This is a genomic window from Acidovorax sp. MR-S7, assembly GCF_000400995.2.
Lineage (GTDB): Bacteria > Pseudomonadota > Gammaproteobacteria > Burkholderiales > Burkholderiaceae_C > MR-S7.
This window is the reverse complement of record NZ_DF238897.1, coordinates 110,792-165,993: the sequence shown is the minus strand read 5'-3', so window position 1 is coordinate 165,993 and position 55,202 is coordinate 110,792. Positions and strand designations below refer to the sequence as shown.

Here is a 55,202-nt window from a genome sequence, read left to right as displayed (position 1 = left end):
GCTCACCCATGTGAACTACCGCACCGGCGCCATGCACGACATGGCCGCCGTCACGGCCGCCGCGCATGCGCAGGGCATCGTCTGCGTCTGGGACCTGTGCCACAGCGCGGGCGCCGTGCCCGTGGACCTGCACGGCGCCGGCGCCGACTTCGCCGTGGGCTGCAGCTACAAGTACCTCAACGGCGGGCCCGGCGCGCCGGCCTTCGTGTGGGCGCACCCGCGCCTCATCGACCGCTTCTGGCAGCCGCTAGCGGGCTGGTTCGGCCATGCCGAGCCCTTCCGGTTCGTGCCCGACTACCACCCGGCCCAGGGCATCCAGCGCTACCTGTGCGGCACCCAGCCCATGGTCAGCATGGGCGTGCTGCAGTGCGGGCTGGACGTCTACACCGAGGCCGCGCAGTTCGGCGGCATGGCCGCGCTGCGCGCCAAGTCGCTGGCGCTGACCGACCTGTTCATCCGCCTGGTGGAAGAAACCTGCCAGGGCCACGGCCTGGGCCTGGCCACGCCGCGCGCGCACGCGCGGCGCGGCTCGCAGGTGTGCCTGACGCGCGATGATGGCGCCTACGCCATCGTGCAGGCGCTGATCGCGCGCGGCGTGATCGGCGACTTCCGCAAGGGCGACGGCGGCGCGGGGCCGCACAAGGACATCCTGCGCTTCGGCTTCACGCCGCTCTACACCGGCTTCGAGGACGTGTGGCACGCCGTGCGGCACCTGCGCGAGGTGCTGGAGAGCGGCGAGTGGCGCAGCCCCGTGTTCCACCAGATCAACGCAGTGACATGAACCCCACCAACGAATCCATCGTGCGCGCGGAAGGCGCGCAGCTCGACTTCAGCCGCAGCATGAGCTATGGCGACTACCTGCAGCTCGACGCCATCCTGGGCGCGCAAAAGCCCCTGTCGCCCGCGCACGACGAGATGCTGTTCATCGTGCAGCACCAGACCAGCGAGCTGTGGATGAAGCTCATGCTGCACGAGCTGCACGCCGCCATCGCCCACGTGGCGCGGGACGACCTGCAGCCCGCGTTCAAGATGCTCGCGCGCGTGTCCAAGATCATGGAGCAGCTCGTACACGCCTGGGACGTGCTGGCCACCATGACGCCGCCCGAATACACGGCCATGCGGCCCTTCCTGGGCCAGTCCAGCGGCTTCCAGAGCTACCAGTACCGCTGCATCGAATTCGCCATGGGCAACAAGAACGCGGCCATGCTGCGCCCCCATGCCCATCGCGCCGACCTGCTGGCGCAGGTGCAGGCCGCGTACGAGGCGCCTTCGCTGTACGACGAGGCCCTGCGCCTGCTGGCGCGCCGGGGCCTCGGCGTGCCCGCCAGCCACCTGCAGCGCGACTTCACCCAGCCCTACGAGGCCAGCGACGCGGTGGAGCAGGCCTGGCTGGCCGTGTACCGCGACCCGAAGCGGCACTGGGACCTGTACCAACTCGGCGAGGAGCTGGCCGACCTGGAGGATGCCTTCCGCCTCTGGCGCTTCCGCCACGTGACGACGGTCGAGCGCGTGATCGGCTTCAAGCGCGGCACCGGCGGCACCGGCGGCGTGAGCTACCTGCGCAAAATGCTCGACGTGGTGCTGTTCCCCGAGATCTGGCGCCTGCGCACGGCGCTGTGACGCCCGGCGGGGCGGAAAGGCCCCGCCCCGCCGGGGCTTGCAGGATCACTCCTTCACGGTGGCCGTGCGGTAGTCGGCGTTGCCGGTGATCTCCGCCTCGGTGAACGGCACGCGCAGCCACTGCCCGGCGCTGTAGGCCTTGGTGTAGTCGCCATGGTGCGGCGAGGCCGGGTCGTCCGACAGCGAGAAGGTCAGGAAGGTGTGCGCCTGCACGCCGCTGGCCGGGAAGCTCACCACCTGCATGTAGCTGTTGCTGGCGTTGGGCTGTCCGTCCATGCTGTAGCCGCCTTGGGTGATGTCGTTCTCCGAGCAGGTGATGGTGAAGTAGCCCATCGCGCCGCAGCCGCCATACAGGGGCAGCCGGGTGCCGCCCCGCGTGGCGTAGAGCACTTCGCCGCGCGGCGCATCCAGCGCGTAGCCGCTCTGCCCCACCCGGGCGATGGCCGTGGCCATGGCCTGGCGCAGCGCGTCGGCCGCCGCGGCGTTGATGCCGCGCGGCGTGTTCAGCGGGTCGGCCGCGCTGAACGGCACCGTGAACAGGCTGGCGGTGGGCACGCGGCTCCAGAACTCGTCCCACAGGTGCGAGCCCCTGGAGTCCTTGCGCCCTCGGTTGTCCCACGCGGCCAGCACGGCGCAGGCCTGGGCGGCGTCCACCGCCGCGCCGTTCACCGTCCATTGCGCGGGCGTGCAGATCAGGTCCAGCACCTCGTCCTTGAAGCGCTCGGCCGAGAACACGCGGCTGCCCAGCACCATCTCGCGCACGACGGCGCTGGTGGCCTTGTTGCCCGCATAGCCGTCGGTGCCTGCGAGCCGCTCCAGCGCCATGGTGTGGCCCATGCGCGTGCGCAGGGTCTGCGCGCTGGTGCCGGCCGGGCCGAAGATGGCCGGATAGCCCGTGAGCGGCGCATGCACGTTGGCCAGCCAGTAGCTGTCGTTCATGTTGCCCACGTAGTCGTCGCGCTGCAGGCTGGGCATGCGCGACACGCCCACGGCGCCCTTCTGCACCGAGTCGGCGTCGGTGAGCCAGTCGCACTCGCTGCGCGAGCCGTCGAAGAACGGCACGTTGGGCAGCGCCTGGCCCACGGCCATGCCGAACGGCGTGGTGCAGGCCGCCGTCTGCGCGGGCGACACGTTGGGCACGGCGCCGATGTCGGCGTACCAGGCCTTGGCGCTGCCCCGGCCCACGGCCACGGTGTTGACCCAGGGGATCGACGCCTCTTCCTTCTGGATGGCGATGAACTCGTCCAGCGACTTGGCCTGGTTCCAGCGCATCCAGGTGCGCAGCGTGCGGAAGTTCTCGCCGTTGATGTCGCGGATCGCGAAGGCCGTGCCCTGGCTCCAGGCAAGCGCGGGGTTCAGGCCCGCCAGGTTCACGAGCGGGCCGAATTCGGAGTGGTAGAGCGTGCGCGTCACGTCGCTCACCGAGCCGTCGGCATTGCGGCTGGGCACGGTGATGGTGGCGGGCTTCATCTTCACCGGCACGCCGTCGCGCAGGTAGCTCGTGGGCTCGCCCTGCACGAGCGACAGCTGGAAGAAGCCAAAGCGCCGCGCCGTGGACACCGTGTGGCTCCAGGCCACGCTGTCGTTGAAGCCGATCTGGATCACCGGCAGGCCGAGGAAGGACACACCGCTCACGTTCGCCTCCCCGTCGATGGTGAGCTGCGCCTGGTAGAAGCGGTCCGGTCCCTTCCAGTACCAGTGCGGGTTGCCGAACAGCACGCCGCTGCCTTCGCCCGTGGCCGCCGTGCCGAAGCCGTACATGTTGCTGCCCACGCCCAGCTCGCCGCCCACCTGCAGGCTCGGCGCACGCGTGCGGCCCGGCTCGAAGGCGGCGGGCTCCTGCGCGCCGGCCTTGGCCTGCGGCGGCTGCGCATTGGCGATGGCCTCCGCAAAGTTGCTGTAGCCGCCCGCCAGGTTGGCGGCATAGATGCGGCGCCACACGTCGCGTGCGGTAATGGGCTGCACCCAGGCCTCGCTGCGGCAGGCCGCATGGGCCGAGCCGCCGGCCTTGGCCTCGCGCACGTAGCGGTTGTAGCCCGCGGCGAAGCCCTCCACCATCTGCAGCAGCTTGGCCGGCTGCGCCGCCATCGTGCGATCCACCGCCTCGTCGGAGATGACGTGGCGGTGGAAGAAGTCGGAGTCGATGTTGCGCGGCCGCCCCAGCGTGCTGTTGTAGACCAGTTGCGCGCTGCCGCCGAGGTGGCGCGAGCGCTCGCCGCGGTAGGTGAGGAACGAGTCGGCCATGGTGCACAGGTTGTCCTGCGCCTGCACGTAGCCGAAGCCGTAGCCGGCGCTGCCCCAGTTGCCGGCCTTGATGTGCGGCACACCCATGGTGGTGCGGCGGATCTCGGCGCTGTAGGTGCTGCCATCGCCCCCGCCGCTGCCTCCGCAGGCCGCGAGTGCCGCCACGGCGGCCAGGGTCAGCACGGAACGCGGCCATGCGCCGCGGTGGATGCTCTCTCTCATGCGTTGTCTCCTGTCGTTATCGCCCCCGGGTCCGCTGCGGCGCAGCGGCGGGCGTGCACAGGATAGACGCTATCGCGCTGCGGCGGCTAGTCGTTCTCGACGTAGCGCTCGAAGCATTCCTTGAGCCGGTGCTCCCAGGCGCGCTTGTCGGCCTGCGGCGAGAAGCTGGCCTCGAAGCTGTTGAAGGCGAGCTGGTAGGCATCGCGCGCGGTGAGCTGCGGCACGGCGGCGAAGGTCTGCGTGAGGTTGGCGTTGAGGTAGCCGCCGAAGTAGGCCGGGTCGTCCGAGTTCACCGTCGCCGCCAGGCCCGCCTGCAGCAGCTGCTTGAGGTTGTGGTCCTCCAGGCGCGGGAACACGCGCAGTTTCAGGTTGGACAGCGGGCACACGGTGAGCGCGATGCGTTCCTCGGCCAGGCGGCGCATCAGCACCGCGTCGTGCACGGCCTGCACGCCGTGGTCGATGCGCTCGGCCTTAAGCACGTCCAGCGCGCTCCAGATGTAGGCCGGCGGCCCCTCCTCGCCCGCGTGGGCCACCACGTGCAGGCCCAGCTCGCGGCAGCGTGCGAACACGCGCGCGAACTTCTCGGGCGGATGGCCGACCTCGCTGCTGTCCAGCCCCACGCCGACGATGCGGTCCAGCAGCGGCATCACCTGCTCCAGCGTAGCAAAGGCGTCTTCCTCGCTCAGGTGGCGCAGGAAGCACAGGATCAGCGACGCGGAAATGCCCAGATCCGCGCGTGCGTCGGCGCAGGCGCGGTGCAGGCCGTTCACCACGGTTTCCATCGCCACGCCGCGCGCGGTGTGCGTCTGCGGGTCGAAGAAGATTTCGGCGTGCGCCACGTTGTCAGCCGCTGCCCGCGCAAGGTAGGCGCGGGCCATGTCGTAGAAGTCCTGCTCGTGCAGCAGAACGCTGGCGCCCGCGTAGTAGATGTCCAGGAAGCTCTGCAGGTCGGTGAAGGCATAGGCCCGGCGCAGGGCCTCCACGCTGGCATAGGGCAGCGCCACGCCGTTGCGCGCGGCCAGCGCGAAGATCATCTCGGGCTCCAGCGAGCCCTCGATGTGGATGTGCAGCTCGGCCTTGGGCATGGCGGCCAGCAGGCCCGGCAGGCGTTCGGGGGCGATGGGCGGGACCTTGTACATCAGCAGACTCCGAAGGTGATGCCGCTGGCCTGGAGGTAGCGGCGGTAGGCCGAGGATGCCTTGTCGGCGGCGGTGTGCAGTTCCGCCCGCAGGTCGAGCGGCAGGCGCCCGGGCCTTTGCGATTCGAGCACCGGCTGGTCCTGCGTGAAGATGGTGTGCTGGAAGGCGCGCAGCTTCTCGTCGGGCGCGTCGAAGTCGGCCACGGCCAGGCGGAACCACACGCGGCTCGCCTCCTGCGCGAGGGGGCAGATGTAGAGCGCGATGGACTCGCGCCAGCCCTGCACGGCGGTGGTGCCCGCCTCGGGCACCTTGGTGAGCACGGCCGCGTAGGGCCCCGTCACCTCGTATTCGTACTCCACCTGCGCGGGCGCCGTGGAATGCAGATTGGACTGCGGCTGCCAGGCCTTGCAGCCCGTGGCGCGCAGGCCGGTGGGCGTGCGCTCCACGCGGTAGTCCTCGATGGCCGCGGCCTCGCGCGCGCCCAGCCAGCCCTCGTGCACGAAGCCGAAGTGCGACATGTCGAGGAAGTTCTCCACGATGCGCGGCGCGCTGGCCGCCACGTCGTAGGGGCCACACAGGAGCTTGCGCAGGTGCGCATCGTCCTCCGCCGCGAAGGCGGGCAGCGGCGCATCTCCCGCCTCCAGCCGCACCCATGCGAGGCCGTGGGCCTCGCGCACTTCGTAGTGGCGGGCGCAGTGCGTGGCCGGCGGCGTGAAATGCGGCAGTGCAGGCACGTGCACGCACTGGCCGTTCGCGGCGAACTGCCAGCCGTGGTAGGGGCACTCGAGCCGGCCGCCGTGCACGCGGCCCAGCGAGAGGCGCGCGCCGCGGTGCGGGCACTGGTCGGCGAAGGCCTGCAGGAGGCCATCGGCGTCGCGCCAGAGCACGATGTCGCGCTCCAGCAGGCGCGCGGCCCAAGGGGCCTGGGCTATGTCCTGCACCGCGGCGACGGGGTGCCAGAGGGTGGCTTCGATCATGGGTGTGGTGTGCGTATCGTGGGGGCCGCACCCGGCCTTGCCGGGGCTGCCGGCAAGGATAAACGCAAGCGCCGCTGCATGCGCCTGCGGACCACCCTCAGACCATCACGTAGAGCTTGCGTACCGTCTCGCGGATCTCCCATACCCCACGCGTGTCGGGCGGGAAGAACAGCGTATCGCCCGCACGGAACTCCACCGGCTCAGCACCCGCGGCGTCGGGCAGGAAGCAGCCCGCGCCCGCGAGGATGTGCATGACCTCGCCCGAGGCCACCTGGCGCTGGAAGCGGCCCGGCGAACACTCCCACAGCCCGGTCTCGGTGCCGGGGCGCTGCGGGATGGCCACGTCCAGCCCGCGCAGGGCGCAGGCGGGCGCGCTCAGCGGTACGGCGACGGTGCCGTGGTCCTGCAAGTCAGGCGCGGTGGCGCTCTGCCGGATGATCTGGATACCCATGGTGCGACTCCTTGGAAAGGGAAACGGGAACGGTGCATGGCACGCACCATGCAGGTGCAGGTGCTGCGCTAGGCCAGCGCGCGCACCGAATTGCTCAGCGAGCGGGCGCAGGCCAGCAGCGCGGGGCCCAGGCGGCTTTCGGCCTCCTCGGGCGTCCAGCGGCTCGTGGGCGCCACGATGTGCACGGCCGCCACAGGCCGGCCATGGCTGCCGATCACCGGGGCGCCGAGCGTCATGTCGCCCAGGAAAAGCTCTTCGCGGTTGATGGCGTAGCCGCGCTGGCGCGCCTGGCCCAGCTCGGCCAGGATGGCGGCCTCGTCGGTGAGGGTATGGCGGGTGTGGACCACGCGCTCGCTGGCGCGCAGCAGCGCCAGCGCCTCGGCGTCCGGCAGCGCGCTGAGCCAGGCGCGGCCCGAGCCTGTGCAGTACATCGGGATGCGGCTGCCGATGGGCATGTGCACGGGCACGAACTGGGCGCTGATGAAGCGCGCCACGTAGACCATGTCCAGCCCGTCGGGCTCGGTGAGACAGGTGGTCTCGGTCGTCACGTTGGTGAGTTCCGACAGGTAAGGGTTGGCCAGGTCGATCAGCGGGTTGGCTGCGAGGTAGTTGAAGCCGATGCGCATGACGCGCGGCGTGAGCTGGTAGCGCCGCGTCTGCGGATGCTTGCGCACGAAGCCGAGCTGCTCGAGCGTGAACACCATGCGCTGCGCCGAACTCTTGCTGATGCCCGCGGCCGTCGCCACGTCGGCCAGCGTCATGCTGCGCCGCTGCGCGCTGAAGGCGCAGAGCACGGCCAGCCCTTTTTCCAGCGACTGGTTGAACAAGGGGTTGGTGTCCTCATCGGGCGGGGCGGGCATGTCCATGGGAATGAAGTATAGCTTTCCCCTCTTGAAATATCGAATGTCGATTCGATTGAATCTTTTAGTGGTTTGCACCTATTCATTAAAGATTCATTGAAATCGATCATTGGCACCGTTCTTGCAAAGCCAGGGAAGCGCGAATGCACCCAGGCGCCATAGCCCGGGCGCGCCGCGCGGCCCATCCCTTCACTTGCCACAAGGAGCCATCCATGCACCGCTTCACCCGCCGCCACCTCCACCGCATCGCCATGGGCCTGTGCGCCGCCGGCGCCGTCACGCTGGCCGCGGCGCAGGGCGCCGCACCCGCCTCCTACAACGTGGGGGCCACGGCGACGGGCATCCCGTTCACCTTCCTCGACGTGAAGACCAACAGCATCCAGGGAATGATGGTGGACACCGCGCAGGCGGTGGCCAAGGCAGGCGGCTTCCAGGTCCAGATCCAGCAGACCGTGTTCTCTGCGCTGATCCCCTCGCTCACCTCGAACAAGATCGACATCGTCTCGGCCGCCATGCTCAAGACCCCGGCGCGCGAGCAGGTGGTGGACTTCAGCGACCCCGTCTATTCGTATGGCGAGGGCCTGATCGTGAAGGCCGACGACGCCAAGGCCTACGCCTCGCTCGACGACCTCAAGGGCGAGATCGTCGGTGCCCAGGTGGGCACGGTGTTCATCGACATGCTGCAGAAGAAGGGCATCTTCAAGGAGGTGCGCAGCTACGACTCGGTGGCCGACATGACGCGCGACCTCGCGCTCGGCCGCATCAAGGCCGGCCTGGGCGACCAGCCCATCATCGCCTACCAGATCCGCCAGAACACCTTCCAGGGCGTGAAGCTGGCCGAAGGCTACAAGCCCTCGAACGTGGGCGACGTGTGCCTCGTGGTGCGCAAGGGCGACACGGCCACGCGCGAGCGCCTGAACAAGGCCATCGCCGCGATCAAGGCCGACGGCACGCTGGCAGCCATCGTGAAGAAATGGGGAATCTGAGGCGCCATGCAAGGCTTCATCCAACACGCGCGCGAGTTCCTGCCCATCCTGCTGCAGGGGGCGGTGGTCACGGTGCAGGTCACCGTGCTGTCGTTCCTGCTGTCCAGCGTGATCGGGCTGGTGCTGGCACTGGGCAAGCTCTCGCCGGTGCGCGCGGTCTCGGTGTGCGCATCCACCGTGATCAACGTGATCCGGGGGCTGCCCATCATCGTGCAGCTCTTCTACATCTACTTCGTGCTGCCGGAAATCGGCATCCAGCTCACGGCCTTCCAGGCCGGGGTGATCGGGCTGGGCATCGCCTATTCGGCCTACCAGGCCGAGAACTTCCGCGCCGGCATCGAGGCCGTGGACCCGGGCCAGCGCGAGGCGGCGCTGGCCATGGGCATGCGGCCCGCGCTGCTGATGCGCCGCGTGATCCTGCCGCAGGCCTTCCGCATCGCACTGCCACCCTACGGCAACACGCTGGTGATGATGCTCAAGGACTCGTCGCTGGTCTCCACCATCACCGTGGCCGAGATGACGCGCGCGGGCCAGCTCATCGCCTCGTCCACCTTCCAGAACATGACCGTGTACACCCTGGTCGCCCTGCTCTACCTCGCGATGAGCCTGCCGCTGGTCTGGGGCCTGCGGCGGCTGGAGCACCGCTTCGGCGCGGGGAGGAAGACGCCATGATCGAGATCGACCGCCTCGAAAAGGCCTACGGCGACCACCGCGTGCTGCAGGGCGTGAGCCTGCGCGTGGAGCGCGGCCAGGTGGTGTGCCTGATCGGCCCCTCGGGCTCGGGCAAGTCCACGGTCCTGCGCTGCATCAACGGCCTGGAGTCCTACCAGGGCGGCGAGGTGCGCGCCTTCGGCGAGCGCGTGGACAACCGCGCGCCTTCCATCCACAAGCTGCGCAGCCGCATGGGCATGGTGTTCCAGCGCTTCAACCTGTTCCCGCACCGCACGGTGGTCGAGAACGTGATGGAAGGCCCTGTCTACGTGAAGGGCGAAACGCCCGACAAGGCCCGCGCCGAGGCGCTGGAGCTGCTGCGCAAGGTGGGCCTGGCAGACAAGGCCCAGGCCTGGCCTGCGCAGCTTTCCGGCGGCCAGCAGCAGCGCGTGGCCATCGCGCGGGCGCTCGCCATGAAGCCCGAGGCCATGCTGTTCGACGAGCCCACCTCGGCGCTCGACCCGGAGCTCGTGGGCGACGTGCTGGAGGTCATGCGCCAGCTCGCCGACGAAGGCATGACCATGATCGTGGTGACGCACGAGATGGGCTTCGCGCGCGAGGTGGCCGACCGCGTGTGCTTCCTGCACAGCGGCAGCATCGTCGAGGAAGGGCCCGCCGCGCAGGTGCTCGGCGCACCCAGCCATGCGCGCACGCAGGACTTCCTGCGCCGCGTGCTGCACGCCCCGGCAGGAGGTGCCGCATGAGCGCCCGCCCGATAGCCTCGCACCCCGCGGCCCCTTCGCTGTGGGCGGCCACGGCACCGCCCGCGCCCGACACGCCCGCGCTGGATGCCCCGCTCTCCACCGACGTGCTCGTCATCGGCGCGGGCTACACCGGCCTGTCGGCCGCGCTGCACCTGGCCGAGAGCGGCGCGCGCGTGTGCGTGCTCGACGCGCACGCACCCGGCTGGGGCGCCTCGGGGCGCAACGGCGGGCAGGTCAACCCGACGCTCAAGCACGACCCCGACGATCTCGTGCGCCTCTACGGCGCCGAGCATGCCGAGCCGCTGATCGACGCCGTGTCCCGCTCGGCGGACCTGGTGTTCGAGCTCATCGCGCGCCACGCCATCGACTGCGCCCCGGTGCGCGCGGGCTGGCTGCAGGTGGGCTATACGCAGCAGGCCGTGGACGGCATGCATGCACGCGCCCGGCAGTGGGAGCGGCGCGGCGTGCGCGTGGAGATGCTCGACCGCGCCGCCGCCGCCGAGCGCATCGGCACGCCGGCCTTCGCGGGCGGCTGGCTCGACGGGCGCGCAGGCGGCATCCAGCCGCTGGCCTACGTGCGCGGCCTCGTGCGCACGGCCCAGGGCCTGGGCGTACAGGTGCACGGCGGCTCGCCCGTGGTGTCGCTGGAGCGCCAGGGCACGCACTGGGTCGCCATCACGGCGCAAGGCCACCGCGTACGGGCGCAGCAGGTGGTACTGGGCACCAACGGCTATACCGACGGCCTGTGGCCGGGGCTGGCGCGCACTGTGCTCGCGGCCAACAGCTTCATCGTGGCCACGCGGCCGCTGGGCGCCGCGGGTGCGGGCATCCTGCCCGGCGGCGAGACAGGCTCGACCTCGCAGCGGCTGCTGCTGTACTTCCGCAAGGATGCGCAGGGCCGGCTGCTGATGGGCGGTCGCGGCCACTTCGCCGATCCGCAGGGGCCGCAGGACTTCGCGCACCTCGAACGCGCGCTGGCGCTGATGTTCCCGCAGCTCGGCCCCGTGGAATACGAGTACCGCTGGGCCGGGCGCATCGCCGTCACGCGCGACTTCATGCCCCACCTGCACCAGCCCGCGCCGGGCATCACCATGGCGCTGGGCTACAACGGGCGCGGCATCGCCATGGCGACGAGTCTGGGCAGGCACGTGGCGGCCCTGGTGGCGGGCGGGCCGGCATCGGCATGCCCCTTCCCGGTCACGCCGCTGCAGCCCATTCCGCTGCACGGGCTGCAGCGCTTCTACATCGCTGCCGGCGTGGCCTGGTACAGCCTGCTGGACCGGATCGGCGCATGAAAAAAGGCCGCCCAAGACGGGCGGCCTTTGGCAGCAAAGCCCTGCGGCTTACTTCTTGTCGCTGCCCGGCACCTTGCCTTCCACGCCCTGGACGTAGAAGTTGATGCCGGTGAGGAATTTGTCGTCGGCCGCCGCGTCCTTCTCCAGCACGGATTTGCCGGCGTTGTCCACGATCGGGCCCTTCCAGATCACGAAGCTGCCGTCCTTCAGGCCGGCCTTCGCCTCTTCGACCTTGGCCTTGATCTCGGCAGGCACGTCCTCGGCGATGGAGACGAGGTCGATCGCGCCTTCCTTCACGCCCCACCAGCTCTGGCCCGTGGCCCAGGTGCCGTCGAGCACGTCCTTGGTGGCCTTGATGTAGTACGGCGCCCAGTTGATGATGGCCGAGCCCAGGTGGGCCTTGGGGCCGTAGGCGGTCATGTCCGAATCCCAGCCGAAGGCGCGCTTGCCCTTTTCCTCGGCGGTCTTGAGCACGGCGGGCGAGTCGGTGTTCTGGAACAGCACGTCGGCGCCGCCGTTGATGAGCGACGTGGCGGCCTCGGTCTCCTTGGGCGGGCTGAACCATTCGTTGACCCACACGACCTTGGTCTTGATCTTGGGGTTCACGCTCTGCGCGCCCAGCGTGAAGCTGTTGATGTTGCGGATCACCTCGGGAATCGGCACCGAGCCGACCACGCCCAGCGTGCCCGTCTTGGTCATGCCGCCGGCGATGATGCCCGCGAGGTATGCGCCCTCGTAGGTGCGGCTGTCGTAGGTGCGCACGTTCTCGCTGGTCTTGTAGCCGGTGGCGTGCTCGAACTTCACGTCCTTGAATTCGCCGCCCAGCTTCTGCATCACGTCCATGTAGCCGAAGGTGGTGCCGAAGACCAGCTTGTTGCCCTGCGTGACCATGTCGCGCAGCACGCGCTCGGCGTCGGGGCCCTCGGGCACGCTTTCGACGTAGCTGGTCTGGATCTTGTCGCCGAACTCGGCTTCGAGCTTCTTGCGCGCCTGGTCGTGCGCGAAGGACCAGCCGCCGTCGCCCACGGGTCCGACGTAGGCGAAGCTGATCTTCAGCGGCTCGGGCTTGGCCGCGGGCGCAGCGGCCGGGGCCGGCTCGGCCGGAGCGGCGGGCGCCGGCTCTTCCTTCTTGCCGCAGCCCACGAGGGCCGCGGCGGCGACGGCCGACAGCGCGGCCATCTGGAGCAGGGAGCGTTTGTGCAAATCAGTCATGGGTTTCCTTCGGGAAATGAAGAGGAGGAGCAGCCAGGCGCGGCGCCGGACTGCATATGCTTACACAAAATCCGTGCCTACTTGCCCTCGGCGCCCGGCACCTTGCCTTCGACACCGGCGACGTAGAAGTTGATGCCGGTGAGGAACGGCAGATCGGCCACCTGGCCCGCGGCCAGCAGCTCCTTGCCGGTGTTGTCCTTGATGGGGCCGGTCCAGACGGCGAAGCTGCCGTCCTTCAGGCCCGCGCGGGCCTTCTCGACGCGGTCCTTGATTTCCTGGGGCACGTCGTCGGCGATCTTCAGCAGGTCGATCGCGCCTTCTTTCACGCCCCACCAGAAGTTGCCGCCCTGCCAGTTGCCCGCGAGCGTGTCCTCGACCACCTTGGAGTAGTACGGCGTCCAGTCGACCACGGCCGAGCCCAGGTGGGCCTTGGGCGCGAAGGCGCTCATGTCGCCGTCCTTGCCGAAGGCGCGGGCACCGCGCTCCTCGGCCGTCTTGAGCACGGCGGGCGAGTTGGTGTTCTGGTACATCACGTCCACGCCGCGGTTGATCAGCGAGGTGGCGGCCTCGGCCTCCTTGGGCGGGCTGAACCATTCGTTCACCCAGACCACCTTGGCCTTGATGGACGGGTCGACGCTCTGCGCGCCGAGCACGAAGCTGTTGATGTTGCGCACCACTTCGGGGATCGGCACCGAGGCCACCACGCCCACGGTCTTGGTCTTGGTCATGCCGCCCGCGACGATGCCGGCGAGGTAGGCGCCCTCGAAGGTCTTGGTGTCGTAGGTCGCCACGTTGGCGGCCTGCTTGTAGCCCGTGGCGTGCTCGAACTTCACGTCCGGCAGGTCGGCCGCCACCTTCTGCACGTATTCCTGGAAGCCAAAGCTGGTCGCAAAGATCAGCTTGTTGCCCTGGCCGGCCATGTCGCGCAGCACGCGCTCGGCGTCAGCGCTCTCGGGCACGCTCTCGACGAAGGAGGTTTCCACCTTGCCTGCGAACTTCTCCTGGATGGCCTTGCGGCCCAGGTCGTGCTGGAAGGTCCAGCCGCCGTCGCCGATGGGGCTGACGTACATGAAGCCAATCTTGAGCTTGTCCGCCGCAGGAGCGGCGGCCGGTGCCGCAGCGGGCGCGGGCGCCTCCTCCTTCTTGCCGCAGGCGGCCAGCGTGGCCAGCGTCACGGCCGACAGGGCCACGGCCTTCAACAGGGAGCGTTTGTTCAATGCGTTCATTGCTTGTCTCTTCGATCAATAAAAACGGCGATGTTAGCTGCCGGGATAGAACGGTTTGCCGAGCGAGGCCGGCATGTTCGCGCGGATCCAGGCCGGGTTGCGCGAGATGAGCGCCAGCACCACGATGGTGGCCACGTAGGGCAGCATGGACAGCAACTGACTCGCCACCTGCACGCCCGTGGCCTGCAGGTGGAACTGCAGCATGGTCACGCCGCCGAACAGGTACGCGCCCAGCAGCACGCGCGCCGGCCGCCAGGTGGCGAAGGTGGTGAGCGCCAGCGCGATCCAGCCGCGCCCGGCCACCATGCCCTCCACCCACAGCGGCGTGTACACCGTGGAGATGTAGGCGCCCGCCAGCCCGCACAGCGCCCCCCCGGCCATCACCGCCGCCAGGCGGATGCGGCGCACCGGGTAGCCCAGCGCATGGGCCGACTCGGGCGATTCGCCCACCGAGCGCAGCACCAGGCCCGCGCGCGTGCGGTAGAGGAACCAGATCATGCACAGCGCCAGCACCATGGTCAGGTAGACCAGCGGGTGGTGACGGAACAGCGCCTGCCCCACCATGGGCAGGTCGCCCAGCACCGGCCAGGAGAACTTGGGTGTCTCCGGCAGCTTGGCCTGCACGTAGCTGATGCCCGCGAAGGCCGAGAAGCCCACGCCGAACAGCGACAGCGCCAGCCCCGTGGCGTACTGGTTGGTGTTGAACCAGATCACCAGCACCCCGAAGATGGCCGCCAGCAGCGCGCCGGCGGCCATGCCGGCCAGCAGCCCCAGGAAGAAGCTGCCGGTGTGCACCACCGTGGCGAAGGCCGCGATGGCCGCGCAGAGCATCATGCCCTCGGCGCCCAGGTTGACGATGCCGGCCTTCTCGTTGATGAGCAGGCCCAGCGCGGCGATGGCCAGCACGGTGCCCGCGCTCAGCGTCGCGCCGAGCAGCAATGCGTAGGATTCCATTCAGCGGCCCCCCTTCGTGCCGATCCAGCGCACGCGGTACGCGATCAAGGTGTCGCACGCGAGCAGCGTGAAGAGCAGCAGCCCCTGGAACACGCCGGTCAGCGACTTGGGCAGGCCCAGGCGCGACTGCGCCAGCTCGCCACCGATGTAGAACATGCTCATGAGCAGCGCCGAGAACACCATGCCCACCGGGTGCAGCCGCCCCACGAAGGCCACGATGATGGCCGCGAAGCCGTAGCCCGCCGGCACGTAGGGCGTGAGCTGCCCGATGGGGCCCGCCACCTCCAGCGCGCCCGCCAGGCCCGCCGTGCCGCCCGAAATCAGCAGCGCCACCCAGAGCGCGCGCCGCGACGAGAAGCCCGCGTAGCGCGCCGCGGCTGGCGCCAGCCCGCCCACCTGCAGGGCGAAGCCCGCGCGGGTGCGGAACAGGAACACCCACAGCAGCGCCGCACCGATCAGCGCCAGCGGCAGCCCGATGGTCACGCGCGAGCCGGTGAACAGCTTGGGCATCTGCGTCACCCGCTCGAACATCTTGGTCTGCGGGAAATTGAAGCCCATCGGGTCCTTCCACGGTCCGTAGACCAGGTAGCCCAGCACCAGCGTGGCCACGTAGACCAGCATCAGGCTCACCAGGATCTCGTTGGCGTTGAAGCGGTCGCGCAGCAGCGCCGTGATGCCGGCCCACGCCATGCCGCCCAGCACGCCGGCCAGCAGGATGGCGCCGATGATCCACGGCCCCGTGGTCTTGTCCGCCAGCAGCGCCATGCCGCCGGCCGCCACCGCGCCGATGACGAACTGCCCCTCGGCGCCGATGTTCCAGACATTGGAGCGGAAGCACACGGCCAGCCCCAGCGCGATGAGCAGCAGCGGCGTGGCCTTCACGGCCAGCTCGCCCAGCGCGTATTGCGACTTGACGGGCTCCCAGAAGAACACCTGCAGCCCGCGCACCGGGTCCTTGCCCAGCACCGCGAAGAGCAGCACGCCGATCAGCACCGTGATCGCCAGCGCCAGCAGCGGCGATCCATACGTCCACAGCCGCGAGGCCTGGGGACGCGCCTCAAGCTTGAGCATGGTCCACCTCCTGCTGTGCCAGATGGGCCTGCACGTCGGCATGCCACAGCCCGCTCATCCATTCGCCGATGCGCGCCACCGTGGCCTCGGCGCGCGGCACGGAGGGCGACAGGCGCCCCTTGGCCAGCACGTAGAGGCGGTCGGAGATCTCGAACAGCTCGTCCAGCTCCTCGCTCACCACCAGCACCGCGCAACCCGCGTCGCGCATCTCCAGCAGCGCCCCGCGGATCTGCGCGGCGGCGCCCACGTCCACGCCCCAGGTGGGCTGGGAGACGATGAACAGCCTGGGCCGCGCACCGATCTCGCGCCCCACGATGAATTTCTGCAGGTTGCCGCCCGAGAGCGACTTGGCCGCCGCATCCGGCCCGCCCGCCTTGACCTGGAAGCGCTCGATGATCCCGCGCGCCTGCGCCTGCAGCTGGCGCATGCGCAGCCAGCCGCCGGGGCCCACGGCGTCGCCGCGCGTGAGCAGCAGGTTGTGCGCCAGGCCCATCGACGGCACAGCGCCGCGGCCCAGGCGCTCCTCGGGCACGAAGTGCAGGCCCAGCGCGCGGCGCTGGCGCGGCCCCAGGCGCGCGGCGTTCTGCCCGCCGATCTGCACCATGCCGGACGCGGCACGCGTGTCCTCGCCCGAAAGCGCGTAGAGCAACTCCTTCTGTCCGTTCCCCGAGATGCCCGCGATGCCCACGACCTCGCCCGCGCGCACTTCCAGGTCGATGTCGTACAGGTCCACGCCGAACTGGTCCACGCGCGGCAGGCTGAGCGCCTGCGTGCGCAGCACCGTGGCGCCCGCGCTGGATTCGCGGTGCGCCAGCGCCGGCGGCTCGGCGCCGATCATCAGCCGCGAGAGCGAGGCGTTGGACTCCTCGCGCGGGTCGCACACGCCCGTCACGCGGCCCGCGCGCACCACCGTGCAGGCGGTGCACAGGGCCCGGATCTCGTGCAGCTTGTGGCTGATGTAGAGGATGCTGCAGCCCTCGCTGGCGAGCTTGCGCAGCACCACGAAGAGCTTTTCCACCGCCTGGGGCGTGAGCACCGAGGTGGGCTCGTCCAGGATCAGCAGCTTCGGGTCGGTCAGCAGCGCGCGGATGATCTCCACGCGCTGCATCTCGCCCACGCTCAGGGTGTAGACGGGGCGCGCCGGGTCCACGTCCAGCCCGTACTGCGCGGCCGTGGCGGTGATGCGGCGCGCCACCTCGGCCAGTTGCAGGCTCTTGTCCAGGCCCAGCCACACGTTCTCGGCCACGGTCAGCGTGTCGAACAGGCTGAAATGCTGGAACACCATGGCGATGCCGAGCGCGCGCGCCTCCTGCGGGTTGCGCACCTGCACCGGCTTGCCGTCGAAGTGCATGTGGCCCTCGTCGGGCTTGACTGCGCCGTAGATGATCTTCATCAGCGTGGACTTGCCGGCGCCGTTCTCGCCCAGCACCGCATGCACCTCGCCGGGCTGCACGGTGAGCGAAATGCCGTCGTTGGCGACCACGGACGGGTATCTCTTGGTAATGCCCGCCAGCTGCAGCCGCGGCGGCGCGCCGGAAGCGGGAGGAGATGTGGGGTTCATGCCTGCGATTGTCTCCTAAATCCGTGGTGGTTTTTTGGGTGAAATTAGCATCCAACGCTTATCTGGCAAGCGCAACCAGCTACTCTTTTCGTAGCGACGAGGCCACCGACCGGATGCACTCGCGCAGCCACATGCCCGCCGCCGAATGGTGCGAGCGCGCATGCCAGAGCTGGTAATAAAGCAGGCGGGGGAATTCGACGGGGCTGGGCAGCACGACCAGCGGCAGGCGCTCGGCGAAGCGCTCGCAGAACTGGCGCCCCGTGGTCAGCACCAGCAGGCTGCCCGCCACCATGGAGGGAATCAGGCTGAAGTGCGCGCAGCGTACCGTGATGTTGCGCGCCAGGCCCTGGCCGTCCAGGTGCGCGTCGATCACACCGCGCGCGCCGGGGTGCGTGGGCGTGGGCGCGATGTGCTCGGCCGCCAGCCATTCCTCGGGCGTCCAGCCGCGGCGCACGGCCGGGTGCTCTCGGCTGACCAGACACACCACCTCGTCGCCGAACAGCCGCCCCAGGTGCAGCTCGCCCGGCGGCTGGGGCCAGTTGCCGATGACCACGTCCGCCTCGCCCTGGGCCAGGTGGGCGTGGTAGTGGGCGTCGGCCGACAGCGGCAATATCTCCACCGGGCACAGCGGCGCCTCGGTCTTGATGCGCGAGACCAGGCGGGGCAGGAACAGCGGGTCCAGGTAGTCGCTGGCGGCCACGCGGAAGGTGCGCGTGCCCGTGCGCGGGTCGAACCCGCGTGCGTCGGAAAACAGCCCCTCGGCCGCGCGCAGGATGCTGGCGGCCGGCTCCACCATGCGCAGGGCGGCGTCGGTGGGCAGCATGCCCGCGCCCGAGCGCACCAGCAGCGGATCGCCCGAGAGGTCGCGCAGCCGCTTGAGCGCGCTCGACACTGCCGGCTGGTGCATGCCCAGCCGGATGGCGGCCCTCGATACGCTGCGTTCGGTCAACACGGTGTGCAATACCCTGATGAGATGAAGGTCGATCTTGTCGAAAAGCGCTTGGTCTCTCATATGCGGGGGGGCATGCAAGCCATATGCCGTTTGATATGCCGGATGGCGGCAGGGAGATCGTGGGGCGCCAATGTACACGCGGCATAGCGCGCGCGGCATCGGGGTTATATGCCAGGCCATATTGGAAACCACCCGCGTAGGGCATACCCTTGGCCCCATGACCACGCCACGCCCCATCCGCTTCATCCGCCGCGGCCAGCCCGTGCAGCTCGCCGGCATCGCCCCCGACCGCACCCTGCTGGAAGTGCTGCGCGAGGACCTGGGCGCCACCGGCACCAAGGAGGGCTGCGGCGAAGGCGACTGCGGCGCCTGCACCGTGGTGCTGGGCGAAGCGCGCGGCGGGCGCGTGCACTACCAGGCCGTCAACAGCTGCATCCGCCTGGCGCACTCCATCGACGGCATGGCGCTGTGGACGGTGGAAGACCTGGCCGAGGACCCGCTGATCCCCTCCTCCTGCGGCGGCGGCCTGCACCCCGCGCAGGAGGCGATGGTGCAGTGCCACGGCTCGCAGTGCGGCTTCTGCACGCCGGGCTTCGTGATGAGCCTGTTCGGCATGTACCAGAACCACGTCTGCCAGGGCCGCGAGGTCACCCGCGCGCTGGCGGCCGAGGAGCTGTCGGGCAACCTGTGCCGCTGCACGGGCTACCGCCCCATCCTGGACGCCGCGCAGCAGATGCAGCAACTCCCCCGCGTGCCGGTCGACGAGGCCGCACTGCTACAACAATTGGAGCTGCTCGCGCTTGATGGATCTGCGCTGGAGCCCGATTTGGCCTATATCGCTCCCACCACCCTGGCCGACCTGCTGGCCGCACGCGCCGCCCACCCGCAGGCCCAGATCGTGGCCGGCGCCACGGACGTGGGGCTATGGATCACCAAGCAGCACCGCCGCTTCGACCGCCTGCTGGACGTGACCCGCGCGCGGGAGCTGCGCACCATCACGGAGCAGGCGGGCCAGCCCGCGAACCATCTCACGATAGGCGCCGCCGTGCCGCTGGCCGACGCCTTCGCGCGCATCGAGTCGCACTGGCCGCAGCTGCACCGCTTCGCCGCGCGCTTCGCCGGCCTGCCCGTGCGCAACTCCGGCACGCTGGGCGGCAACGTGGCCAACGGCTCGCCCATCGGCGACTCCATGCCGCTGCTGATCGCGCTGGGCGCGCAGGTGGAGCTGGCCAGCACGCGCGGCAGCCGCCGCCTCCCGCTGGAAGACCTCTACACCGGCTACCGCCAGAACGTGATGGCGCCCGATGAGCTGCTCACCTTCATCCACGTGCCCCTGCCCCAGGCGGGCGAGCACGTGGCGGCCTACAAGGTCTCCAAGCGCTTCGACGACGACATCTCCGCCGTCTGCCTGGCCATCTGCCTGACCGTCGCTCAGGGCGCCGTCGCCCAGGCCCGCATCGGCGCGGGCGGCGTGGCCGCTACGCCGGCACGCGCGCGCCAGGCCGAGGCCGCGCTGGCCGGCCAGCCCTGGAGCGCCGCCACGGTGGAGCGCGCCGCCGCCGCGCTGCAGGCCGAGTTCAACCCCATCAGCGACATGCGCGCCAGCGGCGCCTACCGCCGCGAGGTGCTGGGCGCGCTGCTGCAGCGCTTCTGGCTCGAAACCCAGGGCGGGCAGCAGCCCGTCTCTCTCGACCAACTCGACGCGGAGGTGCTGGCATGAACCAGCGTGAAGACGCTCCCCTGAGCCGCGACGCCGAGGACCACCCCGTCGCCATCGCGGCCGACGCCGCAGGCGCCGCAGGCCCCATGGCCGAGGCCCCGCCCCCGCCCCGCTCCCCCGTGGCGGAAAGCGCCATGGGCCGCTCGCACCCGCACGAGAGCGCGCGCGCCCAGGTGGCCGGCAGCGCGCACTACATCGACGACCTGCCCGAGGTGAAGGGCACGCTCTACGCCGCGCCCATCCTCTCGCCCGTGGCGCACGGCCGGCTGAACGGCGTGGATGCCACCGCCGCGCTCGCGCTGCCCGGCGTGCGCGGCGTGGTGCTCTCGGCCGACGTGCCGGGCGACAAGATGCTGGCCGCCTTCGCGCACGACGAACCCGTGTTCGCCACCGACAGCGTGCACCACGTCGGCCAGGTCGTGGGCCTGATGGTGGCCGATTCGGTGATGGGCGCTCGCCGTGCCGCGCGCCAGGTGAAGCTGGACATCGCCCCCCTGCCCGCCGTGCTGACAGTGCAGGACGCCCTCGCCGCCCAGAGCTACGTGCTGCCGCCCGTCTTCGTGCGCCGGGGCGACGCCGCCGCCGCGCTCGCCGCCGCGCCGCACCGCCTGCAGGGCGCGTTCGAGGTGGGCGGGCAGGAACACTTCTACCTCGAAGGCCAGATCGCCTACGCCCTGCCGCTGGAACAGCGCCAGTGGTGGATCTACTCCAGCACCCAGCACCCCGGCGAGGTGCAGCACTGGGTGGCGCACGCACTGAACATCGAGAACCACGCGGTGCGCGTGGAATGCCGGCGCATGGGCGGCGGCTTCGGCGGCAAGGAGACGCAGGCCGGCCACCTGGCCGTGTGGGCGGCCGTGGCGGCGAACAAGTTCAAATGCCCCGTCAAGCTGCGCCTGGATCGCGACGACGATTTCATGGTCACCGGCAAGCGCCACCCCTTCGCCTACGAGTACGACGTGGGCTTCGGCGAAGACGGCCGCATCACGGGCCTGCAGCTCAGCATGGCCGCCAACTGCGGCTTCAGCGCCGACCTGTCCGGCCCCGTGGCCGACCGCGCCGTCTTCCACTGCGACAACGCCTACTTCCTGGAGCACGTGGACATCGCCTCGTACCGCTGCAGAACGAATACGCAGAGCCACACGGCGTTCCGCGGCTTCGGCGGGCCGCAGGGCGTGATCGCCATCGAGGCCATCCTGGGCGACATCGCCCGCGCGCTGGGCCGCGACGCGCTGGACGTGCGCATGGCCAACCTCTACGGCCTGCAGGATCGCAACGTCACCCACTACCAGATGGCGGTGGAAGACAACATCCTCCACGACCTGCTACCGAAACTGGAGCAGTCCGCGCGCTACAGGCAACGGCAGGCGGCCATATCGGCTTGGAACGAGGGCAACGCCTCGCTCAAGCGCGGCCTGGCCATCACGCCGGTGAAGTTCGGCATCAGCTTCACCGCCACGCTGTTCAACCAGGCCGGCGCGCTGGTGCACGTCTACACCGACGGCAGCGTGCAGGTGAACCACGGCGGCACCGAAATGGGGCAGGGCCTGCACACCAAGGTGGCGCAGATCGTGGCCGACGAGCTGGGCGTGCCCTTCGCCCGCGTGCTGGTCACCGCCAGCGACACCGGCAAGGTGCCTAACGCCAGCGCCACCGCCGCATCGAGCGGCACCGACCTGAACGGCCGCGCCGCGCAGTTCGCCGCGCGCCACGTGCGCGACAACCTCGCGGCCTTCGTCTGCGGGCTCGACGGCTGCGGCGCGGGCTCCATCCGCTTCGCCGGCGGGCAGGTGATCTCGCCCAAGGCCGTGCGCGCGTGGGACGACGTGGTGCAGCAGGCCTACGCCAACCGCATCCAGCTCTGGAGCGACGGCTTCTACCGCACGCCCAAGATCCACTACGACAAGACCACCCTGACCGGCCGGCCGTTCTACTACTTCGCCTACGGCGCGGCCTGCACCGAGGTCGCCATCGACACCGCGACGGGCGAGAGCCGCGTGCTGGCCGTGGACATCCTCCACGACGTGGGCCACAGCATCAACCCGGCCATCGACATCGGGCAGATCGAGGGCGGCTTCGTGCAAGGCATGGGCTGGCTCACCACCGAGCAGCTCGTGTGGAACGACAAGGGGCTGCTCACCACGCACGCGCCCAGCACCTACAAGATCCCGGCCACGGGCGACGTGCCCGCGCACTTCCGGGTCGATCTGTGGCCGGAGGCCAACCGCGAGGACAACGTGGGCGGCAGCAAGGCCGTGGGCGAGCCGCCGTTCATGCTGGCCGTGAGCGTGTACGAGGCCCTGCGCAACGCCATCGCGGCGGGGCGAGGCTGCGGCGGGCGGGTGGAGCTGACCGCTCCCGCCACGGCGGAGAACGTGCTGCGCGCCCTGGGGCGGCTGCCGTCGGTCTGAAGGAGCGCAGGCGCGGCGTCAGTTCCGCACGTATCCATGCGACAGCGCATAGGAACGGACGAAATCGCGGAAGACCTTGGCCGATGCCCGCGGAGACAAGGCGTCGTTCCAGACCATCATGACCGGGTCGAGCCTGCCGGACAGCCGGAACGGCAGCTCCCGCGCCAGGTTGCCTGCGGCAAACTGATCCGCCGTGCGCTGGGGAAGTGCCGCGACGAAATGGGAGCGCTGCAGCAGGCTGAGGGTCATGCCCATGTCGCTGACGACCACGCCCTGGTCCGGCGCAGGCAGGTCCAGCGCATGGAACGCCGCCTGCAAGTGGTGCCGCACGCGGGAGCCTGGCGCCGGGATGCACCATTGCTGCTCGCGCAGCTCCCGTGCATCGATGCGCTTGCGCTGGAACAGCGGATGCGAGGCATTGGCCACGACGATGATCCGCTGCCCGGTGATCACGGGCGACCGGCGCAGATGCGGGCGGTCCAGGCGCGTGTCGTCGTAGGAGAACAGCAGGTCCAGCTCTCCCGACTCGACCCGTCCCACCATGTCGACGAGTCCCCCCTCGACCACGCTGATCCGGACCTCCGGCGCCGTTTCCCGATAGGCGCAGATCGCGCTGCTGACGAGCGGGTAGGCCGACGCAGCGCGAAAGGACAGGCTGAAGTGGCCATGCGAGCCGCCCTGGACAGCCTCCACGGACTCCGCCAAGCGCTCCATCTGCCGGAGCACCAGCCGGGCCCCCTCGATCAGATACAGGCCGATCTCCGTGGGCTGCATGCCCTCGTGCTGGCGCAGGAACAGCGGCATGCCGACGATGGCCTCCGCCTCCAGCAGGGCCTTGGACACCGCCGCCGGACTGATGTGAAAGAGCGCAGCCACCTTGGTCGCGGTCTGCAGTTCCCCCAGCGCCTGCACGATGCGCAAGTGGCGCAGCTTGAGCCGCGCAAGCAGGCCTTGCGCGCGCTGGTTCGTATGCGCCATGCCACCTCCTCGGTTCTTTCGGGCTTCAACCATCGGTTGATCCCACTCAAAATAAATTCGCTTTTTGATTGATTGTCTCCTCCTTACATTAAGCCGCTTCACTGAAAACCAAAATCAGGAGATACATCTATGCGAAAACTGTTGGCCGTTTGCGCGCTGGCATTCACCGGCGTCGCTGCCCAGGCGACCGATTTCCCCACCCAGCCGGTCAAGCTGGTGGTTCCATGGCCGGCTGGCGGCTCCACCGATGTCGTTCTCCGAGCCTTCGCCACCGAGGCCGCCGCATCCCTGGGCCAGCCCATCGTCATCGAGAACAAGCCCGGCGTCGGCGGCACCCTGGGACCGCAAATCGTCGCGCGCACGGCCAAGCCCGACGGCTACACCATCACCCAGCATTCGGTCGCCGTCATTCGCATGCCCTACATGCAGGACGTGCAATACGACGCCATCAAGGATTTCACGCCCATCATCGGCCTGACCGGCTACACCTTCGGGATAGTCGTCAACAAGGATTCGCCGTTCAAGACATGGGACGACCTGGTCGCCTACGCCAAGCAGCATCCGGGAAAGGTGACCTACGGCAGCGTGGGCCACGGCACCAGCCAGCATCTGGCCACCGAGGCCATCGCCGAGAAAGCCGGCCTGCAATTCCAGCACATCCCCTACAAGGGCAGCAGCGAGGTCATGAGCGCACTGCTGGGAGGGCACATCGATTTCGGCGTGGACTCCTCGGGCATGGCGCCGCACGTCGATTCGGGCCGCATGCGTCTCCTCATCACCTTCGGCAAGGAGCGCACCAAGAAGTGGAACACCGTCCCGATCCTCAATGAGTACGGCTACGACCTGGTCTTCGAATCCCCCTGGGGGCTCGCAGGCCCCAAGGGAATGCCGCCGGAGGTCGTGCAGAAGCTGCATGACGCCTTCAAGAAGGCGCTTTTCTCGGACAACATGAAGAAGGTGCTGGCATCGGTGGACCAGCCGATCGTCTACCTGAGCCCGGAGGACTACGGCAAATTCATCGTCGAGAGCAACAAGGAAGAAGGCGCCCTGATGAAGCGGCTGGGAGTGGCCAAGAAATGACGAGGTATGTGCATGCCCTGGCGAGGCGCATCGCGTCGGGGCAGTGTTCCGCGGAGGAAACCATCCAGGAGACGCTCGCGGCGGTCCGCCGCGACGATGGCACCATCAACTGCATGGCCTGCGTCAACGAGGAACTGGGGCTGGAGAACGCCAGGGCGATCGATGCACGGCTCGCGAAGTTGAGCCCCGACGAGCGCCTTCGGCTGGCCGAGACCCAGCCGTTCCTGGGTGTCCCGTTCGCGGTCAAGGATCTGGGCTTCGGCGCCAAGGGGCTGAAATCGACGTCCGGCTCGCATCTCTTCAAGGACACCCCTTGGGACTATGACTGCGAACTGGTTCAGCGCTACAAGAAGCTCGGTCTCAACCTCTTCGCAAGAACCACCACGTCCGAGCTGGGCACCAGCCCGACGACGGAGGCGCCCGTCTACGGCGGCCCCACGCGCAATCCCAGATCGCTGGCGCACAGCGCGGGCGGCTCCAGCGGCGGCGCGGCGGCGGCCGTTGCCGCCGGATTCGTCGAACTCGCCCATGGCGGGGACGGTGCGGGCTCGATCCGGATCCCGGCGGCCAACTGCGGCCTTTTCGGCTTCAAGCCGTCACGCGGCATGATGCCGACAGGCCCTCACAAAGGCGAGGGCTGGGCGGGCTTGGCCGTGGACCACGTGATCACCAGGAGCGTGATCGACAGCGCGGTGGCATTGGATGGGACGTACGGCGCAGACCCCGGGTGTCAGTACGCGAGTCCGTTCTTCGCCCAGTCGTTCGAGCACATCGCCACCTCTGGCGAGAACAGGGTGAAGCGCGTGGCATTCCTGCCATCGACGCACCCGCTGTATCCGCAGGACCCGGAGGTCCAGAAAGCCTACGAAGCCTTCAGAGCCTCGGTACTGGCGCTGGGGATGGAAGCCATGGACGCCTTTCCGGCCATCGACCTCAGGGACATGGTCGCGAGCATGCTGCCCTTGATCGCGGCCAACGCGGTCCATGCCGTCGTGAAGAAAGCGCCGGGGGAGAGCTACAAGCCCCACATGCAGCCAGCCTCCCTCTCGATGATCGAGTATGCAAGAAGCCTCAGCGCGGTGGACTATGCGAGGTCCATGGACACCATGAACAAGGTGGCGAGGGCCTACGGGGCTTTCTTCGCCGAGCATGCCATCGACATCATCGCGCTGCCCGTCCTGGCCTCTCCGCCCGCCCTCATCGGCACCTATGCCGCCAGCAATCCTGACTATCTGGACTACCGCCTCGGCGAGGGCGGCATATTCGACTACTCCCCCTATACGCCCCTGGCCAACATGGTCGGCGCGCCAGCCGCCTCCCTGCCCGTGCACGTGACGCAAGAAGGTTTGCCGGTAGGTGTGCAGATCATGGCGCCCCTCGGCAAGGACGACATGGTGTTCGAACTGGCCGCCTTCTACGAGGGCAAGTTGGGTTTCCAAGCCTGAGGCCCGCCAAGGGTCACCCACAGCCAGCATGCCCCATCCGACCAGCTACCCCGTCGATGCGGTCAACCGCGTCAAGCGCCGGCACGACCGAGGCCGCTACGACCACGCAACGGTACACGTCCTCCTGGACTCGGCGATGCTGTGCCATGTGGCCTACGTCATTGACGGCCAGCCGTTCTGCACGCCGACCTTCTATTGGCGCGAGGGCTCGCGCCTCTACTGGCACGGCAGCAGCGCCAGCCGCATGCTGCGCAACCTGGAGCACGGCGAGCCGGCCTGCCTCACGGTCACGCACCTGGACTCCCTGGTGGTTGCGCGGTCGCCCTTCAACCATTCGGCCGACTACCGGTCCGTCATGGCTTTCGGCCAGGCCCGGCTGCTGGACGATTCCCAGGAGAAGGAGCATGCCCTGGCCATGATGGTGGACCGGCTCTTTCCCGGCCGCACGGCAGACCTGAGGCAAAGTTCCCGCCAGGAAATCAAGGGCTCGTCGATCATCTACATGGATATCGAGCGGGCTTCCGCCAAGATCCGCGCCAGCGGTGTCGTCGACGAGGACGAGGATTGGGAGCTGCCGATCCATGCCGAAGTCATTCCCGTCAAAACCGTGCTGGGAGAACCCGTTCCCTGCCAGCGGCGCGCAGCGGGTGTCAGCAGGCATCCGTCGCTGCAGGGCTACCAGCCGGGCCTGGATCTGGAGGTGGCGCTGCGCGACGCGTACGCCCGGGCCTATCCGGACGCCGAGAGAGGCTAAGAGTCCGTCGCCACGCCATCGCGCACCCTGCGCACCGCCACGCGATTGCGCCCGGCACGCTTGGCGTCGTAGCAGGCCATGTCGGCGGCATAGAGCACGGCGGCCGCGTCCTGAGGCCCAGCATCCAGCGCCACCAGACCGATGCTCACGCCCAGCGTGAAACTGCGCCCGTGGTACGAGGGCTCCCAGGCCTGGACGGCCACGCGCAGTTGCTCCGCCACCTCCACGCCGCGCGCCAGGGCGATGCCGGGCAGCACCACCGCAAACTCGTCCCCGCCCAGCCGCGCGGCCCAGCCGATCTGGCGCACCTCGGCCTCGATCAGGCGCGCAAGGTGGCGCAACACGTCGTCGCCCGCATCGTGGCCCGCCACGTCGTTGACCACGGTGAGGTGGTCCAGGTCGAGGAACAGCAGCACGCCGCGGTCGTCCCCCGCATCCCCCGGCCGCCCGCGGCCCTCCCGTCCCGCGCGCTCGGCCAGCAGCACCTGCAGCCGCTGCTCGAACGCCGCGCGGTTGGGCAGCAGCGTCAGGGCATCGTGCGTGTGCTCCCAGGTCTGCTGCAGGCGCGCCTCGCGCTCGGCAGTGCAGTCCTCCAGCGTCCACACGGTGCCGCGCGCCAGTTCGCCCGGGTGCAGGGCGCGGCCCTGGGCATGCACCCACACCACGGCGCCGTCCTTGCGCCGCAGGGGCAGCTCGCCGTCGAAAGCGCCATGGGCCTCGAACTGCGCATGCACCTGGCCGAACGCGCCTTCCCCTCCCTGCTGCGGCGCCAGCAGCGTCTGCAGGTCGCGCCCCTGCAGCTCCTGCGGCTCGTGGCCCAGCATGCGGCATGCCTGGAGGCTGACGACCTCGATGCGGTCGCCGCGCGTGAGGGCGATGCCCAGGGGCGCGTGCGCCAGGACCGCCTGCAATTGGCGCACCACGGTTTCCGAACCGCGCTGCTGCGTGCGCCGCCGCTCCACCAGGCGGGTGCACACACGCACCACGTCGTCCACTTCGCCCGCGCAACGGGGCCAGGGAGCATCATCCGGGGTCAGTTCGCCGAAGCTTCCCTCCCCTTCCGTCTCCAGCACGGCGCGGGCCCGCTGGCGCAGAAGCGCCAACGGGCGCGCCAGCCATGCGATGCCCGCCACGGCCAGCAGACACACCAGCGCGATGGCCGCCGCCGCCAGCCACCAGGCGCGGCGCTGCGCGCCGTGCAGGGGTTCGAGCATTTCCTGGGAGTCGCTCACGCGGGCCACCACCCATTGGGGCATGGGCACGGCCGCCAGACTCACCACGTGGCCGGCCAGCGTCTGGGTCTCGCCCCTGCCGGACAGCGGCTGGCCCGCGCGCCGCCAGCGGGCGTAGGCCTGGCCCAGGCCGGGCTCGTCGCGCACGTCGCCCAGCACACGCTCCAGGTTGGGGTGCGAGAGGATCACGCCCTCGCGCGTGAACACGATCAGGCGCGACTCGGCGCGCGCCGGCAGGGCCAGCGAGTGCGGCAGCAGCCCCTGCGACTGCAGCCGCAGCACGCCCGCCACCGCGCCGATGACGCGCCCCTCGCCGCGCAGCAACGGCATGGTGAACATCACCCGGGCGTCGGAAGCCGCCGTGCCGATGAGGTCGGACACCAGCGGCTTGCCGCCCACCAGGGTGCGCACGAGGTAGTCGCGCTCGGCCGGATCGAGGCCGGAGGCCTTTTCCAGCCGCCCGTAGCGCAGGTTGACGCTGAGGTGGCCGTCCTTGCGCGCGACCTGGATGGCATCGAAGAAGCGCACCGCCGGCAGTCCCTGCTGCAGCAGCCATTCGAGCGATGAGGGCGAATCCAGCATCTCAGGCGTGATGCCCTCGGCCACGGTGGCCAGCACCTTCTGGCTTTGCTCGATCTTGCTGGCCAGCAGGCGCGCGACCAGTTCCACCTCGTCGTTCTGCTGGCCCACGAGCCGGTGCATCGACTCCTGCCCCACGGTGCGCGAGACGAGCCAGACGGCCAAGGCCCCCGAGAGCACGACCGCGACGGCGGCTACCAGCAGCAGCTTGCGCACCAGTGGCCCGGGAAACCAGGCCGCGAACCCGTCGCCGCCTTCGTCCCGCTCGAACACTGGCGCCGCCAGCGCAGCCGTGTACTCTGGCGGCGTCATGGGCGCTCCGCGGACGAAGCGCCTGGATCGGAAACGTCGGGCAAGGCGCAGGGCATGGCAGATGGGTCCAGTCCCAGCAAAAGCACCGGGGCTCGGCCCAATATACGCAGCCCCCCTGGCCCCGGGGTTGGGTGGAACCCTGTGAACCGCGCAGGAAAACCCTGACGGCGGCGCGGCTCCTAGACCCCCGCCACCATCTGCAGCGCGCGCGGCTGCGGCAGGCTCAGCACGTTGCCCGTGCCCGCGATGAGGCCATGCTCGCGCAGGTGGCGCAGCACGCGCGACAGGGTTTCGGGCGCGATGCCCAGCTGCGCCGCGATCAGGCGCTTGCGCTGGTGCAGCGTGACGCGCAACCCGCCGTCCTCGCAGCTGTGCGCATGGCGCAGCAGCCACTGGGCGCAGCGCGCCTCGGCGTCCTGGGCCAGGCGGCTCACGGCCAGCTCGGTCTGCTGGCAGTAGCCGGTCGCCATGTCGCGCAGCAGGCGCTGGGCGGCCTTGGGCAGGCCGTCGAACGTATGCTTGAACTCGTCGAGCGGCATGCGCCGCAGCTGCACGCGCGTGTCGGCCACCATGTCCAGGGCGCAGGGCTGGTCCAGCAGCGCCGTGGCCGCGTCGAGCCAGAAAGGCCCCTCGACCACGCCCAGCTGGTGGCGCATCACCCCTTCCTCGCGCACCCCCAGCAGCACGCGGCCGCTGTCCAGGTGCAGCACGGACATGGGTTGCTGGTGGCGCTCGCGCAGCACCTCGCCCGCGGCGGCCACCTCGATCTGTGCGGACTGGTCGGAGGATGGAATGGGGAACATGGCCGCCACTGTGCCGAGCGGGCGCGTTTCATGCTTTGAGGGAAATCAAAGCCCATGCGCAGGCCCGCTTGTGGTCATGCACGCAACACTTGGCCGCCGGAATGCAAAAAAACTCTGGCGGCATGATGTTTGCTTGCTCAGAATTTGCCCCTGGACACACACTCGTCACATTCCTTACCAGCGTGCGAGCGCCATCCACCGGGGCTGCCGGCATCGGGCCGGCCCCCTTATCACCCTCAGGAGAAACAAATGCAAAAGAAGCTGATCGCGCTGGCCACCGCTGCGCTGTGCGCCACAGGGGCCTATGCCCAGAGTTCCGTTCAGTTGAGCGGCCTGACCGACGTGTACGCCGGCTCCATCAAGATGGCTGGCGACGCCAACCGCAAGTCTGTCGTGAACAGCGGCGGCATGACCACCTCGTGGTTCGGCTTCCAGGGCAGCGAAGACCTGGGCGGCGGCCTCAAGGCCAACTTCATGCTCAACTCGTTCATCCAAGTGGACACCGGCGTGCAGGGCCGCTTCCCGAACGACACGTTCTTCTCGCGCGATGCCTTCGTGAGCCTGTCCGGCGGCTTCGGCGAGGTGAAGCTGGGCCGCTGGATGGCGCCCAACTTCCTGCCCTCCGTCATCGGCAACCCGCTGGGCGATTCGTTCACCTTCTCGCCGCTGATCCTGCACAAGAACGTGCCGCTGTTCAACGCCTCGGGCTGGCAGGCCACCACGCCGTCGGACACGGGCTGGAGCAACCAGATCGCCTACACCACGCCCACCGTCGGCGGGTTCAAGGCCAACCTGCAGTACCAGTTCGGCGAGCAGGCAGGCGACAACGGCAAGAAGAACGTGGGCGCCAATTTCTTCTACTTCGGCGGCCCGCTGACGCTGACCGGCTACTACGAGCGCGACCAGATCAGCAACCCCGGCCAGGGCACCTACCTCGGCACCACCAAAAAGGACTGGATGCTGGCGGGCGCCTACGACTTCAAGGTGGTCAAGCCCTACCTGAGCTACGGCCAGGCAGAGGCCGACAACGCGCCCGGCAAGGCCAAGACGCTGCAGGTGGGCGCTTCGGCGCCGCTGGGCGCCGGCAAGCTGCTGGCGGCCTGGGCGAAGACCGAGCTGTCGGCCTCGGACCTGGACCGCAAGACCCTCACCGTGGGCTACGACTACAACCTGTCCAAGCGCACCGACGTGTACGCCATGTACATGAACGACAAGATCACCAACCAGTCGTCGGGCAACAGCTTCGGCGTGGGCATCCGCCACCGCTTCTGATCCCGCCCGGCGGGACCGCACCGAAGGCACGTGGCAGGCATGCCGCGTGCCTTTTTCTTTGCCCGCGTCACCCCGGCGTCACAGAGCCGGCTTACGCTGCGCGGGGATAGTTACCGAATGTAATCAATGCACGAATCGAAGCGCTGCCCGGTCATGGCCGGCCTGCAGGCGCGCTCGCCCGCGCTGCGGCAGGGCCAGGGGCCGCTGGCGCGCCTGATGCGCGAGGCTGGCGGGCTGCACTGCGTGTTCCAGCCGCTGGCGGACCTGCGCGAGGGCGGCATCTACGCGCACGAGGCGCTGATCCGAGGCCCCGCCGGCACGCCGCTGCACGCGCCCGATGCGCTGCTGGCGCAGGCGCGGACGGAGGGCCTGCTGCACGACTTCGAGCTGCTGTGCGTAGCGCAGGCGCTGCGGCAGTGGCGCCAGCGGGGCGCCCCGGGGCGCGTGTTCGTCAACATCAGCGCCGACGCCCTGGTATGGGGCGTGGGCCTGTGCGGCGCCGAACCGCTGGCCGCGGTGCTGGGCACCCTGGGCGTGCCGCCGCACATGCTGGTGCTGGAGATCACCGAGCACGAGCGCGTGACCGACATCGCGGCGCTGCGCGAAGCGCTGCAGCAGGTGCACGCCTGCGGCGCGCGCCTGGCGCTGGACGATTTCGGCGACGGCCGCTCCAGCCTGCGCCTGTGGTCCGAGGTGAAGCCGGACTTCGTGAAGATCGACAAATACTTCAGCCGCGATATCGGCCAGCACCCGGAAAAGCTGCAGATGCTGCAGGCCATCAAGGGCATCGCCGACGCCTTCGGCACCACGCTGGTGGCCGAGGGGATCGAGACCAGCGACGAACTGCGCGCGCTGCGCGACCTCGACATCCCCTACGGCCAGGGCTACCTCCTGGGCCGGCCCGCCACGGCCCCGCGCAGCGCCATCGACGCCGCGGCCCTCGCCGTGCTGCAGGACCGCCGCGTGGCCGTGCTGCCCCACCACAGCCAGCACATGCGCCCGGGCATCCTGCGCAAGCTGCTCATGGTGCAGGCTCCTACCGTCACCCCCGACACCAGCAACGACCGCGTGGCGGAGCTGTTCCAGGGCAACGCCGAGCTGCATGCGATGGCGGTGCTGGAGGGCACCCGCCCGGTGGCGCTCATCAACCGCCAGCAGTTCATGAACCACTACGCCACGCTCTACTTCCGCGAGGTGCACGGGCGCAAGCCCTGCCACGCCTTCGCCGACGACGCGCCGCGGCTGGTGGAGATCGACTGCGACGTGGAGCAGCTCGTGGGCATCCTCACCTCGCAGGACCAGCGCTACCTGAACGACGGCTTCATCGTCACCGACAACGGCCGCTACCTGGGCCTGGGCACCGGCGAGCAGCTCGTGCGCGGCGTGACCGAGGCGCGTATCGAGGCCGCACGCCATGCCAACCCGCTCACCTTCCTGCCCGGCAACATCCCCATCAGCCTGCACATGCAGCGGCTGCTGGACAACCGTGCCGAGTTCGTCGCCTGCTACGCGGACCTGAACCACTTCAAGCCGTTCAACGACCACTACGGCTACTGGCGCGGCGATCAGATGATCCGGCTGGTGGCGCAACTGGCGCTGACGCACTGCGACGCGCGCACCGACTTCGTGGGCCACGTCGGCGGGGACGACTTCATGCTGCTGTTCCAGAGCGGCGACTGGCTGCAGCGCTGCCGGCGCATCGTGGACGGCTTCGCGCGCGAAGCCATCGCCCTCTTCGACGAGGCCGCGCGCCAAGCCGGCGGCATCTGGGCCGAGGACCGGCACGGCGTGCAGCGCTTCTTCGGCTGCACCACGCTGGCGATCGGCGCCGTGCGCGTCGCGCCGGGCACCATGCAGCAGGCGGACGCCGTCGCCAACCTCGCCGCGCTGGCCAAGCGCGATGCCAAGCAGTCGCACACGGGCATCGCCTGGCGCGACGCCCCCGCGCCCGCCCAGGCCGCGCCGGCACTCTCCTACACTGGCGCCCACCGATAGCCACAGGAGACCCATCACATGCCCATGTTCGTCGACACCTCGCCTCCCGGCCAGTGCATCTTCTGCCGCCTGGTAGCGGGCGAGATCCCGAGCGCCACCGTGTACGAGGACAACCACACCATCGCCTTCATGGACATCGGCCAGGTCACGCCGGGCCACGTGCTCGTGGCCACCAAGCGCCATGCCGCCACGCTGTTCGACACCACGCCCGAAGAGGCCGCCGCCGTGATGCAGACAGCCCGGCGCGTGGCGCTGGCCGTGCGCGCGGCCTTCGATCCGGCGGGCCTCACGCTGCTGCAGGCCAACGGCGCCGAGGGCGGCCAGACCGTGGGCCACTTCCACATGCACGTGGTGCCGCGCCACGCCGATGACGGCATCACCTTCACCTGGCCGCGCCAGGAGCCCCCGGCCGAGGTGCTGGCCGGCTACGCGCAGCGCCTGCGCGCGGCGCTGTAGCGGCCGGCGCGCCCGGGCGGGCGTGAACTTTTCGCCGCCGCGCCGACTCTGCCTGTTCCATGCACCCTCGACGCCGCTGGATCGCCCCTTCCCTTGCCGCCCTGGCCCTCGCCGTGAGCGCCGGCTGCGCCACGCTGGACGCCAAGCAGCGCGAGTGGATCTTCCAGCCCAGCGACCGCGCCTGGGGCGGCATCCAGGACACCGAAGGCATGGAGGACGTATGGATCGCATTCGACTCCGCCACCACCGGCAAGCCCGAGCAATTGCACGGCCTGTGGCTGCCCGCGGCCCGGGCCGACGCGCCGCTGCTGCTGTACCTGCACGGCGCGCGCTGGAACGTGTCCGGCTCCGCGCCCCGCATCCGGCGCATGCAGCGCCTGGGTTTTTCCGTGCTGGCGGTGGACTACCGGGGCTTCGGGCGCAGCAGCGCGGGCCTGCCTTCCGAAGCCACGGCGCTGGAGGATGCGCAGGCCGCCTGGGACTGGCTGGCGCGGCAGGCGCCGGGGCGTGAGCGCTACATCTTCGGCCATTCGCTCGGCGGCGCCATCGCCATCGACCTAGCCGCGCGCGTGCAGGACGAGAGCGGCACCATCGTGGAAGGCACCTTCACCAACATCCCCGAGGTGGTGAGCACCTTCAAGTGGGGCTGGCTGCCCGTGTCGCCGCTCATCACGCAGCGCTTCGAGTCGGCGCGCAAGGTGGCCGGCATCGGCTCGCCGCTGCTGGTGGTGCACGGCAGCGAAGACCGGCTGATTCCCCCCGCGCTGGGCCGCAGGCTGTACGACGCCGCGGCCGAGCCCAAGCGCTTCGTGCTGGTGGACGGCGGCACCCACCACAACACCAACGACCGGGGCCACGCACAGTACCGCGAGGCCCTGTCAGCGCTGTTCGGCCTGCCGTTGGGCACGATGGCATTGCGCTGATACGGCATCTGCTACCCTCGCGCGCACCATGTCCGTCCCCTCCGCCGCCGTCGGCGCGGATGACGCGCCCGCGCTGCCCATCCGTCCTGGCCTTGCCATCGTGGTGCTGGCGCTGCTGCTGTCCATCCAGCCCGTCACCACCGACCTGTACCTGCCCGCCCTGCCCGCGCTCACGCGCAGCCTGGGTGCGCCCGTGGCCGCGGGCCAGCTCACGCTGTCGGCGCTGCTGCTGGCCTTCGGCTGCTCGCAGCTGCTGTGGGGGCCGCTGTCGGACCGCTTCGGCCGCCGGCCCGTGCTGCTCGCGGGGCTGCTGCTGTACACCCTGGCCTCCGTCGGCAGCGCGCTGGCGCCGACCATGGCGCTGCTGGTGGCCTGGCGCACGCTGCAGGGCGTGGCCATGGGCGCGGTGGTGATGTGCGCGCGGGCCATCGTGCGCGACCTGTACACGCCGCTGGCCGGCGCGCGCGCCATGTCCAAGGCGCTGACGGGCCTGGGCCTCATCGCCTGCCTGTGCGCGCCGCTGGGGGGGCTGCTGACCGAATGGCTGGGCTGGCGCGCCGCGCTGCTGGTGCTGACGGCCTATGCCGCCGCCACGCTGGCGCTGATCGCCCTGCGCCTGCCCGAGACGCTGCGGCAGCGCAACCCCCAGGCCCTGCGCCCGGCCACGCTGGCGCGCACCTGGGCGCTGGTACTGCGCTCGCCCACGTTCTGGGCGTTCTCGCTGCAGACCACGGCCAGCTATGGCGGGCTGTTCACCTTCCTGGCGGCCTCGTCCTTCGTCTACATCGAGGTGCTGGGCCTCTCGCGCACCCAATACGGGCTGGTACTGCTGTCCACCGCGGTGGCCTACCTCGTGGGCACGCTAGCATGCCGGCGGCTGCTGGCGCGCGTGGGGCTGCGGCGCACGGTGGCCATCGCCGGGGCCTTGAGCGGCAGCGGCGGCCTGCTCATGGCGCTGGCCGCGCTGCTCGGCTGGCACAGCGTCGCGGCGCTGCTGCCGCCGTTCTACCTGTTCATGCTGGGCCACGGCATCCACCAGCCCTGCGGGCAGTCGGGCGCGGTGGGGCCGTTCCCGCAGGCGGCGGGCGTGGCCTCGGCGCTCAACGGCTTCATGATGATGCTGGCGGCCTTCGCCATCGGCTTCTGGCTGGGCCATGCGCTGGATGGAACGGTGTGGCCGCTGGTGCGCGGCTTGGCCTTCTGGTCGGTGCTGCTGGCCCTGATCGCCTGGACGCTGGTGCAGCGCCATGGAGAGCCCCATGCTTGAGCCCATCGCGCTGGCCGGCCCCACCGCCAGCGGCAAGACCGCCGCCGCCCTGGCCATCGCCGAGGCGCTGGCCCCGCGACTGCCGGTGGAGATCATCAGCGTCGACTCCGCCCTGGTCTACCGGAGCATGGACATCGGCACCGCCAAGCCCACGCGCGAGGAGCTGGCCCGCGTGCCGCACCATCTCATCGACATCCGCGACCCGCTGCAGCCCTACAGTGCTGCCGAGTTCGTGCAGGACGCCACGCGCCTCATCGCCGAGATCCGTGCGCGCGGCGCGCTGCCGCTGCTCGTGGGCGGCACCATGCTCTATTTCAAGGCGCTCTTCGACGGCATCGACGACATGCCCCCGGCCGACCCCGCCGTGCGCGCCCGCCTGGATGCGCAGGCCGCCGCGCTGGGCTGGCCCGCCATGCACGCCGAGCTGGCCCGCGTGGACCCCGCCACCGCCGCCCGGCTGGCCCCGGGCGACAGCCAGCGCATCCAGCGCGCGTTGGAGGTATGGCACCTCTCGGGCAAGCCGCTGTCGAGCTTCCATACTACAAAAACAAGAGCTGCTAGCGCTTTCCAGGTAAGCGCTGGAGCCCTTTTTTCCTTGGAACCCGGCAACCGTGCCTGGCTGCACGAGCGCATCGCCCGGCGCTTCCACGCCATGCTGGCCGAAGGCTTCCTCGACGAGGTGATCCGCCTGCGCGCGCGCGGCGATCTGCACCCCGACCTGCCCAGCATGCGCTGCGTGGGCTACCGCCAGGCCTGGGAATCGCTGGACGGCCTGTACCCGCTGGCCACCCTGCCCGAGCGCGGCATCGCCGCCACACGCCAGCTCGCCAAGCGCCAGATCACCTGGCTGCGCGGCATGCCCGCTCGCCACGCCATCCCCTGCGACGCGCCCGACGCCACGGCGCAGCTCGTGCAAGCCGTGCGAACCCGGCTGGAGCGCGTGGACGCATGACCGCGCTGCTGCGCGTCGAAGGCCTCGCCAAGCGCTACGGCGCGTCGGCCGTGTTCGAGAACGTGCACTTCACCGTGGCGGCCGGCGAATTCGTCGCCATCGTCGGCGACTCGGGCGTGGGCAAATCCACCCTGCTCAACTGCCTGGCGGGCCTGGACACCTGGGACGCCGGCCGCGTGCTGCACGCCGGCACCGACCTGGCCGTGCAGGGCGAAACCCAGCGCGCCCTCTGGCGCCGCGCCCACGTCGGCTTCGTGTTCCAGGCCTTCCACGTGCTGCCGCACCTGGACGTGGCGCAGAACGTGGGCCTGCCGCTGATGCTGCTCGGCCGCGCGGACGCCGCGCGCGTGCAGCAGATGCTGCAGGCCGTGGGCCTCGCGGACCTGGGCGAGCGCCTGCCGCAGCACCTGAGCGGCGGCCAGCTGCAGCGCGTGGCCATCGCCCGCGCCCTGGTACACCGCCCCGCCCTGCTGCTGGCCGACGAGCCCACGGGCAACCTCGACCCCACCACGGCCGCGCAGGTGCTGGACCTGCTCGTCGCCCAGACGCGCCAGCAGGGCGCGGGGCTGGTGCTGGTCACGCACTCGGACGCGGCGGCGGCGCGGGCGGACAGGGTGCTGCGCCTGAGCGCGCAGGGCATCGCAGCGCGCTGACCTACAGTAAGCAGGCGGTGACTACTCGATCGCCAGCCGCTGCGCGCTGCCACCCTGCTTCTTGGGCAGCACCAGCGTCAGCACGCCGTTGTCGTACTTGGCCTTGGCCTGCGACGCGTCCAGCTCCGTGGGCAGGCGGAAGCTGCGGGCCAGGGCGCCGAAGTAGCGTTCGCTGCGCAGCACCTTCTCGCCATCCTTCTTCTCGTCGTGCTGGCGCACCTCGGCGCGCAGACTGACCACGTCGCCTTCCACGCTCACGTGGATGTCTTCCTTGGGCACGCCGGGCACCTCGGCGTGGACGGTGTAGGAAGCTTCGTCCTCCTTCACGTCCACCTTGATCTGCGAGGGCTGGGGCAGGCCGTCGCCGTGCAGCGGCCGCACGTAGAAGCCGGGAGCGAAGTCCTTGAAGAAGTCGTCGAACAGGCTGCCGCGGGTTACCAGAGAATTCATTTTCAAACTCCTTGGATGGGTTGGTGATCCGGGGCCGCCGGGGCGGCGTCCCCTCACCGGATAAATACGTACGGCCCTTGCGCTTTCAAGGGCCAGGGCGCAGGGTTCTGATCTGGCGCAAACCCCGCAGCAACACCCGCGAACGCCTGGATACGAATTGTCAAGAAAAGTCCCGCCCGGCCGTGAGGCATCGCGCAAGGGTTGCGCTGAGAGCTCAGGCCTCCACAATGGACCGGCGATCAACCGACTCGGGAGGAACCATGGATCTCAACACCTTCTCGCAGGCGCTGCAGCAATCGCTGGGCGCCCACATTCCCCAGATCCTCGGCGCGCTGGCCGTCCTGGCGCTGGGCTGGCTGCTGGCCGTCATGGCACGGGCCGCCACGCGGCGGGTGCTGCGCATGGCGCGGCTGAACCAGCGCATCGGCGAGAGCGCGGCCACGCCCATCGACGCCGAGACGCCCGCCGCCACCGCCGTCTTCTGGCTGGTGCTGCTGGCTACGCTGGTGGCCGTGCTCAACACGCTGGATCTGACGCTGCTGTCCGCCCCCTTCGCCAGCATGGTGCAGGACGTGGTGGGCTACGTGCCCCACCTCGTGGCCGGTGCCGTGCTGGCGCTGGTGGCCTGGCTGCTGGCCGTGGTGCTGCGCGCCGTGACCACGCGCGCGCTGGCGGCCACCACGCTGGACGAGCGCCTATCCGAAGAGGCGGGCATGGCCCCCATCAGCCGCAGCGCGGGCAACGTGCTGTTCTGGCTGGTGATCCTGTTCTTCCTGCCGGCCATCCTGGGCGCGCTGCGGCTCGAAGGCGTGCTGGACCCGGTGCGCGACCTGCTCGGCCGCATGCTGGCCTATGTGCCCGGCATCTTCGGCGCGGCGGTGATCGCCATCGCGGGCTACGTCGTGGCGCGCGTGCTGCGCGCGCTGGTCACCAACCTGCTGGCCGCCGCGGGCAGCGACCGCCTCAACGCCTGCATCGGGCTCGACCCGGCCGTGCAGCTCTCGCGCCTGGGCGGCACGCTGGTGTTCATCCTGGTGTTCGTTCCCTCGCTCATCGCGGCGCTGGACGCGCTGCAGGTCGAGGCCATCTCGCGCCCCGCCACGCAGGTGCTGCACCAGATCCTGGGCGCCGTGCCGCACATCATCGCGGCGGCCGTGATCCTGCTGCTGACGTGGTACGTGGCCAAGTTCGCCGCCGGCCTGCTCACCAAGCTGCTGGAGAGCGCCGGCTTCGACAGCCTGCCGGCCAAGCTGGGCCTGTCGCACGCGCTCTCGGGCGCCACCAGCCCCTCGCGCCTGGCGGGCGCGGTGGTGCTGTTCTTCGCACTGCTCTTCGGCGCGGTGGAGGCCGCCTCGCAGCTGGGCTTCTACCAGGTGAGCGACGTGGTGACCACCTTCATCACCTTCAGCGGCGACATCCTGCTGGGCAGCGCCATCCTGGTCGTGGGCTTCTGGCTCTCGGGCGTGGCCGCCACGGCCATCCGCCGCGCCAGCCCCGAGGGCGGCCAGCTGGCCGCCAACGTAGCGCGCTTCGCCATCCTGGGCCTGGTGATCGCCATGGGCCTGCGCGCCATGGGCATCGCCAACGAGATCGTGCAGCTGGCCTTCGGCCTTACGCTGGGCGCCGTCGCCGTGGCCGTGGCGCTGGCCTTCGGCCTGGGCGGGCGCGAGGCGGCAGGCAAGCTGCTCGACCATTGGCTGGCCAAGCTGCGCCGCGACTGACCGGCAACGCCCCCATACAGGCGCCCCTATCCCGGGGCGCTTTTTTTTTGCGCCACACAATCCCCTTCATGCGCGCCCTGTTCCTCACGTTCTCCTGGCAAGACCTGCGCCGCCACCCCTGGCGCAGCCTCGCGGCCGTGGCGGCGGTGATGCTGGGTGTGGCGCTGGCGTTCGCGGTGCACGTGATCAACGCCTCGGCCCTGGACGAGTTCACGCGCGCCGTGCGCGTGGCGGGCGGCCAGAGCGACTTGCAACTGCGCGCCGCGCAGGGCCCGCTACCCGAAGCGCTCTACGCAACCGTGGCTAAGCACCCGCAGGTAGCGCATGCCAACCCGGTGCTGGAACTGCCCGCCATGGCCTGGCATGCGCAGGCGCGCGTGCCGCTGCGCGTGGTGGCGGCCGATGCGTTGCTGCTGCCCGCCACCGCGCCAGCGCTCATGCCCCGCGCATGGGACGGCGCCGACCGGCTGGCGATGCTCGCGCCCGCCACGGTGTTCCTCAACGCGGCGGCGCTGCAGGCGCTGGGGCTGGACAGCGCCCCGCAGACCATCGCCCTGCAAGCCGGCCTGCAGCGCCAGAACGTGCGCGTGGCGGGCACGGTGGCCGCCGCGGGCGGGCCGCTGGCGGTGATGGACATCGGCGCCGCGCAGGATTTCTTCGGGCGCACCGGCCAGCTCTCGCGCATCGACCTGCGGCTTGCACCCGGCGCCGACCGCTCCGCACTCGCCCGGGAACTGCCCGCCAACGCCGTGCTGTCCGAGCCCGGCGACAGCGCCGCGCAGGTGGACCAGCTCTCGCGCGCCTACCGCGTCAACCTCACCGTGCTGGCACTGGTGGCGCTGTTTACCGGCGCGTTCCTCGTGTTCTCGGTGCTCGCGCTAGGCGTAGCGCGGCGGCTGCCGCAGTTCGCGCTGCTGGCCGTGCTGGGCGCCACGCCGCGCCAGCGGCTGGCGCTGGTGCTGGCCGAAGCCGCCGCGCTGGGCCTGGCGGGCAGCGCGGCCGGCATCGCCCTGGGCACGGCGCTGGCCGCACTGGCGCTGCGCCTGCTGGGCGGGGACCTGGGCGGCGGCTATTTCACCGGCGTGCGCCCGCCGCTGCAGTGGAGCCTGCCCGCCGCCCTGCTCTACGGGCTGCTGGGCACGGCCGCCGCGCTGGCCGGCGGCTGGTGGCCCGCGCGCACGGCCCAACGGCTGCCGCCCGCGCAAACGCTCAAGGGCCTGGGCCTGGCCGATACGCAGGCCGCACGCGGCGGCATCGGTATGGTTTTGATAGCTGGCAGCGCTTTCCTGGCGGGCGTTCCGCCCATTTTTGGCATGCCTTTGGCGGCCTACGTATCGGTGGGCCTGCTGCTCGTGGGCGGCATCGCCCTGCTGCCCTGGCTGGTGCAGGCGCTGCTGGGCGCGCTGCAGCCCTGGGCCGCGCGCGGCCCGCTGCGGCTGCTGGCGCTGGAGCGCGCGCGCCGCATGCGCGCCACGGCCGCCGTCGCGGTGGGCGGCGTGGTGGCATCGCTTAGCCTGGCCGTGGCGCTGACGGTGATGGTGGGCAGCTTTCGCGGATCGGTGGACCAGTGGCTGGACGCCGTGCTGCCCGCCCCGCTCTACGTGCGCGCGCCGGGCGGCCTCACGGGCGATGACGCCGCCGTCTTCCCCCCGGGCTTCGCCGACGCCGTGGCCCGCCTGCCCGGCGTGGCACGCGTGCAGGCGCTGCGCACCAGCAGCGTGCAGCTCGCGCCCACGCGCCCGGCCGTGGCGCTGCTGGCGCGGCCCCTGGGGCCCGACCCGGCCCGCGCGCTGCCGCTGGTGGGCGCGCCGCTGCCGGTGCCGCCCGGCCGGGTGGGCGTGTACGTGAGCGAGGCGGTGGCCGACCTCTACGGCGCGCGGCCCGGCGCGGACTGGCCCGCACTTTCACAGTCTTTTGTGCCTGCAGCGCAAGCGGGACAAGCGCGAGCAGCTTCTTTTTTCATAGCAGGCGTATGGCGCGACTACGTGCGCCAGCACGGCGCCATCGCGCTGGATGCGGGCGATTTCACGCGCCTGACGGGCGACGCGCGCGCCAGCGACCTCGCACTGTGGCCCGCGCCGGGCGCGGATGTGGCCGCGCTGCGCACCGCCGTGCAGCAATTGGCGCGAGAGCGGCTGGGCGCCGACGCTGCGGCGCTGGACTTCACCTCGGCCGGCGCGATCCGCGCGCGCTCGCTGGCCATCTTCGACCGCAGCTTCGCCGTCACCTACTGGCTGCAGGCCGTGGCCATAGCCATCGGCCTGTTCGGCGTGGCGGCCAGCTTCGGGGCGCAGGTGCTCGCGCGGCGCAAGGAGTTCGGCCTGCTGGCGCACCTGGGCCTCACGCGCCGGCAGATCCTGGCCGTGGTCGCCGGCGAGGGCGCGGCCTGGACGGCCGTGGGCGCGGTGGCCGGCACGCTGCTGGGCCTGGCCGTGGCGGTGGTGCTGGTGCACGTGGTCAACCCGCAGAGCTTCCACTGGACGATGGACCTGGCCGTGCCCTGGCCGCGCCTCGTTCTGCTGGGGCTGGCGGTGGTCGCTGCGGGCACGCTCACGGCATGGGCGGCGGGCCGCACCGCGGCGGGGCGCGACGCGGTCACGGCCGTCAAGGAAGACTGGTAGGCTGCGGGCCTGTTCCACGCCAGCCTCCGCTTCACCGCGCCTCTTTCCCTCCATGGTTGCAACCGTCATCGTCGGCATGCTGTGCGTGCACCTGCTGTGCTTCGCCATCATGTTCTGGCTGATCGGCAGGCGCCTGCAGGGCAGCCCGCTGGGCATGGACGCCTTCGCCCTGGGCAATGCCATGCTGGGCTCGGCCTATGTGCTGCAGTTGCTAGGCGACGGGTCGGACTGGGGTGCATCCGTCGTAGTCAACCACACGCTGACGGTGTGCACGCCTATGGTCTATTGGGTGGGCGCCATGCGGTTCTTCGGCCGGCCCGCTCCCTTGCTCCAGCCGGTGCTCGCCCTGGCGCTGGCCTATGCGGCCGCGCAGGTGCTGGTGCAGTGGCTGGCGGGCCCGGTCGCCCGCTACGCGATGCTGGCGTTTGCCATGGCGCTGATGTTCCTGGCCATGAACGTGGCGGTGGTCCACGCCATGCGCGGCATTGCCAGGGACCTGCGCGTGGAGATGGCGCTTTTCGCGCTGCTCATCGGCGGCCTGGGCGTGCTGAACGCCATCAAGGGCGTGCTGGTGGTGCAGGGCGGGCTGGACGCGCTGGATATGAAGCACCGCTTCCAGGTCGTGTTCTATGTCTACATGTCCTTCCTGGCCACGGTGCTGGCGCCGTCCATGATCTGGCTCGTGCTGCGCCGCCTGACCGACGAGCTGCGGGCCACGGCGGCGCGCGACCCGCTGACCCACCTGCTCAACCGGCGCGGCCTGCTCGCGGGGCTGGAGGGGCATTTCGGCGCCCGCACCGCCGGGCCCGCGCGCCTGCTGCTGCTGGACATCGACCATTTCAAGCACATCAACGACGCCCACGGCCACAAGGCCGGCGACGTAGTGCTGTGCCGCGTGGCCGAGGTGCTGCGCCGCACGGTGCGGCGTGCAGACCTGGCCTGCCGCACCGGGGGCGAGGAATTCGTCATCGTTTGCCTGGACACGGACGACGAGGGCGTGGTGCGCCTGGCCGAGCGCGTGCGCCTGGCCATCGAACAGCAGGCGGTGCCCATGCCGGGCGCGAAGGAGCCGCTGCGCTGCACCGCGACCATCGGCATGTCGCGCGCCTTCCACCACCCGGACGGGTTCGACGCGGCCATGCAGGAAGCCGACGCCGCGCTCTACCGGGGCAAGGCGTCCGGGCGCAACCGCATCGAGTGGGGGCGCTGAGCCATGGTGGCGACCGGCGCATGCTTGCGACAATCATGCCCATGCCACACACCTCTTCCCCTGCCACCGCGTCGTGGTTGCACCAGGCCATCGCCCGCATCGAGGCCGACTACCAGCGCAGTGCCGACACGCACCTGATTCCGTTGCCCCTGCCCGCCTTCGCGGCCGCGGGGATCGACCTGTACCTGAAGGACGAGTCCACCCACCCCACGGGCAGCCTCAAGCACCGGCTGGCGCGCTCGCTGTTCCTCTACGCACTGTGCAACGGCTGGGTGCGCGAGGGCTCCACCATCGTGGAGGCGTCCAGCGGCTCCACGGCCGTGAGCGAGGCCTATTTCGCCCGCCTGCTGGGCCTGCCCTTCGTGGCGGTGATGCCGCGCAGCACCTCGGCCGAGAAGATCGCGCTGATCGAGTTCTACGGCGGGCGCTGCCACTTCGTGGAGAGCGCGGGCGAGGTCTACGACGCGGCGCGCGCCGTGGCGCTGGAGACCGGCGGGCACTACATGGACCAGTTCACCTACGCCGAGCGCGCCACCGACTGGCGCGGCAACAACAACATCGCCGAGAGCATGTTCACGCAGATGCAGCGCGAGCGCCACCCGGTGCCGCGCTGGATCGTGGTGGGCGCGGGCACGGGCGGCACGAGCGCGACCATCGGCCGCTACGTGCGCTACCAGCGCCATGCCACGCAGATCTGCGTGGCGGACCCGGCGGGCTCGGTGTTCGCGGCCTACCACCGCACGGGCGACGCCACGCTCACCGCGCCGGGCTCGCGCATCGAGGGCATCGGCCGCCCGCGCGTGGAGCCGAGCTTCATCCGCACGCTGGTGGACCGCATGGAGGAAGTGCAGGACCCGGACTCCATCGCCGCCATGCGCGCGCTCTCGGCGCTGCTGGGGCGGCGCGTGGGACCGTCGACGGGCACCAACTTCGTCGCCATGCTGGCACTGGCGCAGGAGATGCGCACGCGCGGCGAGCAGGGCTCCATCCTCTCGCTGCTGTGCGACGCGGGCGAGCGCTACCTGCCCACCTACCACGACGAGGACTGGGTGCGGCGCTGCCTGGGCGATTGCGCGGACGCCGGCGAGCGGCTGCAGGGGCGCATGGCCTGAAATGAAACAACACCCCCCTGAGTCGCTTCGCGCCTTCCCCCCGCTCTCGCAACGCTGCGCGTTGCAGGCAGGGGGACGCAGCCAGCGCGGCGGGGCGGCCCTTGCGCGGCTGCCCGCGCTTGGGACACGCCAGTTTCATCGGCTGCGGGTGGCGCGCAGCGCGATGGAAAACTGACATGGCGATCTGCCGGCGCGCGCTGCTGCTCGGGGCGCTGGCCTGGGGCTCGCCCGCCCTCGCGCTGCCGCCGCGTGCTCTCGCCTTTCCGCGCGACCACGGCAGCCACCCGGAGCTGCGCACCGAGTGGTGGTACATCACCGGCCACGCGCAGGCCGAGGGGCGGCCCTGGGGCTTCCAGATCACCTTCTTCCGTTCGCGCGTGGAGAGCACGCAGGGCCTGCGTTCAGCGTTCGCGGCCAAGCAGTTGCTCTTTGCCCACGCGGCGCTCACCGACGTGCAGGGCCAGCGGCAGCTGCACGACCAGCGCATCGCGCGCGCCGGGTTCGGCATCGCCGAGGCGGCCGAGGACGATGCGCGCATCCGCCTGGGCGGCTGGTCGCTGGTGCGCCACGCGGCCGATGCCCCGGGTGCCAGCCGCTACGCGCTGCAGGCGCAGGCCGAGGGCTTCGGGCTGGCGCTGGACTGCGCGAGCACCCAGCCCGTGCTGCTGCAAGGCCGGGCGGGCCTGTCGCGCAAAGGGCCGCAGGAAGCGCAGGCGAGCTACTACTACAGCCAGCCGCAGCTCGCGGTGAGCGGCACGCTCACCCTCGCGGGCCGGCGCATGCCGGTCAGCGCGGGCCGCGCCTGGATGGACCACGAGTGGAGCGAGGCGCTGATGCACCCCGACGCCGTGGGCTGGGACTGGATCGGCATGAACCTGGCGGACGGCGGCGCGCTCACGGCCTTCCGCCTGCGCCGGGCCGATGGCAGCGCACTCTGGGCGGGCGGCTCGCTGCGCCGTGCGGGCGAGGCGGCACGGCCCTTCGGGCCGCACGAGGTGGCGTTCACCCCGCTGCGCCACTGGGAGAGCGGCGCCAGCGGCGCGCGCTACCCCGTCGAATGGCGCGTGCAGACGCCCGCGGGCGCCTTCACCGTGCGGGCGCTGCTCGACGACCAGGAGCTGGACAGCCAGGGCTCCACCGGCGCGATCTACTGGGAGGGGCTGTGCGCGCTGCTGGACGCTGCCGGCCAGGAGGTGGGGCGCGGCTACCTAGAGATGACGGGCTACGCACGCCGGCTGCAGCTGGGCTGAGCGGGCTTCCAAAAAGAGAGCTGCCTGCGCTTGCCATATGGCGCTTTACGGGGCATATGGCAGCAAAACCCGGTACCAGCAAGCGCAGCCAGCTATCAAAAAAATAGCCGCGCAGTGCGCGGCTATTCGTTTGGCAGGCCCGGGCGGTCAGTGCGCGCCGCCACCGGCCTTGCGGCGTTCCAGCCAGGCGATGAGCTCGCCCATGATGCCGCGGCGGAAGGCCAGCACGCAGACCACGAAGATCAGGCCGGTGACGATGGTCACCGATTCGCCCAGCGTGTTGAACCAGTCGATGGTGGTGATCTTGGCCAGCAGGTTGCCCAGCTCGCCGATCTTGTTCTCCAGCAGCACGACCACGGCCGAGCCCACCAGCGGACCGCTGAGCGTGCCCAGGCCGCCCACCAGCGTCATCAGCACCACGTGGCCGGAGGCGCTCCAGTGCACGTCGGACAGCGTGGCGAAGCCCAGCACCAGCGTCTTGAGCGAACCGGCCAGCCCCGCGATGGCGGCCGAGATGACGAAGGCCAGCAGCTTGAAGCGGTTGGTGTCGTAGCCCAGCGAGATGGCGCGCGGCTCGTTTTCCTTGATGCCCTTGAGCACCTGGCCGAACGGCGAGTGGATGGTGCGCACGATCAGCAGGAAGGCCACCACGACGACGATCAGGCACACGTAGTACATGGTCATGTCGCTCGTGAGGTCGATCACGCCGAACAGCTTGCCGCGCGGCACGCCCTGCAGGCCGTCCTCGCCGCCGGTGAACTTCGCCTGCAGCGCCGCGAAGAACAGCATCTGCGCGAGCGCCAGCGTGATCATGGTGGCGTAGATGCCCTGCCGGCGGATGGCGAAGAAGCCCATCACGAGGCCGAGCAGCGCACCGGCCGCGAGGCCTGCCAGCAGGCCGAGCTCGGGCGTGGCGCCCCAGACCTTGACGGCGTGGCCCGTCACGTAGGCCGCGCCGCCCAGGAAGGCCGCGTGGCCGAAGGACAGCAGGCCCGTGTAGCCCAGCAGCAGGTTGAAGGCCGAGGCGAACAGTGCGAAGCACAGCAGCTTCATCACGAAAACCGGGTAGGCACCCAGGAAGGGCGCGGCGATCAGACCCAGCAGCAGCAGGCCATACCCAATGGGGGCAAATTTCTTCGAGTTCATGCGTTGCAGCCCCTAATCACTTCTCTTTGCCGAACAGGCCGGCGGGGCGGATGAGGAGGACGATGGCCATGATGACGAACACCACGGTGGACGAAGCCTCGGGGTAGAAGACCTTGGTGAAGCCTTCGACCACTCCCAGCCCCAGCCCCGTGAGGATGGAGCCCATGATGGAGCCCATGCCGCCGATCACCACCACCGCGAACACGACGATGATGAGGTTCTGCCCCATGAGCGGCGTGACCTGGTAGACCGGCGCGGCCAGCACCCCGGCGAAGGCCGCCAGCGCAGCGCCGAAGGCGTAGGTGAGCGTGATCATCACGGGCACGTTGACGCCGAAGGCCTCGACCAGGCGCGGGTTCTCGGTGCCGGCGCGCAGGTAGGCGCCGAGCTTGGTCTTCTCGATCACGTACCACGTGGCGATGCACACCACGATGGAGGCCACGACTACCCAGGCGCGGTAGTTCGGCATGATCATGAAGCCGAGGTTGGTCGCGCCTTCCAGCGCCTCTGGCGTGTCGTAGCCCAGGCCCGAGACGCCGTAGATCGAGCGGAACACGCCCTCGATCATCATCGTCAGGCCCAGTGTGAGCAGCAGGCCGTAAAGGTGGTCGAGCTTGTAGATCCAGCGCAGCAGCGTGCGCTCGATCACCACCCCGACCAGCCCCACCACCAGCGGCGCGGCAATCAGCATCACCCAGTAGTTGATGCCGAAGTAGTTCATGGCCATCCAGGTGATCAGCGCCCCCAGCATGAACAGCGCACCGTGCGCGAAGTTGATCACGTTGAGCAGGCCGAAGATCACGGCCAGCCCAAGGCTGAGGATCGCGTAGAACGAGCCATTGACCAGCCCCAGCAGGAGCTGGCTCAGCATGGCCGGCATTGATACACCAAAGATTTCCATAAAAACGCTGCGGGATGGAGGAGTCGGTTGGGGTCAGGTCAGCAGGCCGTCACTTCCACAGTGCGCACTTGCTCTCGGCCTTGGTGGTGAACACCTCTTCGCCAGGGAGCTTGGCCACGACCTTGTAGTAGTCCCAGGGTTCCTTGGACTCGGCGGGCGCCTTCACCTGCATCAGGTACATGTCGTGCACGAAGCGGCCGTCGGCGCGGATGTTGCCCTTGGCGTAGAAGTCGTTGATGGGCGTGGACTTGAGCTTGGCCATGACCTTGTCGGCATCGGTGGTGCCGGCGGCCTGCACGGCCTTGAGGTAGTTCATGGTGGCGGAGTAGTCGGCCGCATGGATGTCCGTGGGCATGCGCTTGGTCTTGGCGAAGAACTTCTTGCCGAATGCGCGCGTCTGGTCGTTCAGGTTCCAGTCCCAGCTCGTGGTGAGCAGCAGGCCTTCGGTGTTCTTCAGGCCCAGGCTGTGGACGTCGGTCAGGAACACCAGCAGGCCGGCCATCTTCATGGTCTTGTTGATGCCGAATTCCTTGGCTGCCTTGATCGCGTTGATCGTGTCGCCGCCCGCGTTGGCCAGGCCCAGGATCTGCGCCTTGGAGCTTTGCGCCTGCAGCAGGAACGAGGAGAAGTCGGACGCGTTCAGCGGGTGCTTCACGCTGCCCAGCACCTTGCCGCCCGCGGCGTTGACGACCTTGGTGGTGTCGTCCTGCAGCGCCTGGCCGAAGGCGTAGTCGGCCGTCAGGAAGAACCAGTCCTTGCCGCCCTGCTTGACCACCGCGCCGCCCGTGCCCTTGGCCAGGGCCACGGTGTCGTAGGCATAGTGCACGGTGTAGGGCGTGCACTGCTCGTTGGTCAGCGCGGAGGAGCCTGCGCCGCTGTTGAAGTAGACGCGCTTCTTCTCCTCGGCGATCTTGGCCATGGCCAGCGCCGTGCCGGAGTTGGTGCCGCCGAACAGCATGGTCAGGCCCTGCGTGTCGATCCACTCGCGGGCCTTGGAGGCGGCGATGTCGGCCTTGTTCTGGTGGTCGGCCGAGAGCAGCTCGATGGGCTTGCCCAGCACCTTGCCGCCGAAGTCGTCGATGGCCATCTGGATCGCCACGGCGCCGTTCTTGCCTTCCACGTCGGCGTAGAGGCTGGACATGTCGGTGATCAGGCCGATCTTGACTTTGTCCTGTGCATGCGCCTGCACGGCCACCAGGCCCAGGCCCACGGCTGCGAGGCCGGCGGCCAGCGTCTTGAGTTTGTGTTGCATCGTTGTCTCCTTGGTCGAAAAAACAGGGGTGGAGAGCGCCGTTACACGCCCAGCAATTGGTTGAGGACGGGCATCTTCTCGTCGAGTTCGGCGGAGCCGAACTGCTCCACGATGCGCCCGTGTTCCATCACGTAGAAGCGGTCGGCCAGCGGCGCGGCGAAGCGGAAGTTCTGCTCCACCATCACCACGGTGTAGCCCTTCTCGCGCAGCATGGTGATCATGCGGGCCAGGGCCTGCACGATCACGGGCGCCAAGCCCTCGGAGATCTCGTCGAGCAGCAGCAGGTTGGCACCCGTGCGCAGGATGCGGGCCACGGCCAGCATCTGCTGCTCGCCGCCCGACAGGCGCGTTCCCTGGCTGCCGCGGCGCTCCGCGAGGTTGGGGAACATGGCGTAGATCTCGTCGACCGGCATGCCTGCCGTGCCCGTCTTGAGCACGGGCGGCAGCATCAGGTTCTCCTCGCACGACAGGCTGGAGAAGATGCCGCGCTCCTCGGGGCAGTAGCCCACGCCCAGGTGGGCGATGCGGTGCGTGGGCATGCCGATGGTCTCGGTGCCGTTGATCTTGACGGAGCCCTTGCGTGCGCCGGTCAGGCCCATGATGGCGCGCATGGTGGACGTGCGCCCGGCGCCGTTGCGACCGAGCAGCGTGACCACCTCGCCAGGCTGCACGACCATGTCCACGCCGTGCAGCACGTGCGACTCGCCGTACCAGGCCTCGAGGTTGCGGATCTCCAGTGCGGGGGTGCCGGCCATCTCAGTGCGCTCCCTGCAGTTGGCCGTCGGTCGTGCCCATGTACGCTTCCATGACTTGCGGATTCCTCGAAACTTCCTCGTAAGGCCCCTCGGCGAGGACGGCCCCGCGCTGCAGCACCGTGATGCAGTCCGCGATGGTCGAGATGACCTTCATGTTGTGCTCCACCATGAGGATGGTGCGGCCGGTCGAAACCTTCTTGATGAGCTGGGTGACGCGGTCCACGTCCTCGTGGCCCATGCCCTGGGTGGGCTCGTCGAGCAGCATCAGCTCGGGCTCCATGGCCAGCGTGGTGGCGATCTCCAGCGCGCGCTTGCGGCCGTAGGGCAGGTTCACCGTGACCTCGTCGGCCAGGTCCTTCAGGCCCACCTCGTCCAGCAGCTGCATGGCGCGGTCGTCGAGCTGGTGCAGGCTGCGCTCGCTGCGCCAGAAGTGGTAGCTCGTGCCCAGCTTGCGCTGCAGGCCCAGGCGCACGTTCTCCAGCAGCGTGAGGTGCGGGAACACGGCCGAGATCTGGAACGACCGGATCACGCCGCGCCGCGCGATCTGCGCCGGCTGTTCACGCGTGATGTCCGTGCCGTTGAAACGGATGGTGCCCGAGGTGGGCTCCAGGAACTTGGTCAGCAGGTTGAAGCACGTCGTCTTGCCTGCGCCGTTGGGGCCGATCAGCGCGTGGATGGAGCCGCGGCGAACCGACAGGTTCACATCGCTGACCGCGGTGAAGCCCTTGAATTCCTTGGTGAGGTGGGAGGTTTCCAGTATGACGTCGCTCATTGCAAACAGATGAGCGCCGCGCGGTGGCGCGGCGCTGCCCGTGTCTCCATGTGAATGTTGCACCGCATCCTAAGTGCGGCTCCCCGGCCCCGCACTGGGAGAAATGCCTATGTATAAACGCCTACGTAACTTGTGCTAGGCGATGGCCAGCGCCACGGCCGACTCGTCGACCGCCATCACCACGCGCGAGCGTGCGCGCAGCGGCGACCCGGCGGGCGCGAAGCCCACCATCTGCACGCCGGCGGCCAGCTCCGCCGCCACCTCGTCACCCAGCTCGCCGCGCGACACGCGCGTGGCGCGGCCGGGCCAGTGGTTCTCCTGCGCCGCGGGGGCGTCTCCTTCGGCCAGGGCGCGCACGGCCGTGGCCTTGCACAGCGCCTGCACCGGCGTGCCGGCGGCCAGCCCCAGCAGCTCGGCGCTCTCCACCGTGATGCGCGCCACCACGGCCAGAGCGTCGTCCACGGAGCGCAGGTGCACGCGCACGATCCGGCCCTGCGCCTGCATGCCCTGCACGGTGCAGGGCCATTGGTTGCGCATGCTGGTGCGCACCGACAGGCGCGCGGCCGCCACCTGCAGCGGAGCGCGCGCCGCGTCGCCCTGGCGCAGGCCCGCCGCCACGGCGGCGCGCGCCTGGCGCATGGCATCGGCGGCGGCCAGCAGCTCGTGCCCGGCCGGCGTGAGCCGCGCGCCGCCGCCGCCCACGCCGCCCACGGCGCGCGCCACGAGCGGCACGCCGGCCAGGTTGGTGAGCGTATCCAGCGCCTGCCAGGCGGCCTTGTAGCTCACGCCCACGGCCCGCGCGGCCTGCGAGATGGAGCCGCCCTGCGCGATCTGGCGCAGGATGTCGATGCGCTTGTCCGCCAGGCCGTGGCCCAGCGCGTCCAGGAAAGAGGATGACTGCATGGCGCCGATCATGCCCCCACCCATGGCTATACTCAGCGCTATTCATATATGGAATAGCGAGGTCTTCCACCGTGTCTCCCGTTTCCCTGTGCAAGCAATCCCTCTCCGTCCTGGGCCTGGCCCTGGTGGTGGCGCACGGCGCCCATGCCGCCGAGGTGCAGGTGGCCGTGGCCGCCAACTTCACCGCGCCCATGCAGAAGATCGCCGTGCTGTTCGAGCAGGACACGGGCCACAAGGCCGTGCTGTCGTTCGGCGCCACCGGCAAGTTCTACGCCCAGATCGCCAACGGCGCGCCCTTCGGCGTGCTGCTGGCAGCCGACGACACCACGCCCGAGAAGATCGGCAAGGAAGGCCTGGGCATTGGTGCCACGCGCTTCACCTACGCCATCGGCCAGCTGGTGCTGTGGAGCAAGCAGCCCGGCTACGTGGACGCCGAGGGCAAGGTGCTGGCCAAGAGCGACTGGAAGCACATCGCCATCGCCAACCCCAAGCTCGCGCCCTATGGCCTGGCCGCCATGCAGACGCTGGACAAGCTGGGCCTCACGCCCCAGGTGCAGCCGCGCGTGGTGACCGGCGAGAACATCGGCCAGACCTACCAGTTCGCCGCCTCGGGCAACGCGCCGCTGGGCTTCGTGGCGCTGTCGCAGGTGATGGAGGACGGCAAGCTGCGCGAGGGCTCGGCCTGGGTGGTGCCTGCGGGCATGCACGAGCCGATCCGCCAGGACGCCATCGTGCTCAAGCCCGGCCAGGGCAACGAGGCCGCCGCGGCGCTCATGCAGTACCTGCGCGGCGACAAGGCGCGTGCCATCATCAAGTCCTACGGTTATTCTTTCTGATAGCGCCTTGCGCTTGATCCGCAAGGGTTTCGGCATGTTTTCATGCCGAAACCCTTTTGCATGAAGCGCAGCCAGCTCTTTTTCTAATAGCATTGAGCCCTTCCCTCCTCAGCCCCGAAGACTGGGCCGCCATCCGGCTGACGCTGGAGCTGGCGGGCATCACCACCGTGCTGCTGCTGGCGCTGTGCACGCCGCTGGCCTGGTGGCTGGCGCACACGCGCTCGCGCTGGCGCGGGCCAGTGGGCGCGGTGGTGGCGCTGCCGCTGGTGCTGCCGCCCACGGTGATCGGCTTCTACCTGCTGGTGGCCATGGGGCCGCACGGGTTCATCGGCCACCTCACCGACGCGCTGGGGCTGTCGCGCCTGCCGTTCACCTTTCCCGGCCTGGTCATCGGCTCGCTGGTGTATTCGCTGCCCTTCGCGGTGCAGCCGCTGCAGCGCGCCTTCGAGGCCACGGGCCGCCGCCCGCTGGAGGTGGCTGCCACGCTGGGCGCGGGGCCGCTGGACCGGTTCTTCACCGTCGCCCTGCCGCTGGCGCGGCCGGGCTTCATCACCGCCGCCATCCTGAGCTTCGCGCACACGGTGGGCGAGTTCGGCGTGGTGCTCATGCTGGGCGGCAACATCCCTGGCGTGACGCGCGTGGTGTCGGTACAGATCTACGACCACGTGGAGGCCATGGAATACGCCCAGGCGCACTGGCTCGCGGGCGGCATGGTGGCGTTCTCGTTCGTGGTGCTGATGCTGCTGCACTGGCTGCAGCCGAAAGGAGCGCGATGAGCGGCATCCACGCCCGCCTGCGCCTGGAGCGCCCGGACTTCCTGCTGGACGTGGACCTGCGCCTGCCGGGCCACGGCGTCACCGCGCTCTTCGGCCCCTCGGGCTGCGGCAAGACCACCTGCCTGCGCGCCGTAGCGGGGCTGGAGCGCTCCCAGGGCAGCGTGCAGGTCAACGGCGAGACCTGGCAGGACGACGATGCCCGCCACTGGCGGCCCACCCACCAGCGCGCGCTGGGCTACGTATTCCAGGAAGCCAGCCTGTTCGCCCACATGAACGTGCAGCGCAACATGGAATACGGCCTGCGCCGCCTGCCGTCGCAGCAGCGGCGCGTGTCGCTGGAGCAGGCGGTGGACCTGCTGGGCCTGGGCGCGCTGCTCGCGCGCATGCCGCACACGCTGTCGGGCGGCGAACGCCAGCGCGTGGCCATCGCCCGCGCACTGGCCACCAGCCCGCGCGTGCTGCTCATGGACGAGCCCCTGGCCGCGCTGGACGCCGCGCGCAAGGCCGAGGTCATGCCCTACCTGGAGCGCCTGCACCGCACGCTGGACATTCCCGTGCTCTACGTCAGCCACTCCCTCGACGAGGTGGCGCGCCTGGCCGCGCACCTCGTGCTCCTGGACCAGGGTCGCGCCATCGCCCAGGGCCCCACCGCCGCGCTCATGGCCCGGCCCGACCTGCCCCTAGCGCACGGCGAGGGCGCCGCCGCGCTGGTCCAGGGCCGCGTGCTGGCGCACGACGCGCACGACCACCTGCTCACCGTGGCCTTCGGCGGCGGCCAGCTGCAGGTGGTGAGCCCGCGCGCCTACGCGCCGGGCGAGCCGGTGCGCCTGCGCGTGCCGGCGCGCGACGTGAGCCTGGCACGCACGCGCGCGCCCGACAGCAGCATCCTGAACCTGCTGCCCGCGCGCATCACCCACGTGGCGCCCGACGGCCCGGGCCAGGCGCTGGTGCAACTCGACGCGGGCGGCACGGCGCTGCTGGCGCGCATCACCCAGCGCTCGTGCGGCGCGCTGGCGCTGGCCGAGGGGCAGGAGGTGTTCGTGCAGGTGAAGGGCGTGGCGCTGGTGGAGTAGGCGTATTCCCCGATTGCTATGCAAGCCATAGCGCCGCACCGGCATGAAACCAAGCCTTTGCCCCCAAAACGCCCATACCCGGCCGGCAGCCGGGATGCGCGGAATCCTTAGAATGGCGCCCTTGTAAAAGTTTGTCCGGCCCTTGCACCACCCCTGCACGCGGCCGGATGCGCGCACCCGGCCGTTTTCTTGGAGACACCATGCAGGCTCTACTCGCGCTCTCACGAGCGATCGACAGGCTCAACGCCTTCGTCGGCAAATATTCCATCTGGCTGATCTTTGCCGCCACCTTCATCAGCGCAGCCAACGCCATCGTCCGCAAGGCGTTCAACTACAGCTCCAACGGCTTCCTCGAAGTGCAGTGGTATCTGTTCGCCTGGTCGTTCCTGATCGCGGCCGGCTGGACGCTGCTCAACCGCGAGCACGTGCGCATCGACGTGATCAACAGCCGCCTGTCCAAGAAGGCGCAGGTGTGGATCGACATCGTGGGCTTCGCCCTCTTCCTCACGCCGCTGTGCATCACCATCCTGTGGCTGAGCGTGCCGGAGGTCATCCAGAAATACACGTCGGGCGAAATGTCGGGCAACCCCGGCGGCCTGATCCGCTGGCCGGTGTGGGTGGCGATCCCCGTCGGCATCACGCTGCTGATGCTGCAGGGCTGGTCCGAGCTCATCAAGCGCATCGCCTTCCTCACCGGCGACGGCCCCGACCCCATGGGCCGGCTGGCCGACAAGAGCGCCGAGGAAGAGCTGGCCGAGGCCCTGCGCGCCGAGGCCGACAAGAAACAGGCCGAGGCCCTGGCCGCCGCACAACGCTAACGAGCCGCAGGACCACCGACCATGGAATTCATTACCGCCAACTACGCCCCGATCATGTTCGCGGGGCTCATCGCCTTCCTGCTGCTGGGCTTTCCCGTCGCGTTCAGCCTGGGCGCCTGCGGCCTGCTGTTCGGCTTCGCCGGCATCGAGCTGGGCGTCTTCCCCTCCTCCGTGATGGCCTGGCTGCCCCAGCGCCTGATCGGCATCATGGCCAACGACACGCTGCTGGCCGTGCCCTTCTTCACGCTCATGGGCCTGGTGCTGGAGCGCAGCGGCATGGCCGAGGACCTACTCGACACCGTCGGGCAGGTGTTCGGCCCGGTGCGCGGCGGCCTGGCGCTGGCCGCGATCTTCGTGGGCGCGCTGCTGGCCGCCACCACGGGCGTGGTGGCCGCCTCCGTGATCTCGATGGGCCTGATCTCGCTGCCCATCATGCTGCGCTACGGCTACGACCGGTCGCTCTCCAGCGGCGTGATCGCCGCCTCGGGCACGCTGGCGCAGATCATCCCGCCCTCGCTGGTGCTGATCCTCATGGCCGACCAGCTCGGCAAGAGCGTGGGCGAGATGTACAAGGGCGCCTTCATCCCCG

49 protein-coding genes (2 of these 49 running past the window's edge) are annotated in these 55,202 nt (G+C 70.0%); 28 read left to right on the top strand and 21 right to left on the bottom strand.

Annotated elements, in window-relative coordinates:
• Positions 1-781, top strand: partial view of a kynureninase gene (gene kynU / locus AVS7_RS03000; protein ID WP_020227039.1) — the 3' portion only. Its footprint begins 500 nt before the window's first position; the window shows 781 of its 1,281 coding nt (coding positions 501-1,281); the start codon falls outside the window, past its left edge; it ends in the stop codon at positions 779-781.
• Positions 778-1,620, top strand: a complete 843-nt coding sequence (gene kynA, locus AVS7_RS02995) for a tryptophan 2,3-dioxygenase (RefSeq protein WP_020227038.1) — start codon at positions 778-780, stop codon at positions 1,618-1,620. The genes kynU and kynA overlap by 4 nt, the downstream gene beginning before the upstream one ends.
• Before the next feature lie 45 nt (positions 1,621-1,665).
• Here the strand turns inward: kynA and AVS7_RS02990 are convergent, their stop codons facing one another.
• The 5 genes from AVS7_RS02990 to AVS7_RS02970 form a co-directional block, all read right to left on the bottom strand.
• Positions 1,666-4,086 carry a penicillin acylase family protein gene (locus tag AVS7_RS02990; RefSeq protein ID WP_020227037.1) on the bottom strand — a complete coding sequence of 807 codons (2,421 nt, stop codon included), beginning with the start codon at positions 4,084-4,086 and terminating at the stop codon, positions 1,666-1,668.
• A gap of 86 nt (positions 4,087-4,172) precedes the next feature.
• Positions 4,173-5,225 carry an adenosine deaminase gene (locus AVS7_RS02985; RefSeq protein WP_020227036.1) on the bottom strand — a complete coding sequence of 351 codons (1,053 nt, stop codon included), beginning with the start codon at positions 5,223-5,225 and terminating at the stop codon, positions 4,173-4,175.
• Complete coding sequence (locus AVS7_RS02980) at positions 5,225-6,202, bottom strand: aromatic ring-hydroxylating dioxygenase subunit alpha (protein ID WP_020227035.1); 978 nt, start codon at positions 6,200-6,202, stop codon at positions 5,225-5,227. Before AVS7_RS02980 ends, AVS7_RS02985 begins: the two co-directional genes overlap by 1 nt.
• A gap of 97 nt (positions 6,203-6,299) precedes the next feature.
• Positions 6,300-6,653 carry a cupin domain-containing protein gene (locus tag AVS7_RS02975; protein WP_020227034.1) on the bottom strand — a complete coding sequence of 118 codons (354 nt, stop codon included), beginning with the start codon at positions 6,651-6,653 and terminating at the stop codon, positions 6,300-6,302.
• A 68-nt stretch (positions 6,654-6,721) separates the two neighbouring features.
• Positions 6,722-7,519 (bottom strand): IclR family transcriptional regulator, encoded by a 798-nt coding sequence (locus AVS7_RS02970; RefSeq protein WP_020227033.1) that lies wholly within the window; start codon positions 7,517-7,519, stop codon positions 6,722-6,724.
• A gap of 206 nt (positions 7,520-7,725) precedes the next feature.
• On the opposite strand from AVS7_RS02970, the gene AVS7_RS02965 reads away from it, so the two are divergent.
• From AVS7_RS02965 to AVS7_RS02950, 4 genes are read left to right on the top strand one after another with little or no spacing between them, the layout of a single operon-like run.
• Entirely contained in the window at positions 7,726-8,499 is a 774-nt protein-coding gene (locus AVS7_RS02965) for an ABC transporter substrate-binding protein (RefSeq protein ID WP_020227032.1), read from the top strand.
• Between the two features lie 6 nt (positions 8,500-8,505).
• Positions 8,506-9,171 carry an ectoine/hydroxyectoine ABC transporter permease subunit EhuD gene (ehuD, locus tag AVS7_RS02960; protein ID WP_020227031.1) on the top strand — a complete coding sequence of 222 codons (666 nt, stop codon included), beginning with the start codon at positions 8,506-8,508 and terminating at the stop codon, positions 9,169-9,171.
• Positions 9,168-9,914 (top strand): amino acid ABC transporter ATP-binding protein, encoded by a 747-nt coding sequence (locus AVS7_RS02955; protein WP_020227030.1) that lies wholly within the window; start codon positions 9,168-9,170, stop codon positions 9,912-9,914. The genes ehuD and AVS7_RS02955 overlap by 4 nt, the downstream gene beginning before the upstream one ends.
• On the top strand, positions 9,911-11,209 hold the full coding sequence (locus AVS7_RS02950; RefSeq protein ID WP_020227029.1) for an FAD-binding oxidoreductase: 1,299 nt from the start codon (positions 9,911-9,913) through the stop codon (positions 11,207-11,209). Before AVS7_RS02955 ends, AVS7_RS02950 begins: the two co-directional genes overlap by 4 nt.
• A gap of 48 nt (positions 11,210-11,257) precedes the next feature.
• On the opposite strand, the gene AVS7_RS02945 is transcribed toward AVS7_RS02950, so the two are convergent.
• From AVS7_RS02945 to AVS7_RS02920, 6 genes are all read right to left on the bottom strand, one after another.
• Complete coding sequence (locus AVS7_RS02945; RefSeq protein WP_020227028.1) at positions 11,258-12,421, bottom strand: BMP family ABC transporter substrate-binding protein; 1,164 nt, start codon at positions 12,419-12,421, stop codon at positions 11,258-11,260.
• A gap of 77 nt (positions 12,422-12,498) precedes the next feature.
• Positions 12,499-13,647, bottom strand: a complete 1,149-nt coding sequence (locus tag AVS7_RS02940) for a BMP family ABC transporter substrate-binding protein (protein WP_024000853.1) — start codon at positions 13,645-13,647, stop codon at positions 12,499-12,501.
• Positions 13,648-13,680: 33 nt separating this feature from the next.
• On the bottom strand, positions 13,681-14,601 hold the full coding sequence (locus tag AVS7_RS02935; protein WP_020227026.1) for an ABC transporter permease: 921 nt from the start codon (positions 14,599-14,601) through the stop codon (positions 13,681-13,683).
• Positions 14,602-15,672, bottom strand: coding sequence for an ABC transporter permease (locus AVS7_RS02930; protein WP_020227025.1), 1,071 nt, complete (start codon positions 15,670-15,672; stop codon positions 14,602-14,604).
• Positions 15,659-17,233 (bottom strand): ABC transporter ATP-binding protein, encoded by a 1,575-nt coding sequence (locus tag AVS7_RS02925; RefSeq protein WP_020227024.1) that lies wholly within the window; start codon positions 17,231-17,233, stop codon positions 15,659-15,661. Before AVS7_RS02925 ends, AVS7_RS02930 begins: the two co-directional genes overlap by 14 nt.
• A gap of 79 nt (positions 17,234-17,312) precedes the next feature.
• A complete protein-coding gene (locus AVS7_RS02920; RefSeq protein WP_034689815.1) occupies positions 17,313-18,245 on the bottom strand; it encodes a LysR family transcriptional regulator in 933 nt (310 codons plus the stop codon).
• 157 nt (positions 18,246-18,402) lie between these two features.
• On the opposite strand from AVS7_RS02920, the gene xdhA reads away from it, so the two are divergent.
• Both xdhA and xdhB read left to right on the top strand, forming a co-directional pair.
• Positions 18,403-19,905, top strand: coding sequence for a xanthine dehydrogenase small subunit (gene xdhA, locus AVS7_RS02915; protein ID WP_020227022.1), 1,503 nt, complete (start codon positions 18,403-18,405; stop codon positions 19,903-19,905).
• Positions 19,902-22,316: a xanthine dehydrogenase molybdopterin binding subunit gene (gene xdhB / locus AVS7_RS02910; protein ID WP_020227021.1), complete on the top strand. Its 2,415-nt coding sequence runs from the start codon at positions 19,902-19,904 to the stop codon at positions 22,314-22,316. Before xdhA ends, xdhB begins: the two co-directional genes overlap by 4 nt.
• 18 nt (positions 22,317-22,334) lie before the next feature.
• Here the strand turns inward: xdhB and AVS7_RS02905 are convergent, their stop codons facing one another.
• Entirely contained in the window at positions 22,335-23,294 is a 960-nt protein-coding gene (locus AVS7_RS02905; protein WP_020227020.1) for a LysR family transcriptional regulator, read from the bottom strand.
• Between the two features lie 129 nt (positions 23,295-23,423).
• Here AVS7_RS02905 and AVS7_RS02900 point away from each other — a divergent pair, with 129 nt between their 5' ends.
• Genes AVS7_RS02900 through AVS7_RS02890 form a run of 3 tightly spaced genes read left to right on the top strand, consistent with a single transcriptional unit; the run spans position 23,424 to position 26,573 of the window.
• Complete coding sequence (locus tag AVS7_RS02900; RefSeq protein WP_024000852.1) at positions 23,424-24,374, top strand: tripartite tricarboxylate transporter substrate binding protein; 951 nt, start codon at positions 23,424-23,426, stop codon at positions 24,372-24,374.
• A complete protein-coding gene (locus AVS7_RS02895; protein WP_020227018.1) occupies positions 24,371-25,819 on the top strand; it encodes an amidase in 1,449 nt (482 codons plus the stop codon). Before AVS7_RS02900 ends, AVS7_RS02895 begins: the two co-directional genes overlap by 4 nt.
• A 28-nt stretch (positions 25,820-25,847) precedes the next feature.
• On the top strand, positions 25,848-26,573 hold the full coding sequence (locus AVS7_RS02890) for a pyridoxamine 5'-phosphate oxidase family protein (protein ID WP_020227017.1): 726 nt from the start codon (positions 25,848-25,850) through the stop codon (positions 26,571-26,573).
• Here AVS7_RS02890 and AVS7_RS02885 read toward each other — a convergent pair.
• Positions 26,570-28,696, bottom strand: coding sequence for a diguanylate cyclase (locus AVS7_RS02885; protein ID WP_020227016.1), 2,127 nt, complete (start codon positions 28,694-28,696; stop codon positions 26,570-26,572). The genes AVS7_RS02890 and AVS7_RS02885 overlap by 4 nt on opposite strands.
• Positions 28,697-28,875: 179 nt before the next feature.
• On the bottom strand, positions 28,876-29,499 hold the full coding sequence (locus AVS7_RS02880; RefSeq protein ID WP_020227015.1) for a Crp/Fnr family transcriptional regulator: 624 nt from the start codon (positions 29,497-29,499) through the stop codon (positions 28,876-28,878).
• Between the two features lie 249 nt (positions 29,500-29,748).
• On the opposite strand from AVS7_RS02880, the gene AVS7_RS02875 reads away from it, so the two are divergent.
• The 7 genes from AVS7_RS02875 to AVS7_RS02845 all read left to right on the top strand — a co-directional run bounded on the left by AVS7_RS02875 (position 29,749) and on the right by AVS7_RS02845 (position 37,017).
• Positions 29,749-30,771, top strand: a complete 1,023-nt coding sequence (locus AVS7_RS02875) for a porin (RefSeq protein ID WP_020227014.1) — start codon at positions 29,749-29,751, stop codon at positions 30,769-30,771.
• 126 nt (positions 30,772-30,897) lie between these two features.
• Positions 30,898-32,766 (top strand): phosphodiesterase, encoded by a 1,869-nt coding sequence (locus AVS7_RS02870; RefSeq protein ID WP_024000849.1) that lies wholly within the window; start codon positions 30,898-30,900, stop codon positions 32,764-32,766.
• An 18-nt stretch (positions 32,767-32,784) separates the two neighbouring features.
• On the top strand, positions 32,785-33,222 hold the full coding sequence (locus AVS7_RS02865; protein ID WP_020227012.1) for an HIT family protein: 438 nt from the start codon (positions 32,785-32,787) through the stop codon (positions 33,220-33,222).
• Between the two features lie 59 nt (positions 33,223-33,281).
• Positions 33,282-34,145 carry an alpha/beta hydrolase gene (locus tag AVS7_RS02860; protein ID WP_024000848.1) on the top strand — a complete coding sequence of 288 codons (864 nt, stop codon included), beginning with the start codon at positions 33,282-33,284 and terminating at the stop codon, positions 34,143-34,145.
• 28 nt (positions 34,146-34,173) lie between these two features.
• Positions 34,174-35,412, top strand: a complete 1,239-nt coding sequence (locus tag AVS7_RS02855) for a multidrug effflux MFS transporter (RefSeq protein WP_020227010.1) — start codon at positions 34,174-34,176, stop codon at positions 35,410-35,412.
• Complete coding sequence (gene miaA / locus AVS7_RS02850; RefSeq protein WP_020227009.1) at positions 35,405-36,364, top strand: tRNA (adenosine(37)-N6)-dimethylallyltransferase MiaA; 960 nt, start codon at positions 35,405-35,407, stop codon at positions 36,362-36,364. The genes AVS7_RS02855 and miaA overlap by 8 nt, the downstream gene beginning before the upstream one ends.
• Positions 36,361-37,017 carry an ABC transporter ATP-binding protein gene (locus tag AVS7_RS02845; protein WP_020227008.1) on the top strand — a complete coding sequence of 219 codons (657 nt, stop codon included), beginning with the start codon at positions 36,361-36,363 and terminating at the stop codon, positions 37,015-37,017. The genes miaA and AVS7_RS02845 overlap by 4 nt, the downstream gene beginning before the upstream one ends.
• Positions 37,018-37,038: 21 nt before the next feature.
• Here AVS7_RS02845 and AVS7_RS02840 read toward each other — a convergent pair whose 3' ends face one another.
• Complete coding sequence (locus tag AVS7_RS02840; RefSeq protein WP_020227007.1) at positions 37,039-37,467, bottom strand: Hsp20/alpha crystallin family protein; 429 nt, start codon at positions 37,465-37,467, stop codon at positions 37,039-37,041.
• A gap of 260 nt (positions 37,468-37,727) precedes the next feature.
• On the opposite strand from AVS7_RS02840, the gene AVS7_RS02835 reads away from it, so the two are divergent.
• The 5 genes from AVS7_RS02835 to AVS7_RS02815 all read left to right on the top strand — a co-directional run bounded on the left by AVS7_RS02835 (position 37,728) and on the right by AVS7_RS02815 (position 45,381).
• Positions 37,728-39,188: a mechanosensitive ion channel gene (locus AVS7_RS02835; protein ID WP_020227006.1), complete on the top strand. Its 1,461-nt coding sequence runs from the start codon at positions 37,728-37,730 to the stop codon at positions 39,186-39,188.
• A gap of 68 nt (positions 39,189-39,256) precedes the next feature.
• Complete coding sequence (locus AVS7_RS02830) at positions 39,257-41,809, top strand: FtsX-like permease family protein (RefSeq protein ID WP_020227005.1); 2,553 nt, start codon at positions 39,257-39,259, stop codon at positions 41,807-41,809.
• A 52-nt stretch (positions 41,810-41,861) separates the two neighbouring features.
• The gene (locus AVS7_RS02825) at positions 41,862-43,019 is read left to right on the top strand and encodes a GGDEF domain-containing protein (RefSeq protein ID WP_020227004.1); all 1,158 of its coding nucleotides are present in this window, start codon (positions 41,862-41,864) and stop codon (positions 43,017-43,019) included.
• A gap of 41 nt (positions 43,020-43,060) precedes the next feature.
• Entirely contained in the window at positions 43,061-44,131 is a 1,071-nt protein-coding gene (locus AVS7_RS02820; protein ID WP_200405906.1) for a PLP-dependent cysteine synthase family protein, read from the top strand.
• Positions 44,132-44,307: 176 nt separating this feature from the next.
• Entirely contained in the window at positions 44,308-45,381 is a 1,074-nt protein-coding gene (locus tag AVS7_RS02815) for a lipocalin-like domain-containing protein (protein WP_020227002.1), read from the top strand.
• A gap of 147 nt (positions 45,382-45,528) precedes the next feature.
• Here the strand turns inward: AVS7_RS02815 and AVS7_RS02810 are convergent, their stop codons facing one another.
• The 6 genes from AVS7_RS02810 to AVS7_RS02785 all read right to left on the bottom strand — a co-directional run bounded on the left by AVS7_RS02810 (position 45,529) and on the right by AVS7_RS02785 (position 51,122).
• Complete coding sequence (locus AVS7_RS02810) at positions 45,529-46,527, bottom strand: branched-chain amino acid ABC transporter permease (protein WP_020227001.1); 999 nt, start codon at positions 46,525-46,527, stop codon at positions 45,529-45,531.
• A gap of 16 nt (positions 46,528-46,543) precedes the next feature.
• Positions 46,544-47,428 (bottom strand): branched-chain amino acid ABC transporter permease, encoded by an 885-nt coding sequence (locus tag AVS7_RS02805; protein WP_034689807.1) that lies wholly within the window; start codon positions 47,426-47,428, stop codon positions 46,544-46,546.
• Positions 47,429-47,477: 49 nt separating this feature from the next.
• Positions 47,478-48,680, bottom strand: coding sequence for an ABC transporter substrate-binding protein (locus AVS7_RS02800; RefSeq protein WP_020226999.1), 1,203 nt, complete (start codon positions 48,678-48,680; stop codon positions 47,478-47,480).
• Positions 48,681-48,721: 41 nt separating this feature from the next.
• On the bottom strand, positions 48,722-49,435 hold the full coding sequence (locus tag AVS7_RS02795) for an ABC transporter ATP-binding protein (RefSeq protein WP_020226998.1): 714 nt from the start codon (positions 49,433-49,435) through the stop codon (positions 48,722-48,724).
• Between the two features lies 1 nt (position 49,436).
• Positions 49,437-50,207, bottom strand: coding sequence for an ABC transporter ATP-binding protein (locus AVS7_RS02790; protein WP_020226997.1), 771 nt, complete (start codon positions 50,205-50,207; stop codon positions 49,437-49,439).
• 135 nt (positions 50,208-50,342) lie between these two features.
• On the bottom strand, positions 50,343-51,122 hold the full coding sequence (locus AVS7_RS02785; RefSeq protein WP_020226996.1) for a TOBE domain-containing protein: 780 nt from the start codon (positions 51,120-51,122) through the stop codon (positions 50,343-50,345).
• Positions 51,123-51,181: 59 nt separating this feature from the next.
• Here AVS7_RS02785 and modA point away from each other — a divergent pair, with 59 nt between their 5' ends.
• The 5 genes from modA to AVS7_RS02760 all read left to right on the top strand — a co-directional run.
• Positions 51,182-51,946, top strand: a complete 765-nt coding sequence (gene modA / locus AVS7_RS02780; RefSeq protein WP_020226995.1) for a molybdate ABC transporter substrate-binding protein — start codon at positions 51,182-51,184, stop codon at positions 51,944-51,946.
• A 92-nt stretch (positions 51,947-52,038) separates the two neighbouring features.
• A complete protein-coding gene (gene modB, locus AVS7_RS02775) occupies positions 52,039-52,722 on the top strand; it encodes a molybdate ABC transporter permease subunit (protein WP_020226994.1) in 684 nt (227 codons plus the stop codon).
• Positions 52,719-53,795, top strand: a complete 1,077-nt coding sequence (gene modC, locus AVS7_RS02770) for a molybdenum ABC transporter ATP-binding protein (protein WP_020226993.1) — start codon at positions 52,719-52,721, stop codon at positions 53,793-53,795. Before modB ends, modC begins: the two co-directional genes overlap by 4 nt.
• Positions 53,796-53,995: 200 nt before the next feature.
• Positions 53,996-54,613 (top strand): TRAP transporter small permease subunit, encoded by a 618-nt coding sequence (locus AVS7_RS02765; RefSeq protein ID WP_020226992.1) that lies wholly within the window; start codon positions 53,996-53,998, stop codon positions 54,611-54,613.
• Positions 54,614-54,634: 21 nt separating this feature from the next.
• Positions 54,635-55,202: the 5' portion of a TRAP transporter large permease subunit gene (locus AVS7_RS02760; protein ID WP_020226991.1), read on the top strand. Its footprint extends 1,244 nt past the window's final position; only the first 568 of its 1,812 coding nucleotides appear in the window; it begins with the start codon at positions 54,635-54,637; its stop codon lies off the right edge, out of view.

What these genes read in the sequence shown, in the direction of transcription:
- AVS7_RS02790 (WP_020226997.1), bottom strand. Translation starts at nt 50,207, where the DNA reads ATGAGCGACGTCATACTGGAAACCTCCCACCTCACCAAGGAATTCAAG.
- AVS7_RS02845 (WP_020227008.1), top strand. Translation starts at nt 36,361, where the DNA reads ATGACCGCGCTGCTGCGCGTCGAAGGCCTCGCCAAGCGCTACGGCGCG.
- AVS7_RS02885 (WP_020227016.1), bottom strand. Translation starts at nt 28,696, where the DNA reads ATGACGCCGCCAGAGTACACGGCTGCGCTGGCGGCGCCAGTGTTCGAG.
- AVS7_RS02805 (WP_034689807.1), bottom strand. Translation starts at nt 47,428, where the DNA reads ATGGAAATCTTTGGTGTATCAATGCCGGCCATGCTGAGCCAGCTCCTG.
- AVS7_RS02820 (WP_200405906.1), top strand. Translation starts at nt 43,061, where the DNA reads ATGCCACACACCTCTTCCCCTGCCACCGCGTCGTGGTTGCACCAGGCC.
- AVS7_RS02785 (WP_020226996.1), bottom strand. Translation starts at nt 51,122, where the DNA reads ATGATCGGCGCCATGCAGTCATCCTCTTTCCTGGACGCGCTGGGCCAC.
- AVS7_RS02920 (WP_034689815.1), bottom strand. Translation starts at nt 18,245, where the DNA reads ATGAGAGACCAAGCGCTTTTCGACAAGATCGACCTTCATCTCATCAGG.
- AVS7_RS02950 (WP_020227029.1), top strand. Translation starts at nt 9,911, where the DNA reads ATGAGCGCCCGCCCGATAGCCTCGCACCCCGCGGCCCCTTCGCTGTGG.
- AVS7_RS02930 (WP_020227025.1), bottom strand. Translation starts at nt 15,672, where the DNA reads ATGCTCAAGCTTGAGGCGCGTCCCCAGGCCTCGCGGCTGTGGACGTAT.
- AVS7_RS02865 (WP_020227012.1), top strand. Translation starts at nt 32,785, where the DNA reads ATGCCCATGTTCGTCGACACCTCGCCTCCCGGCCAGTGCATCTTCTGC.
- AVS7_RS02795 (WP_020226998.1), bottom strand. Translation starts at nt 49,435, where the DNA reads ATGGCCGGCACCCCCGCACTGGAGATCCGCAACCTCGAGGCCTGGTAC.
- AVS7_RS02925 (WP_020227024.1), bottom strand. Translation starts at nt 17,233, where the DNA reads ATGAACCCCACATCTCCTCCCGCTTCCGGCGCGCCGCCGCGGCTGCAG.
- AVS7_RS02765 (WP_020226992.1), top strand. Translation starts at nt 53,996, where the DNA reads ATGCAGGCTCTACTCGCGCTCTCACGAGCGATCGACAGGCTCAACGCC.
- xdhA (WP_020227022.1), top strand. Translation starts at nt 18,403, where the DNA reads ATGACCACGCCACGCCCCATCCGCTTCATCCGCCGCGGCCAGCCCGTG.
- AVS7_RS02985 (WP_020227036.1), bottom strand. Translation starts at nt 5,225, where the DNA reads ATGTACAAGGTCCCGCCCATCGCCCCCGAACGCCTGCCGGGCCTGCTG.
- AVS7_RS02905 (WP_020227020.1), bottom strand. Translation starts at nt 23,294, where the DNA reads ATGGCGCATACGAACCAGCGCGCGCAAGGCCTGCTTGCGCGGCTCAAG.
- AVS7_RS02875 (WP_020227014.1), top strand. Translation starts at nt 29,749, where the DNA reads ATGCAAAAGAAGCTGATCGCGCTGGCCACCGCTGCGCTGTGCGCCACA.
- miaA (WP_020227009.1), top strand. Translation starts at nt 35,405, where the DNA reads ATGCTTGAGCCCATCGCGCTGGCCGGCCCCACCGCCAGCGGCAAGACC.
- AVS7_RS02810 (WP_020227001.1), bottom strand. Translation starts at nt 46,527, where the DNA reads ATGAACTCGAAGAAATTTGCCCCCATTGGGTATGGCCTGCTGCTGCTG.
- modC (WP_020226993.1), top strand. Translation starts at nt 52,719, where the DNA reads ATGAGCGGCATCCACGCCCGCCTGCGCCTGGAGCGCCCGGACTTCCTG.
- AVS7_RS02880 (WP_020227015.1), bottom strand. Translation starts at nt 29,499, where the DNA reads ATGTTCCCCATTCCATCCTCCGACCAGTCCGCACAGATCGAGGTGGCC.
- AVS7_RS02990 (WP_020227037.1), bottom strand. Translation starts at nt 4,086, where the DNA reads ATGAGAGAGAGCATCCACCGCGGCGCATGGCCGCGTTCCGTGCTGACC.
- AVS7_RS02840 (WP_020227007.1), bottom strand. Translation starts at nt 37,467, where the DNA reads ATGAATTCTCTGGTAACCCGCGGCAGCCTGTTCGACGACTTCTTCAAG.
- AVS7_RS02965 (WP_020227032.1), top strand. Translation starts at nt 7,726, where the DNA reads ATGCACCGCTTCACCCGCCGCCACCTCCACCGCATCGCCATGGGCCTG.
- ehuD (WP_020227031.1), top strand. Translation starts at nt 8,506, where the DNA reads ATGCAAGGCTTCATCCAACACGCGCGCGAGTTCCTGCCCATCCTGCTG.
- AVS7_RS02940 (WP_024000853.1), bottom strand. Translation starts at nt 13,647, where the DNA reads ATGAACGCATTGAACAAACGCTCCCTGTTGAAGGCCGTGGCCCTGTCG.
- AVS7_RS02860 (WP_024000848.1), top strand. Translation starts at nt 33,282, where the DNA reads ATGCACCCTCGACGCCGCTGGATCGCCCCTTCCCTTGCCGCCCTGGCC.
- AVS7_RS02815 (WP_020227002.1), top strand. Translation starts at nt 44,308, where the DNA reads ATGGCGATCTGCCGGCGCGCGCTGCTGCTCGGGGCGCTGGCCTGGGGC.
- kynA (WP_020227038.1), top strand. Translation starts at nt 778, where the DNA reads ATGAACCCCACCAACGAATCCATCGTGCGCGCGGAAGGCGCGCAGCTC.
- AVS7_RS02890 (WP_020227017.1), top strand. Translation starts at nt 25,848, where the DNA reads ATGCCCCATCCGACCAGCTACCCCGTCGATGCGGTCAACCGCGTCAAG.
- AVS7_RS02870 (WP_024000849.1), top strand. Translation starts at nt 30,898, where the DNA reads ATGCACGAATCGAAGCGCTGCCCGGTCATGGCCGGCCTGCAGGCGCGC.
- AVS7_RS02835 (WP_020227006.1), top strand. Translation starts at nt 37,728, where the DNA reads ATGGATCTCAACACCTTCTCGCAGGCGCTGCAGCAATCGCTGGGCGCC.
- AVS7_RS02900 (WP_024000852.1), top strand. Translation starts at nt 23,424, where the DNA reads ATGCGAAAACTGTTGGCCGTTTGCGCGCTGGCATTCACCGGCGTCGCT.
- AVS7_RS02945 (WP_020227028.1), bottom strand. Translation starts at nt 12,421, where the DNA reads ATGACTGATTTGCACAAACGCTCCCTGCTCCAGATGGCCGCGCTGTCG.
- AVS7_RS02895 (WP_020227018.1), top strand. Translation starts at nt 24,371, where the DNA reads ATGACGAGGTATGTGCATGCCCTGGCGAGGCGCATCGCGTCGGGGCAG.
- AVS7_RS02855 (WP_020227010.1), top strand. Translation starts at nt 34,174, where the DNA reads ATGTCCGTCCCCTCCGCCGCCGTCGGCGCGGATGACGCGCCCGCGCTG.
- AVS7_RS02800 (WP_020226999.1), bottom strand. Translation starts at nt 48,680, where the DNA reads ATGCAACACAAACTCAAGACGCTGGCCGCCGGCCTCGCAGCCGTGGGC.
- AVS7_RS02935 (WP_020227026.1), bottom strand. Translation starts at nt 14,601, where the DNA reads ATGGAATCCTACGCATTGCTGCTCGGCGCGACGCTGAGCGCGGGCACC.
- AVS7_RS02970 (WP_020227033.1), bottom strand. Translation starts at nt 7,519, where the DNA reads ATGGACATGCCCGCCCCGCCCGATGAGGACACCAACCCCTTGTTCAAC.
- AVS7_RS02975 (WP_020227034.1), bottom strand. Translation starts at nt 6,653, where the DNA reads ATGGGTATCCAGATCATCCGGCAGAGCGCCACCGCGCCTGACTTGCAG.
- xdhB (WP_020227021.1), top strand. Translation starts at nt 19,902, where the DNA reads ATGAACCAGCGTGAAGACGCTCCCCTGAGCCGCGACGCCGAGGACCAC.
- AVS7_RS02980 (WP_020227035.1), bottom strand. Translation starts at nt 6,202, where the DNA reads ATGATCGAAGCCACCCTCTGGCACCCCGTCGCCGCGGTGCAGGACATA.
- AVS7_RS02825 (WP_020227004.1), top strand. Translation starts at nt 41,862, where the DNA reads ATGGTTGCAACCGTCATCGTCGGCATGCTGTGCGTGCACCTGCTGTGC.
- AVS7_RS02955 (WP_020227030.1), top strand. Translation starts at nt 9,168, where the DNA reads ATGATCGAGATCGACCGCCTCGAAAAGGCCTACGGCGACCACCGCGTG.
- AVS7_RS02830 (WP_020227005.1), top strand. Translation starts at nt 39,257, where the DNA reads ATGCGCGCCCTGTTCCTCACGTTCTCCTGGCAAGACCTGCGCCGCCAC.